This is a genomic window from Gottfriedia luciferensis, from assembly GCF_002156865.1.
Classification (GTDB): Bacteria; Bacillota; Bacilli; order Bacillales; family Bacillaceae_G; genus Gottfriedia; species Gottfriedia luciferensis.
The window spans coordinates 57,672-109,290 of record NZ_NCTA01000016.1 but is presented as its reverse complement, the minus strand read 5'-3'; the positions used below and the strand labels follow the sequence as shown (position 1 = coordinate 109,290).

Sequence of the window (51,619 nt, the reverse complement as noted above, 5' to 3'; positions counted from 1 at the left end):
GTTTGTTAAAGGTATTATAATTTGCGTTCAAACCTATATAAGATAACTGTTAAAGTGAATGGTCTCCCAAGATAAAAACATCGTTGTAAAACACAGCAGTGAAAAAATCTAAGGAGATGGTACGCTTGAACATTATCGATTACTAAGGTTATTTGTATACCATTTGTAAATGAGGTGTCTCGACCAGAGCATATATAAATTTATTAAGGTGTACCAATTATTGAACATTAAAGCAAATGAGGTGTCTATTAAAGACAATTAATAATAACTCTTATAACAACTTTCCCCTTCATTAAGAAGCAACTTTTAGTTGCTTCTTTCCTTGTGTAGACAAAGTCCTATTTATCTGATTTTCAAACTGATTGAAAGCGGTTGTCTTTCGAGGGGCGAAGCCTGGCAAGAAAGCTGAGTTATCCTTAGACGGTAATGAGCACCGCAGTCATGCGAAGCAACGAAGAAAGCGAGCGTTTGGCGAAGCAACTTTTAGTTGCTTTTTTTCCCCCCCTATTTTCACATGAACATTCACTTATGATAAAATAAGGAAAAAACTTGAAAGGATGTATAAAAAATGGCACATGACTCTAATTGTATCTTTTGTAAAATTGTTGAAGGAAGTATTCCAGCTTCAAAAGTATATGAGGATGATGATGTATTAGCCTTTTTGGATTTAAGTCAAGTTACTAAAGGACATACATTAGTTATTCCAAAGGATCATACTGAAAATATATTCTCTATGAGTGAAGAAACAGCTAGTACATACTTTCAAAAAGTACCTTTAATTGCTAACGCAATAAAAGAAGCTTTTAATGTTCAAGGGGTAAATTTATTAAATAATAGTGGGGAAGTTTCAGGTCAAACTGTATTTCATTATCATATGCATATTTTACCACGATATGGAAAAAATGATGATTTTGATGTAAAATGGCAAACAAATACTGATCAATACACAAATGAAACGCTTCAAGAAATTGCAAAAGCAATTAATCATAACATTATCAAAAAATAATAATTTAAAACAAAAACAGGAGAATGATTTTCTCCTGTTTTTGTTTTGATTTTCTAAAATTTACATATTCGCTATAATTTACACTGTATTTTTTAAGATTAATATTATATATTTACTATATTAGTAATAATATTATTTTCGACATTAACTGTATTTTTTCGCTAAAATCATTATATAAACATATCTTTTTTAGTCCATATCTAATAATTATAATATAAAATTGTAGAATTTTATCAATGACTTTGTGAAAATTTTTAAAAATTCTAACTAAAAGTTCTTTATTTCTTCACATATTATTGGCATAATAATAAATAGATAGTTAAATAGAAAAGAAGGTGAAATGATGAAAACTGAACAAAAATTATACACAATGAAAGAAGCTTTGATTTTTAGTCAAAGAATTGCCCAAATTTCAAAAGCATTATGGAAGTCAGTTGAAAAAGACTGGCAACAATGGATTAAACCCTATGATTTAAATATCAATGAACATCATATTTTAATGATCGCCTTCCACTTAAAGGGTGCCTCTATCTCTGAAATTGCTAAATTTGGTGTAATGCACGTATCTACTGCTTTTAACTTTTCTAAAAAGCTAGAAGAACGTGGTTTACTAGTGTTTTCTAAAAAAGTAGAAGATAAACGAAATACTTATATTGAACTAACAGAAAAGGGTAAAAATATCCTATTAGAAATATTAGAAGAATTTGATCCTGAAACAAATTCAGTTTTCCAAGGTACTTTGCCATTAAAAGAGTTTTACGGTAAATTTCCAGAAAATATGGAAATTATGGCTATTTTACGTAATATTTATGGTAAAGATTTCATGGATATTTTTGAAACAACATTAGACAACATAGATAAAGAATTTATCGAAGAAAATAATCGTTTAATAAAAAAACCTTAATAATCTTCATTCAGATCACAATTACTAATCGGACTGTTCATCGTAATTGTAAGGTAAAAATAATTAGAAGCGGGGCCAGATTATTTAATCCTTCCGCTTTTTATTTCGACCATTTTTTGTTAAAAACTTCACATAATACCTCATTTTCACCTCTTCTTATCATGATAAAATCACTAATAACTTAATGTACTCTAGTTTTTTTGGCATAAAAAAACTCAACCGGAGGTTAATCCCCCGGTCGAATAATTGTCTTATTTACAAATTAGATGCAAGCTGCTCCTACGATAATTAATAAGATGAACAATACAACGATTAACGCAAATCCTCCACCATGGAATCCTACGCCCATCATTTACACCTCCTTTAGCTACATATCTTATCTTATGCGTGTAGAAAAAAAATGGTCTAGGCAAATGTATAAATAACCTTTATTTTCAAAGAATGATATTAGCTTATATACATGAACAACCAATAATGATTAGTAAAATAAATAGAATCACAATCAACACAAAGTCACGCGATGATTTCCCTTCCATTCTCCAACCCCCTAATTGTAATTCTTAATAATATATAGACGAATGCCTTAAATGATTGGGCGAATGTCACGGTTGACAAGCTTTTTATTATAAACACAATGTTATTTAGGATTTTATATAATGCGCCTTAATCCTTTCATTCTTTGTACCTACTCATAAGAAAGCGAGCATCCTGGAACGGAAATCAACATTCTTTTTTAACAGAGCCTTTAAAAAAAATAGTTCAAGTCTCCTTTAAATGTATTAATTTTTCATTAAAATATATTCCAAATTATTCTTTTTTTGGATAAACTTTGTCATCTTGAAGAAAAATATGATATATTAAGTGAAGTAATTTTTGTAAATAGTTGACTAAATACAGGAAAATTTAAGGTTTAAGCTACATACTTTACTAAGTTCTTTTAAAAGTAAGTCACTTTAAATTTATATTAGGAGATGTTTAAATGAAAAAGTTAATCGTATCTGCAGTTTTAGCAACTTCAGTATTCGGACTAGCAGCATGTGGTACTTCTGGTGTTAATAGCGATGTTGTTGCTACATCAAATGCAGGAGATATCACATCTAAAGATTTATATAATAAGATGAAGGATACAGCAGGCTTAGCAATGCTTAAACAAATGGCTATTGAAGATTACTTAAGTAAAAATTTCAAAGTTAGTGATAAAGATGTTGATGCAAAATTCAATGAGTACAAAACACAAAATGGTGATCAATTTAAAGCATTCTTAGCTCAATATGGTTTCAAAGATGAAGCTGCATTTAAAGAACGCGTTAAAATTGATTTATTAACTGAAAAGGCTGCTGAAGCTAGTGTAACAAAAGCAGAAATTGCAAAATATAAACCAGAAATTAGAGCTAGTCATATTTTAGTAAAAGACGAAGCTACAGCTAAAAAAGTCAAACAAGAATTAGATAAAGGTGCAGATTTTGCAGCACTTGCTAAAAAGTATTCTACTGACACTGGTTCAAAAGATAAAGGTGGAGATTTAGGCTATTTTGGTCAAGGTGCTATGGTACCTGAATTCGAATCGGCTGCGTATGCTTTAAAAGTTGGAGAAGTAAGCCAACCTGTAAAATCACAATTTGGTTACCACATTATCAAATTAGTTGATAAAAAAGCAGTAAATGAAAAAGAAGCTCGCAAAAAAATTGCTGAATCAAAATTAAGCCAAGAAAACTTCTCTGCATTCTCAGATGAACTTCTTAAAAAAGCTAATTTTAAAGTAAAAGATAAAGATTTAGAAAGCCAAGAGAAAAAATCATAAAATAAAAAACCTGCCTAAATGGCAGGTTTTTTTAATTTGATGAAACTTCTGAATTAATAAGTAATTGTTCTCTTCGTTCTCTTTCTTCTCTAATTCTTTGTAAGTAAATTTCTCCCTCTTTTTCAATGAAAGCTTCATCTGCTTCTCTTTCTTGTTTTGAGGTATATAACACCATAAATCCACTTACAAAAATCCCTAAAATTACAATGTACATCCAAAATGGTAGTAAAAACATTTATTTTCCTCCTTAGTAGACAAGCTTTTGCTTCATTATATGGTTACTAAGGGAAAAGTATGATAAATTTAAAATTTTGGTTTATAAAAACTACGATTTTCTAATGGGAATATACGCTCTGTGTATTCTCCTGGTTCAACTCTTTCAAGCGCACGATCTAGCATATTCATCTTTGCATCAATATTATCTATGTAATGTAATATTTCAGCTTCTTTTATTAATGGAAGCTTTGGACTACCATATTCATATTTTCCATGATGGCTTAAAATTAGATGCTGTAAAACTGTAACCTCTTCTCCTTCAATCCCTAGCTCGATTGATGCATTCCCTACTTCGATCGCCATTAGTGAGATATGTCCAAGTAAATTACCTTCAACAGTATATTTTGTAGAAACTGGACCAGATAACTCTCTCACTTTTCCTAAATCATGTAAGATAATTCCTGCATATAATAGATCTTTATTGATAGAAGGATATAAGTTTGCAATTGACTCTCCTAATTTCAACATACAATAGACATGATAAGCTAATCCTGATACAAATTCATGATGATTCTTAGTTGCAGCAGGATAATCTAAGAACTCATCTTGATTTTTTAATACTAGATATTCTGTTATTTTCTTCAGTTTTTCATTACTCATATTATTAATGAATGAAGTAATCTTTTCATATAATACTTCTTTAGAAATTGGTGCTCTCGCAAAGAAATCTTCCGCATTCACTTCGTCTGTGTCTTTTGCTGGACGAATCTGACGAAGTTTTAATTGAAGTTTGCCTCGATAATCATGTAGCTCACCTTCAACCTTTACAACAGTACCTTCAGCATATGCTTCTTCTTGTTCAGTAGAAATATCCCATAGTTTCGCCTCAATATCACCACTTTGATCTTGTAATGTTAGTGATAAAAACGATTTTTGATTACTTGCTACTCCTTTTGTTACTGCTTTTATAAACAAAAATGTAACAAAACGTTCGCCAACTTCATGATCATATACTCTTTTATCCATAAGTACCTCCACTATGCTATCTTTCCTCTGCTTTACTGAACAAAATTAAACTCTTCTTGAAAAAGTAAATTGCTCTTTATTATCGGAAATAAATTTTTCCAAAATAAAAAAAAGGAAAATTAATTTATGTATTAGTCGTTTTACATATCCTATTATACGTTAAAATAGCAACTTATCCCAACTATGATCGTACAAAAATTAAGACATATTCTAACAATTCACTTGAACTTTTTGTGAATGAATACACATCGAATCATAAATTAACACAGAATTTTTTCATAATTCAAATTATTACTTTGCATTCTTTTCAATCTATGCCAAAATAGTAATACAGGAATATTTCAAGGAGGACTAAAATATGGCAACTTATCGAATTACTGCTTTCGAAAAAAGTGGAGAATCTATCGTTGATGAACAATTTGAAGCAAACTCTGATTTAGAAGCAAAGAAAATTGGTCAAGACAAACTCTCAGCAATTGGAGCACTTGATAAAACGCATCGTTGCATTAGTCAAACTGGAAAGTTACTTTTATTTCATCCTTAAAAAAAGCTGCGACTTAGTTCGCAGCTTCTGACTTCCCGCCAAACTCTCCCTTCCTTAGTTGATTTACTGTTCTCATTATCTCTATCGTAACTCCTTTCATCTTCTCCCTTCGATCCTCGAAAGAAAAGCGTTTTAAATCAATCTAACTTTCCCTAAAGAAAAAATCGACCAAATTGGTCGATTTAAATATGATTATTTCCCAGTAAAAACTGGTAGTCTTTTTTGTAAAAATGCTTGTACACCTTCTTGATGATCTGAAGTTTTTCTCATTGCACCTTGCCCATTTTTTTCAAATAAAAGAACATTTTTTAATGATTCTAAATTGTTTTCACAGTAAATTTGTTTTGTTTGAATCATTGCACTAACTGGTTTTTGAAGAATATTTTTCACACGTTCTTTTATTTCTTTTTCAAAGTCTCCATATACCACTTCATCAACTAATCCCATTTCTAGTGCTTGAGCAGAGTCTAGTTTCTTACCTTCCCAGATTAATTGTTTAGCTTTTGCTTCGCCTAAGCGTTTTTCTAAGAAGTAATGTGCTCCTCCATCTGGAATCAAACCAATTCCAATAAAGTTCATAGCTAATACCCCAGATTCGTGGGCAAGAACGAAATCACTTGCAAGTGCAAAACTAAAACCAATACCAGCAGCAGGACCGTGAATTGCACTAATTACGATTTTAGGTAAAGTATATAATTTAATAACTACTTCAGAAATTAAATCCATTACTGGACCAAATGCAGTTTCATCTGTATTACTTAACATTGACTTTAAATCTCCACCTGAAGAAAAGCCTTTGCCATTTCCACATAAAACTACTACATCAACATCTGAAGTTGTAATTTCATCTAATACGTCTCTGAATTGTCTGAATGTATCTTCATTCATTGCATTCAATACTTCTGGTCGATTGAATACTACAGTAGCAACGCGACCTTCTTTTTTTAGTAAAACATGAGCTGTTGTGTTCGAAATAGTCATTAAAAAATCCCCCTTTAATTCATGATTAATTTAAACATTAAACATTGAAAGGGGAATTTCCTCTATTTTTATTTAATTTGATTGATTACTGTTTGAAAATAACTCATCTAAAATCTTTATTTTTGCAAGAGTATAATGTTCGTAACCATCATTATATGATTTTGGATCCTTCGCATTTGCAAATCGAGTAATTTGGCGTGTTTTTGGATTTACAAACTTACTAGAGGCTCCACAGCCAAGTCCGATAATCGTTTGTTCTTCTTCCATAATTAATATATTATATAAGCTTTCTTGTCCATCAACTGAATAACCAATGTTTTCAAGATTGCCTAATATATTTTTTTGACGATATAAATAATACGGATGGTAATTATGATTTTTAGTCCAAACTGTTGCTTCATTCATCATTTGTTGCACTTCATCTCGGTCAGCAACTTTATATTTTTGTTTGTTTTGTGTCATTTCAGAAGCTCTTTTGAATGAAAGCGTATGAACAGTTAATGATTCAGGCATTAATTTTTCTGTTTCGTTTAACGTATGCTGGAACTCCTTTAAACCTTCTCCAGGTAATCCGATAATTAAATCCATATTAATATTATTCATGCCCATTTCACGAGCTAAATGATATTTTGTGATTGTTTCTTCAACAGTGTGATGTCTTCCAATCGCCTTTAAGGTTTCTTGAATGTACGACTGTGGATTGATACTAATACGATCAATATTCCATTTATTAAGTACATCTAATTTTTCTGGAGTAATCGTATCAGGTCTTCCAGCCTCTACTGTTATTTCACGAACTTGCTTCATATTTGGGAACGATTCATGCATTTTAGCATAAAGTAAATCCATTTCTTCAGCTGTTATACTTGTAGGTGTTCCTCCGCCGTAATAAATCGTAGTAATGTTTATACCACGCTGTTTTAAAAACTCTCCTACTTTTTCCATTTCATAATGTAGTCCGTATAAGAAAGAATCTACTGCACCTTGTTTACCTTGAATCGCATAAGCTGGGAAAGTACAATAAGCACATTTTGTCGGGCAATATGGAATTCCGATATAGATACTTACTTCGTTTTCTAAGTTATACAAATCAGGTATTACCTTTAATTGACGATCGACGATTGATTGCATTAATTCAATTTTCTCATCATGAATTAAATAATCATTTCGCAACTCCTCATGTGCTATTTCCTTTGGCATACCATTTTTCAGTTTCGAGTGAAGTAGCTTTGTCGGTCTAATTCCGGTTAAGATTCCCCACTTTTGCTGAATTCCTGTATGTTCTTGAAGTAAAGATAAAAAGACAAAATTAACAGCCTTCTTTTTAAATTTAAACGATTCTCTTTCATCTTTGCCGTCTACATAACTAGTACTCGCATGAAGTTCCGAACCTAGTTTTCCAAAAACTTGTTTATCCTCTTCGTTTAGTTCGAAACTTACTTCTATATCTGCATCTATTTTATCTAATGAAACATCACAGTCTTCAAAAAATAGTTGAGCTAGTAACTCTAATGGCCTTTGAAAACGATTATCCTCTAATCCTTTAATATATATTTTCATTTTTTATCACCTTTTTAATTTATCAATTAAGTATAAAATTAATGGCGAAAGAGGTCAATTAATTACTTTAGCCGTATTAGAGATTAGTTTTCTCTCTTAGACCACCGTTATCCATTTGAAAATAGTGATAGATGCTATAAAAAAGCCTGGTTTTCAAAGAGTATTCTTCTTGAAAACCAGACTTTTATTTATTTTTCGATTTTTAAATGTGTTTTTAAAAATGGTAGTGGAAATTGTTTCCTAAAATGCTCTTTAATCATATATGGAACACCATTTTGGTCATTTGATCTAGTAATCCAGTCGGCAGCTTTCTTAATCTCTACAGGAGCATTGGACATTGCAACGCCTAGTCCTGCATGTTCGATTAATGGTAAATCACTATAATTATCACCGATTACAACCATTTCATGATAGGAAATCCCTAAGTGCTCACCTAAGCGTTTTAACCCTGAATACTTTGAAATACCTTTTCGAACAATTTCAATTTTCTTTTCTTCTTCACATAGACAATCTAAATGTGGATAGATTGAATTTATTACGTTTTTCACCTTACTTTTTTCTATTTCATCAGAAAAATAACACTCTATTTTTAATGGAGAAATTGAATTTTCCAGAATGCTATCTGAAAGGGATTCAACAAATTGTATTGGATAAAAAACAGGATCTGCGTTTGACAAAACGGCTTTTGCAACTAAATTTGATTGCAATTTTTTTCGATTTCCAATTGAAAAATGTTCATGTGACAGTCGGATATTACAATCATATTTTTCTAGTTTTTTTACAATTTCATATGCTTCTTCTTCCTCAATCCTTTTTTCAAAAAGAGGTTCATCTAGCTTAGAAGAAATAAATGCACCTGAGTGAGAGACCAAAAGGTTAGATACCTTTAATGCTTTTGCAATTTTTTTGGTAGCCTGGAAATTTCTGCTTGTGAATAAAGTTACGTAAATCCCTTTGTCTTGAACATATTCAATCGCTTCTTTTGTTTCTTTCGAAAGCTTTCCATTTGATTGTAATAACGTACCATCTATATTAATTGCAAGTAACTTATAAATCACTTAATCTCCCCCATTTCGCGAAGAAATACCTTACTAGAAAATATATGACATGCTTCATTTAAATAGAACATGATCAATTGCTATTCTATCCATTCGTATACTAAAAAAGACTTCAAATGAATGAAGTCTTCTCTACTATTTAAGCCGATATTAAAGTTGTAGTAATGATTTATAAAATTCTTCTAATGGACTCATGACAATTTTATTTACATCTTGTATTACTAAATTCATTCTTTGTTCCACTTGCATTAAGTTAGCAATTAAAGGATTTTGTGAAACTCGCGCTACAATTTCTTGTCCTTGTGCATTCTCTTCAGGCGTAATTTGTTCACCTTGATACATTTTTTGTTGCATATTCTTTTGGAAATTTTGAAATTCCATAAATAAAGGCTTCGCACTTGGATCAGCTAATACTTGTGAGTATAGAGACTGTAAGTTCTTAAAATCTGGTTGTTCCTTTAAAGCGTTTTGTAGTGAGTATGCAATATCATAAATATTTACTGCCATGTTTCTACCTCCTAAATATTTGTATCTCCACTATAACAAACATTCTATTATATGTCAGTTTTTCAAAAACAAATCAAACTTTCTTCCCTAAAATTTTCTAAAAGACATTCACCAACTAGGCGAATATCACATAGTATACAACGACATTATTTTGGAAAGGAGGAGAATCATTGCAATCTTTTCCTAAAACTCAAGACACACAAACATTCGCCATTGTGACTGATTCGATTAATGAAACATCACTAAATCCACTCGGTTCAATTACTACCTTATGCGAAGAACTTTCAGAGTTATGTGGTGAATCTGAAATCAACTTTTATGTAACTTCTTTAAAAAAACTATTAACCAATGAAATGAAAGGCTACAAACGATCTGATAACGGTTGGATTTTAGTGAATGTACCTCCCCCTTCAATTATTCATAATCGTATTCACTCTAGGAAACTCGAGCGTTCAAAAGAATTTAAATTACTAAATTCTTCTTTAGAAACTAACCAAATCCCTTTTTTTAATGCACGTTTTTTAAACAAACTGGAAGTTTTTAAAGCTTTAATTGACTCGAACTATATCAAGCCATATGTACCTTATACAGAAGAATGTATTTCAGTAGAACAATTAGAAAATTTTCTCCAAAAGTATGATTCAGTTTTTATAAAACCGATTCATGGCAGTCAAGGCCGAAATATTTTTAAAGTTACAAAAGATAAACAACAATTTCGTTTACTAAATAGCCTGAATTCTGAAGTAGAACTGGAATATCAATCAGTTGCTCAGCTTTTTCAACCCATCAAGCAGCAATTAACTAAGCGATCCTTCATCATTCAAGAAGGTTTACCATTAATCACTAAAGATAATAGACTCGTTGATTTTAGATTTTTATGTCATAAAAATAAGTTTAATAAATGGGAAGTAACATCGACAGTTGCAAGAATTGGTCATCCGACACAATTTGTAAGCAATTTAGCTCGTGGAGGAGACATTCAAAAAATTGATGAATTTTTAAGCTATTATTTGCCAAAGAAAGAAAGAATTCACTTTAAAAAATTACTTATCGAATTAGCGATTGAATCCTGTATTTGTATCGACTCCTCCTTCGATGGATTATTTGCAGAATTTGGTGTCGATCTTGCTATCGATGACCAATTTAACCCATGGGTAATCGAAATAAATTCTAAACCTTCTAAGGATTTACAAGTATTAGATCCACTTCAAAAAATTAGACCTTCAACAAAGGCTATTTTTTCTCTTGTTCAATCATATTTATAAGTACAAGGAGTGAAAAGAATGAGAATTGGTTATTTATCTCTTAAGGAAAGACAAGAAGGTGAATACGTTCAGTATATGGCAAAAGAAGCTAGTAAGCTTGGTTATGAATTCGTTCAATTTACCCCTTTTGGTATTCAGCCAGCTACTGAAGAAATTGTAGGCTGGAAGTATATAGCAAAAACAGAGCAATGGGAGAAAACTTCATTTGAAATACCAAACTATATTTATGATCGCTGCTTCTATTCTCCGAGCATTAAAAGTAAACAGGCGAAACCAATTGTTGATTGGCTAAAAAAACGGAAAGACATCACTTTCTTAGGCTACGGGCTACCTGGAAAATGGGAAACTTATCAGGCACTTGCAACTGATGAAAGTTTAAATCCATATATACCTAAAACAAAAAAATTGCTCCACTTAGCAGTATTTTTTGAAGAGCTTAGAAAGTCACGCAAATTAGTTATTAAACCGATTCATGGGTCAAGAGGCATTAATATTTATTTTGTTACTTTAAGCGCATATTCAATAAGTGTTTCCACTCAAAAACAAAAGGAAGTAATTGAAACTGTCTACGACACACGAGATGAATTTTTTGAGTGGCTACAACCTATTGTTGAATCGAAAGGATATGTATATCAAAACTATTTAGATCTAAAAACAAAATCACAAGAAGCATTTGATTTAAGAATCCTTTTACAAAAAAATGAAAAAGGTGAATGGCAAGCGATTGGAAAAGGTGTACGAATTGGTAAGCCTAATTCAATTGTTGCAAATTTAAGCGCCGGTAGTAATGCAGTACCTTTTGAAGAATGGATCACTCAATTTAATCAAAGATCAGCTCTAGTTTTACAGGAGGAAATTGATACGATTTGTAAACAATTACCTATTGTACTCGAGAAGAATTTTCTTCCATTATTCGAAATTGGTTTAGATTTAGGTATCGATTCAAATCTAGCCGTCTGGATTTTAGATGTAAATTCAAAACCTGGAAGAAAAGTCTTACTTCAAACTGACCCTTCAATCCAGCATAAGCTATACTCCGCACCAATTCAGTATTGTTTACACTTACAATCGAAATCTAAAAGTGAAAGAAGTGAAATTAAATAATGAATGAAGTTTATAAAATCGTTACTCATCGACAGAGTAAGAACTTAGTATGTATTCCAGAAGAACTTACAACATCAAGAAATATTGAATATATTGCCTTCGGTCAAAAAAAGTACCCTTGTCAACTAGTTACGATGAATACACTTCACAATATCATCTCAATCTCAGAGCAGTTAAATGAAATGCTCTGCATCCCTTTTGAAGGGAAAATCGAGCCAATTATTATCGGAAACACATTACAACTTGGACCTCTCGTTGGAATTTTCACTGCTGGTTTTACTGAATCACTGCTTCGCCCAATTGGTGATCGTAGTTTTATGTTTGCAAACTTAATTGCAGAAAATAATCAAAAAAACAGCTATATTTTCGTATTTGGAACGCATGGGATTGATTGGGAATCTGAAACAATTCAAGGCTATTTCTTTACTGATAAAAGATGGACGAAAGAAGTCGTCCCTTTTCCTACAGTGATTTACAATCGATTACCAAATCGAAAAATAGAAGTTCATAAATCAATTAAACGAGTACGTCAAAAATTGGAAAAGGAATATAAAATACCTTGGTTTAATCCTGGCTTCTTCAATAAATGGGATTTATATTTAAAACTAAAAAACGATGATTCAGTAGCACATTATCTACCTAAGACAGTAAAGTTTAATAATTTTGACACAATTGAAGAGTTATTATCACAATACCAATTTGTCTATGTTAAGCCTGAAAACGGCAGTCTTGGATCAAGAGTCATTTTAATACGTTATCAAAGAGACGAAGAAATGTATTATTGTAGGTACCGTGAATTTGAAACGAATAAGCTACAAAAATTCTCTTCACTTCACTCTTTAATCAATCATGTTTTTCGTAATATTAAATTACAAGATTTTATCGTTCAACAAGGTATTCCATTGATTCGATATGAACATCAACCTGTCGACTTTAGAGTCCATACAAACAAAGATGCCTCTGGAAATTGGCAAGTTACTGTTATTGCTGCTAAAATTGCAGGAAAAGGAAGTACAACTACACATATAAATAACGGTGGTCGTGTTAAAACGGTTGAAGAAATATTTGGGCAAGAAAAAGCAAAAAGGATACATGATAAATTATCTACTGCAGCATTAAAAATTAGCGAAGCATTAGATCGTCAAGTTGATGGTCATATCGGTGAGATAGGATTTGATATCGGTGTTGATAAGGATGAAACAATTTGGCTTTTTGAAGCAAACTCTAAACCGGGTAGATCAATCTTTTCAAATCCAAACTTCCAAGAAAATGACAAACAGATTAAAAAACTGTTTTTAGAATACGCTACCCATTTGTCTAAACATGGAAATGAACTTGAGGTCTCAATGAAATGACCTCCGTTTTTTACCATCTTGAGACAAACACATGGTCACATGATACCAAAATTGAATCAAGATGCTTCATTGGATTCAATCAGCTCCCAATAGATCAAATCCCATTAAAAGGCGATTCTACAAGATTCATTAAATTTAATGTAAAAAAAAACGGTTCACGGTTAGGACCAATTGTTGGTATTTTAACAAACGAAGACCGGTTACCTTTTAGCGGAAATATTAAAACCTTTAAGAGAATTTGTAAGAGAGTATTACTTAATGGTGGAATTCCAGTTATCTTAACTCCTTCCACCTTCTCTGCTAATTCAATTAAATGTTATACATTTTGTTTTGAAACAAAAAAATGGATTGAATTATATGCCCCATTGCCTGATGTAATTTACAATCGAATTCCTTCTGTTCAATACGAATCGAACAAAATCTATAAAGATTTTCGTGATAAAATTTGTGAATTGAATATACCATTTTTTAATGAATCATATCTTTCAAAAATTCAAACATCAATGATTTTATCTTCAAATACTTTTTTAAAAAGCCATATGCCCGAAACAATCAATATAAAATCCGAAAAAGATTTATCCTTTTATTTAAAAAAATATAAATTTCTCTATATTAAAAAGCATAACTCTTCTAGAGGATTCGGGGTGTTTAAGCTTACTTTAAAAGATAATAATTTAGTAAAGATCCGAAATGCCTTTCATGTAGAATTAATTAAATCCATCAATGAATGTTGGAAATTTCTTAGTTCATTAAATGAAGAGTATATTTGCCAACAAGGTATTTTAAGTCAATTACCTGACGGCAGGAAATTTGATCTACGAATTCTTGCACATAAAAAGGAAAAAGACTATATTCTATCCGGTGTTGGAGTTCGGGTGGGGACATTTAATGCCATTACAACTCACGTACCTAGAGGTGGTAGTATAATTACCATTGAAGAGCTACCAATCGACTTAAACTACTCGATATTAAAAGAAATCGTTAGGCAAACGGGTATTGCTTTAAATATGAAGGATGCAAATTTTTATGAATTTTCAATGGATATCGGAATTCAAAACAACCACTACTATATTTTTGAAATCAATTCAAAACCTATGGTCTTTGACGAAACTCAAATTAAAGAACAAGGTCTTGAAAATTTAATCAACCTTTTTTATGAACTTTCAAATTTTACACCGTAGTTTTAAGCTACGGTTCTTTTTTATTTTTTTTTAAAATGATAAACTTAAATGAAATAATGGGATAGAAGGTATCTGAAATGATTGATAAAATGAAAACTTTATTTGGTGAAGATTCAGTTTCTGATACACCCGATCAGAATACATATTTGAATTACGTTTGGTTTACAACAGAGAATCAAGAAATTTTTGGGGTAAAGAAAACTTCACTTTCAGAAGAACAAGCGAATCTGCTGAAATGTTTATTTACAAAACTAGACGCGAATTCAATCATAATGCCATCAGCACAAAATGAGTGGCTTGATTATTTATATTTAAATAAAGGAACAAATCCTTTTGAATTAGAAAATGAAGTTACCCTTCCCGTCTCAATACGATTTATTCATTTTCACAGTAATCAGCTATTCTCTTCTAAAATTGAATTTGAGGAAGCAATCAATGCTTTTTTCCACAAAGAAGTAATTGTAGTTTGGAATACTGCCAGAAAAGGCGTCATTATTGAAAAAATTATGGATCAGCCTTTTAATAAAGAATTTCTAGAGCATATGCAAGAAATTATTGCGGCTGATTTATATCAAGATGTTACATTTTTTGTAGGGAAACGATATGATCCCCTTTCAAATTTAAGTCTTAATTTCGATATCGAATATCAATGTTTTAAAAATGCATTATCCATAAAAAAACAAAAAAATATCCTTTGGTTTTCAAAAGAAATGCTTTATTATATTCTTTCATTTTTACCCGAAAATTTACAAAAAGAATTACCAAGCTTATTTTTTAATGATATGAAAATGGATGATCCAATCCTGACAACCGTTAAAATTTATCTTCAACAAAATTTGAATGTAACGGCTACATCCAAAAAAGCTTTTTTACATCGAAACACTGTGCAATATCGACTTGATAAATTTTCCGAACAAACAGGAATTGATTTAAAGGATTTTGAGGATGGGTTTGTTATCTTTTTAGCGATTCGTCTATTAGAATTAGGCTATTCGAACTAACAAAAGCTTTTTTGTGCAACTTGTACAAATGAAGCTTTTTTTTTTGTAAACCTTTGCTATTGTTTGAAAACTTATTTGTGATTACAATTTAGTTAATGAAACCGATTACAAAACATTTGGAGGAAAGAATAATGGCTGAATTAAAATTAGATCATATTTATAAAATTTATGACAATAATGTAACTGCAGTAAAAGATTTCAATCTTCATATTGAAGATAAAGAATTTATCGTTTTCGTAGGACCATCTGGTTGTGGTAAATCAACTACGCTTCGAATGATTGCAGGCTTAGAGGATATTTCTAAAGGTGATTTTTTCATTGATGGAAAGCGTGTGAATGACGTTCAACCAAAAGATCGTGACATCGCAATGGTATTCCAAAACTACGCATTATACCCACATATGACTGTATATGATAATATGGCTTTCGGTTTAAAATTACGTAAATTCGACAAAGCAGAAATTGATCGTCGTGTAAAAGATGCTGCTCGAATTTTAGGTCTTGAGGAATATTTATCTCGTAAACCAAAAGCTTTATCAGGTGGACAACGTCAACGTGTAGCTCTTGGACGTGCAATTGTACGTGATGCAAAAGTATTCCTAATGGACGAACCTTTATCTAATTTAGATGCTAAATTACGAGTAGCGATGCGTTCTGAGATTTCAAAACTACATCAACGCCTTCAAACAACAACTATCTATGTAACACATGATCAAACTGAAGCGATGACAATGGCTACACGTTTAGTTGTAATGAAGGATGGGATTATTCAACAAGTAGGAACTCCAAAAGAAGTTTATGATCGACCAGAAAACGTATTCGTAGGTGGATTCATTGGCTCACCAGCTATGAACTTCGTTAACGGAACAGTTGAGGATGGCTACTTTAACTTAGGTAGCAAAAAAATTGCTGTACCTGAAGGAAAAATGAAAACGCTACGTGACAATGGCTACGTTGGTAAAGAAGTAATCTTAGGTATACGCCCAGAAGATTTACACGATGAGCCAGTATTTATTGAAGCTTCTCAAGGAACAGTCCTTGATCTAACAATCGAGGTAGCTGAACTATTAGGTGCAGAGTCAATGCTTTATACAAACTTTGAGGGACATCAATTAGTTGCAAGATTAGATGCTCGTTCAACTTTCACACACGGCCAAAACCTTAAATTAGCAATCGATATGAATAAAGTACATTTCTTTGACAAAGAAACTGAATCTCGTATTCGATAATTATTTAAAACATAAAATAACGCGGTACCATTTAAATTGGTACTGCGTTATTTTATTTTATCAATAATTTTAAGAAATCCTTCATTACAATCAGGACAATTAAACAAATGAATACAATATAAACTAGAATTTTCCTCTGTTAATCCGTCAGCTTTTGCTGAGATATCATAATCTAAATACGGACTATATTTATCATTATAATCAACTTCTCTTCCTTTATCTTCGCATTCATTCTCACAAATAGGGCATTGTAATTTATATTGTTCAATCCCATTGCACAGCGGACAAATTCCTTCCATTTATCTCACTCCTACTATGTATCCGTTCATTAAGAAAGGATGGAGATTAATCTCCATCCCTATATCCATACTTATTATTTTGAATAACCACCTAAGCTTTGTTCAGCCATTTGAACTAAACGTTTAGTGATTTCACCACCTACAGAACCGTTAGCACGTGCTGTAGAATCTGGGCCTAAAGTTACACCAAACTCAGAAGCGATTTCATATTTCATTGCATCTAAAGCAGCTTCTGCACCTGGAACTACTAAGTTGTTGCTGTTTCCACTGTTGTTGTTTGCCATTGTTGTCTCACCTCCTTAAGTAGTGTAATGATAGTATGACTCTAAACGATTAACATATGTATGTTAAGCTAATGTAAATTTTGGAAAAAGCTTTTCTATTTAATATCTAGCTAAACAAAAAAAAGCACTAGATAAAGAATATCTAGTACTTGATTTACTGAATTAATTGTAGGAATTGTTTTGTTCTTGCATGTTTAGGTTTTTCTAAAACTTCACTAGGATGACCTTGTTCAACAATATACCCACCATCCATAAAAATGACTTCATCAGCGACATCGCGTGCAAATTTCATTTCATGTGTAACAACGATCATTGTCATCCCTTCTTCAGCTAACTCCTTCATGACTTTAAGTACTTCCTGTACTAGCTCTGGATCTAACGCTGAAGTAGGCTCATCGAATAAAATAACAGTTGGTTCCAATGCTAAAGCTCTAGCAATACCAACACGTTGCTGCTGGCCACCTGAAAGCTGATGAGGTAATAAATTCATTTTATCCTCTAATCCAACTTTCGTAAGTAAGCCAATGGCTTTGTCTTTAGCGACTTCTTTTTTTACCTTTTGTACAGTCACTAAACCTTCCATAACATTTTCTAACGCCGTTAAATGTGGAAATAAATGATGTTGTTGAAATACCATTCCTGTTTTACTTCTTAAAGAAATGATTTCTTTTTTAGATACCTTATTTGAAAAATCAATTGAACGATCATCAATCGTAATTTTGCCGTGATTTGGATGCTCTAAAACATTAATACATCTTAAAAATGTAGTTTTACCAGAACCTGAGGGACCAATAATTGCTGTTACGGTTCCTTTTTCTACATTTAAGCTAACATCTTTTAATACTTCTAAATCGCCAAAGCTCTTTTTAATATTTTCTAATTTTATCATAAAGTTCTTCCTCCATTATTTAGCAACATAACGTTCAACTCGAGCTTCTAATCGCCCCTGTATAATTGAAAGGAAGAAGCAGATTATCCAATAGATTAAAGCAGCTTCAGTGTAAACAACTAAAAATTTATAATTTGTCGCAGCAATTTCTTGAGCTGTTCTAAACATTTCAGTAACTAGGATTAAAGAAGCTAATGAAGTGTCTTTTACTAAGCTTATAAAAGTATTTGATAACGGTGGTAATGAAACACGTGCAGCTTGAGGAATAATAATTCTTTTTAATGTCTGGTTGTAATTCATACCAATTGAATAGGCAGCTTCCCATTGCCCTTTATCGATTGATTGGATTGAACCTCTTATTATTTCTGATGCATATGCACCTACACTTAATGAAAAACCAATTATAGCTGAAATATACGGTGAAATTGTTAACCCGATAGTTGGTAATCCATAAAAGATTATAAATAATTGCACTAAAAGGGGTGTACCTCTCACAATTGAAACGTAAAATCTAGCTAAACCATTTAAAAATTTATTACTTGATAGACGGAAAAGTGCAGTAATAAAGGCCAAGACTAGTCCAACAATGAATGTTATGATTGTTAATGGAACCGTACCAATTAAAGCAGTTTTAACCATTGGAAGGAAAGAATCCTTCGCAATGGTTAAATTGTTACTCCAGTCTTGATTAAGTAAATTATTTAAGTCCATCTTTACCGAACCATTTTGTTACGATTTCATCGTATTTTCCGTCTTTTTTCATATCATCAAGAGCTTTATTTACTGCTTTTACTAATGAATCATCTGTTTTGCGGAACATGAATCCACTATTAGAAGCATCACTTTCTAATGCTGCAATTTTTACTTTATTGTCGCCAGTTTCTTTTAAATAGTTTTGAATTGATAACTTATCGTTGATTGTTACATCAGCACGGCCAGTTTCAATTAATTGAATCGCTTGGCTAAAACCTTCAACTCCAACTAATTTTGCACCATATTTCTTAGCTAAATCACCATAATTACTTGTTAATGATTGAGCCGCATTTAAACCTTTAATGCCATCAAAAGATGTAACTTTTGAATCAGATTTTACAACTAAAGCAGCTGATGAAGTGATATACGGCTTAGAGAAATAATAAGTTTTTTCTCTGTCTGGTCTAATACCAACTTCATTAGCGATCACATCAAAACGTTTTGCATCTAATCCTGCAAACATTGCATCCCATTGAGTTTCAAAATATTTTGGCTTAACACCTAATCTTTTTGAAACTTCATTTGCTAAATCAACATCAAAACCAGTTAATTTACCTGATTTATCATGGAAAGTGAAAGGAGCATATGTACCTTCAGTTCCAATTTTTAATTCTCCGCTATCTTTAACTTGAGTTAATAAGTCTTTACCCTTAGCTGTTTCTTCTTTTTTATTTGAATTACAACCAGTCATTACACCTGCTGCTAAAACTAACGAACCAAATGCTAAACCAAATTTCTTAATATTCATTTTTTAATCTCCCTTAACCTTATCGGAATTATTTGTATTAAATATATTGCATGTTTAGAAAAATTACAACAAAAAAAACTCATATTTTATTATTTTTATTTTTAAGATTTTAATTCTAACGTTCATCAATAATTTTATTGAATATCAATCATTCCACAATTAGCCTTCTCTAGTAGACCATTTTCTAATCCGCTTATAAAGAAAACTCGCCGATTGGCGAGCCTTTAGGTAACGACAGAGGCTTGGTTGCACTTATGCTTAATCCCAAAATTGGTAACTAATACGGCGAGTTGTCAACTCAACTGCCAATTACTATACTTGCTAAATGTGTAAAAAAACTCAGCTCCTACGAACCGACCTTACTTTGTAAATTTTTGTGATTAATTTTAACAATTACACTCTGTATCCTTCTATTTTGAACTTCATTAATAATGAATGTTAGATTTTTATATTGAAGTGATTCTCCCTTTTTAGGTACATGCTTAAAGCTTTCAAATAACCATCCGCCTAATGTTAAATATCTACTGAACGGCTTTTTAATTTTAAAATTTTGAAAAAAACTTGATAAATCAATTGAAGCTTGGAAGTGGAATTCATTGTCATTTATTTGATAATAATCATTTTCTAAATCGTCAAACTCATCTCTAATTTCTCCAACTAATTCCTCCAATATATCCTCAAGCGTTACGATGCCAGATGTTCCTCCGAATTCATCAACTACAATTGCTATATGAGCATTTTGTTTTTGAAGAATTGTTAATACAGCGGAAATTTTCATTGATTCAATTACAAAAATCGGTTCTCGTACAATTTCTCGAAGATTTACATCTTGATTTTGAATTAATTTAATTAAGAATTCTCTTTCAGATATTATACCGATTATATGGTCTATATCTTGTTCATAAATTGGAATTCTTGAATATTGCTCTTTTATAAAGACTTCACATATATTGTCAACTGAATCATTCACATCGATAGCAACTACTTCTGTTCGGGGTGTTAAGATATCACTAACTCTTTTCTCTTTAAATGTAATCGATCTAACGATTAAATCATCTTCACTCAACTTAGTTGGTTCATCATCAACTTCTAAAATATAACTCTTAATTATATGATGGTTTGCTTCTGAATCACCAATTTGATTAATGTTGGGAGTTTTAGTAAAAAATCGGTTAATTAAATTAAAAAAAAACGTTCTTCCTTTACTCGAGGGAGCTTCTGACAAACAATTCACACCCCTATAAAAAATTTTAATATTAGCTATCGACAATCCTTTACAAATATTTAATTAATGTGTATTCAAATAAGGGAAATTTATGCAAAAAAAAAAAATTCCTCTTTCAAAAAAGAGGAAAAATGAGGTATTGTACGAAACGATTAAAATAAGCTGATAAATATAGTTAGCGAACTAACTAGCAAAATTAGAAGAAAATCTCCTAGTATGTAAAAATAACACGGACGGAAATTATTCTTCTGCAAAAATCAACTTTACATTCTTATTTTATAACAAATAAAATGAGTTAGCTTCTGGAGTTGTTAACATTTTGTGAAATAATTTACAAGAAACGCTAAAAGTAAAGCGAGGCTTAGTTACACGTATACTTAAACCTTAAAATTGGCAACTACGTGGCGTTTTCCATACCATAAAAAAAGGATTAAAGACTTATGTCTCTAATCCTTTTAACTTTTATGAGCTTACCGTCTGTACAAACTCATTTATTTTTTTTATTTCAACTAATTTCACTTGGTGTGAATCTAATTCAACAACTTTGAATTCAAAATCATCAAATATTACAGATTCACCTTGTTGAATGTCATGATTTTGAGTTAAAATCCATCCACCAATTGTGTCAACATCATCTTCTTCAACATAAAGACCTAATAAATCATTAATTTCCGTAATTAATACTTTACCAGCAACAATTTTATGTGAATCATTAATGTGTTGAACAGTTGGCTTTTCATCATCATCATATTCATCACGTATTTCCCCAACAATTTCTTCAAGAATATCTTCCATTGTTAATAATCCTGCTGTTCCACCATACTCATCGTAAAGTATGGCTAATGGAATACGTTTCTTCTGCATTAACAATAATAAATCATGAATTGCAATTGTTTCAATTACTTGAATAACTGGTCGAGTATAATTTGCGAAATCGTATGACTGATCAACTTTTCCATCTAAATAGCGGATAAAAAAGTCTTTCACATTTACCATACCTAAAATATCATCTTTATCCTCACCAAATACAGGGTAACGAGTATATTTTTCATTTTTAATTGTTTTGATCTGTTCATCAATTGGATCTTCAGCATACAACCCAATAATTTCTGTACGAGGGACCATAATCTCTTTTGCAAGTCGGTTATCGAACTCAAAAATATTATTTAAATACTTATACTCAGCCTGGTTTATCTCTCCACTTTCAAAGCTCTCTGATAAAATAATTCTCAGCTCTTCCTCCGTATGAACCTCTTCAGACTCAGATGCTGGCTTTAAACCAAATAATCCTGTAAAAAATCTTGCAGAACTATTTAATGCCCAAATAAATGGGTAAGCTACTTTATAGAAAGCAATTAAAGGTGTAGAAAGCATAAGTGTTATCGATTCAGCTTTTTGAATAGCTACTGTTTTTGGAGCTAATTCACCAACTACAACGTGAATAAACGTCACAAATGAAAACGCAAGAAGAAACGATATTGTTGAAGCAACAGTTCCATTTAATCCTAGGTATTCTACCACTGGATGAAGAATGTGCTCAAACGTTGGTTCTCCTAAATAACCTAATCCTAAAGCTGTAACCGTAATACCTAATTGACAAGCTGATAAATATTCATCCAAACTCGTCGTAACCTTTTTAGCAGCTACTGCACCACGCTTTTTCTCAGCTACTAGTTGATCAATCCTACTTGATCTTACTTTCACTATCGCAAATTCTGCTGCTACGAAAAAAGCTGTAAGTGCGATTAATACTGCAATCAATAACAAGTTAACTATGTCCAATGACGAACCCGAGTAATTTACTCGAGTATTCACCTCCTGAGAATTTCAATCTACAAAAATATTAAGTTATAATTTTTTCTAACTATTAATAGATTACCATAATTTAGCAATTCAATAAATTGCTTATCTTAATTAATCCATCTTTAAATCTTTATTTTACAAAATGTTTTAACGTCTGAAATAGCGGAAATGTATGATGTGATAATGAATCAACTAAAGCATTTTTTTCACCATCATTCATATCTGAAATAACAGGTACTAATTGAGCCAATTTTGCTTCTAGCTCTATAATTTGATTCGATATTACTTGGATTTGTTCAAAAATACAATTTTTGGGATTATTAGTTCGCAACAAATTCTTTATCTCTTCTAATGATATTCTCATCTTTTTACAATGTTCAATAAATCTTAGAGTTTCAATTGCCTCTGTGGAATAATATCGGTAGTTCGATTCTGATCGTTTTGCTTCTAATAACCCTAATTTTGTATAGTAATCTATTGTTCTTTTTGAAACTTGAGCTATTTCAGCTAACTCACCAATTCGATACTCGATCCCAAGTGACAACCCTCCCCATTTTAATTAGTAGTACTATTATATAATTAAGAAACTGTACAGTCAAACGTTCCAGTTATGAATAAAAAAACATTATTAAAATTGTATACTATGATTAAATAAGAATATAAAATAATTACTAAATTTTCGTAAAAGAAGTTGAGTGATGTTCATTTCCACTACAGGATTCTCGCTTTCCATGGGGCGAAACCTGAGCCTCCTCGGCAAGCCTGCGGGGTCTTTAGCCTTTCCGCACTTCCCATGGGAGTCGAGCATCCTTTCGTTCCAATTAACTTATTCATTAGTAAAAGTATGTATTAAAAAACTATATAAATGTCCTTTACTTCGAACAAATTATTAATAATTTTGAAATGATCTAAGTAATATTTCGAGTTTCATGGGTAATAAATATTGTTCAAAACAGTTTAACATTTCTATTCATTTTAACACGCTGAAAAGAGTAGCTTCTTTAATAAGCTACTCTCAGTGTGTAGACAAAGTCCTATTTATCTGATTATCAGACTGACCTTTTTCTAAAGACCTTACTAATTACAAATTATTTTTTAACAGGATAGATGGTTTTCTTAGTTTTTTCATCTTTTACGACTCTGTTTTTATTTAGCTTTGCATATGAAATTGCTTCTTTACTATTTGTAAAAATATCTAGCTTATCTTTTCCTAAGTATACGCTATACCTGAAAGATGAATTTGTTTTAAAGTATACGTTTTTATTCGTTTTTGTATCGATCACCCTTCTTCCGGCTTGCTTATTTGCAAACGAATCTGAGCTCTTTCGATCGTTAAATGATGATAAGAATTTTTGATGGAAATACACTGCATATTTACTTTCCCAAATAAGTTTTCTATTTTTGCTAGCATCTACAATTGCTGTTTTATTATTTAAACTTGCTAATTGGACTGCATTATTTACATCGTAAAAAGATTTTACTAGTTTATTATTTTGGTAGACAGAAAATGTTTTATTTATGAATGAGTAAAATCGAATTAATTTATGTTTTTCATCCATTGGATAATCGCTATTTAGATATAATTTTTCGATTGTCCCTAAATTTGTTATTGCATAAATGGTGTTGTAAGAATCTACTATTTCTCCGTCAATAATAAAATTACTATTTCCGCTAAGAAATGGTTCATAGTTTGCTTGTTTAGAATTTGTAACTACACCTAAAGAATTAAATGTCACTACTTTCATTCCTACTTGGTTTAGTGCAATCTTAACATGCTGAGCTAAGTGTCCACCTAAAGAATGCCCTGTTAATATTATTTCATTATTATTTTGATTACTAATTTTATCAAGAAATGACTTAGTAAACGAATCTGCTTCCTCGTCTTGAGGATGATAAACTAATCCACTTACTTGAGTTTTATCTGAATTTATATAGTTTATTGCTTCCTGATTATCCACCCAATCTTTATCAGATAATGTTCCTGCTGAACCTTTATACGCAATGATGTATTCATTTTTAATTGAGTCAGGTGATTTTAAAACAATTGCTTCAAACCCCCGTTGAACTGATCCACCATTCTCAGATACTTTTTCAACTTTCCAGTTTCCTATCGCATCCTTAATTTCTGCATTTACACCAGGAATATCTTTTACTTTCTTTCCTTCATTTTTATACACGTTGTCAACATAAGCTAAATCTGAAGCATATAGTTCTTTATATTGTTCATTTAATAATTGAGCAGGAGTTTCAACACTCGCTTCTACTATTGGTATGGCTTTAAAAATAATTACTAAGCTTATTACGAATCCAATTACTTTTTTCAATTTTTCCTCCCATAAAACCGTTATTATTTCTCTCTAACAAAATCATAGTTCTACTTAATTCAAATTTTCCCTTCTGTATTTATTTAAAAATTTATATTATTTGTGAAATTTTTATGTTTTTATTTCATCTTTTGTTGACCAACTTATTACGGTAGTTTAAAGTTAGAATATTATAAAATATCAGATAAGGATGATGATTATGGAACGTGTTTTTAATTTCTCTGCTGGCCCTTCTGTCTTACCAATTCCAGTCCTTGAAAAAGTGCAAAAAGAACTAGTGTCATACGGAAAATCTGGAATGTCTGTAATGGAAATGAGTCATCGTTCAGTTGAATTTGAAGAAATTATAAAGAATTGCGAAAACTTATTTCGTGAACTATTAGAAATTCCATCAAATTATAAAGTCCTGTTTTTACAAGGTGGAGCTTCGACTCAATTTTCAATGGTTCCATTGAACTTATTAAACAAAAATAAAAAAGCCGCATTTATTAACACTGGTACATGGTCTAAGAAAGCAATTTCTGAAGCAAAAAAATATGGAGAAATCGATATTATTGCTTCTTCTGAAGATAAAAACTATTCATATATTCCTAATTTAGAAGACTTAAACATACTAGAACAATATGATTATTTACATATTACAACGAATAACACAATAGAAGGAACGAAGTATACTACTTATCCTAAAACGAATTCTCCACTTGTTGCGGACTTTTCTTCTAATATTTTATCTGAGCCAATTGATGTTTCGAAATTTGGTTTGATTTATGCTGGTGCTCAAAAAAATATAGGACCTGCAGGGTTAACGATTGTCATCATAAGAGATGATCTAATCGGTAACGCAGATCTTCTTTGTCCAACAATGCTCAACTATAAAACACATGTAGAGTCATCTTCTCTATATAATACACCTCCTACATTCAGTATTTATGTAGCGAAACTTGTTTTAGAATGGATTAAGGAACAGGGTATAAATAGCATTTATCAAAAGAATCTATTAAAAGCTCAATTATTATATGATTTTATCGATCAATCTGACTTGTTTTCTTCACCAGTTGAAATCGAAAGTAGATCACTAATGAATATACCTTTTACATCACCTTCTGATGCAATTAACAAACAATTTCTTGCTGAAGCAAATTCAGTTGGACTTGTAAATCTTGAGGGGCATCGATCTGTTGGCGGTATGAGAGCTAGCATATATAACGCAATGCCAATAGAAGGTGTTGAGCAATTAGTTCAATTTATGAGTCGCTTTGAAAAGAAAATTTTAGAGGAGATTGTAAGATGATAAAAATTCAAACATTAAATAATATTTCTGAACACGGAATTAAAGAATTTCCTGTTCAAAATTATACAATTGAAAATAACGTAAATGAACCTGATGGAGTTTTATTAAGAAGTTATAGTATGCATGAAATGGATATACCAAATAGTGTAAAGGCTATTGCAAGAGCAGGAGCTGGAGTAAACAATATTCCAATCGATGAATGCACTGAAAGAGGCATTGTCGTATTTAATACTCCTGGTGCCAATGCTAATGCAGTTAAGGAATTGGTATTAACAAGCCTTTTACTTTCATCACGCCGCATTATTGAAGGCGTTGAATGGACGCGTTCATTATTTGGAGAAAAAAATGTTTCTAAAATCGTTGAAGCTGGAAAGAAAGAATTTGCTGGCGTTGAGATTGCCGGTAAAAAGTTAGGGATCATTGGTTTAGGTGCTATCGGTGTACTAGTAGCAAATGATGCACTAGCTTTGGATATGGAAGTATACGGTTATGACCCTTATATTTCAGTTGATACAGCATGGCGATTATCTAGAAATGTTCAGCGAATTGATAATTTGGAACAAATCTTTTCAACATGTGATTATATTACAATTCATGTACCTTTAACTTCAGAAACAAAACAATTTGTAAATGCAAAACTTTTATCGGTCATGAAAAAAGGAACTAGGCTACTAAATTTCTCTCGTGCTGAGTTAGTAGATGATGTTGCTCTTGAAGATGCATTAGAAAATGGTACAGTTGGAGTGTATGTAACAGACTTCCCGAATGAAAAAGTAATCGGAATGAAAAATGTAATTCCGATTCCCCACTTAGGTGCATCAACAACAGAATCTGAAGAAAACTGTGCCCGTATGGCTGCCAAACAATTAAAAGACTATTTAGAAACAGGTAATATAAAAAATTCGGTTAACTTCCCAAATGTTGAATTACCTTATACAGGAAAAAAACGTATTACGATTTCACATAAAAACGTTCCAAATATGGTCGGTCAAATTACTGGATTACTTGCAAAATACCAAGTAAATATCGCTGATATGTTAAATCGTAGTAAAGGTGGTTTTGCCTATACGATGATTGACCTTGATGAAACAATTAATGAACCAGTCGAACAATTACTAAAAGAAATTGAAGGTGTCATTTCCGTAAGAGTAATTTAACGATAGAAATGAATGCGGTAGGTGCTTCCTTTCAGCTCTACCGCATTTTTTTATTTAGTCGTTAATTGTATTCACACCATTTACTCAAAACAATTTTCTATAATTGTTGCAACCCCTTGGCCACCACCAATACAAAGTGTTGCAAGGCCATATAGTGTTTCTCTTCTCTTCATTTCATGAATTAAAGTAACTAAAATTCTAGTACCACTTGCTCCAATTGGATGCCCTAGCGCAATTGATCCACCATTCACATTTACGATATTTTCATCAAATCCACATTCTTTCAGTACAGCTAACGATTGCACTGCGAAAGCTTCATTTGCTTCAATTAAACCAATATCGCTTAATTCAATTGTTGATTTTTCAATTGCTTTTTTAGCAGCAAACGCAGCTCCAATTCCCATTATACTTGGATCTACCCCAGCACTACTATTTACATTTATTTTAACTAATGGCGTAAGACCAAGTTCTCTTGCTTTTCTTTCGCTCATCAAAACAACCGCTGCTGCTCCATCATTTATACCTGAAGCATTTGCTGCAGTTACAGTTCCATTTTTATCAAACGCTGGTCTTAAAGAAGCGATTTTTTCTACTGTAGCACCAAACTTTGGATATTCATCTTCTTTAAATATAATTGGATCCTTCTTACGTTGAGGAATTTCAATCGCAACTATTTCCTCCTCAAATTTACCATTTTTTATGGCAATTTCAGCTTTTTGCTGGCTTTGTACTGCAAACTCATCTTGTTGTTCTCTAGATACTTCATATTGATTAGCTAAGTTTTCTGCGGTGTTCCCCATGTGATAATCATTAAATGCACACCAAAGTCCATCAGAAATCATACTATCAACAACTTTTTTATCACCCATTCGATATCCATCTCTTGCTCCTTGAAGTAAATATGGAGCTTGACTCATGTTTTCCATACCACCTGCAACTATAATTTCAGCGTCACCCGCTAAAATAGCTTGAGTTGCTAAATGAACTGATTTTAATCCAGATCCACAAACTTTGTTAATCGTCATAGCGGAAACTGAATGTGGAAGCCCAGCTTTCAAAGCAGATTGTCTCGCTGGATTTTGACCTAATCCTGCTTGAAGTACATTCCCCATTATTACTTCGTCAACTTCATTTCCCTGAATACCCGCTCGCTTTATTGCTTCTTTAATAACTTTAGCTCCTAACTCTACTGCGCTTACATCTTTTAGAGTCCCATTAAAATTTCCAATCGCAGTTCTGACAGCGCTTACAATTACAACTTTCTCACTCATTTTTAAATCCCCCTTTATCATTTTTCGACCGATATACAAACACTATGAATCTATTAAATGTGATAAGCTTTACATTTTTCATAAAAAGTTGATTTACTGATTTCTAATAATTTTGCTGCTTCAACTTTATTCCCCTGAGTTTCGATCAAAGCTCGCTTAATTGCTTCTTTCTCTGTATCTTCAATCATCTCTTTTAAAGATTTTAATGAACTTTGATGATTCGAAAATGATGTAGAATTTTCAAAATCTGATGCAATTTTAGGATTGACTGGATTTTCATATAAATATAGAGGCAATTGTTTAGGTGTAATCACTTTACCATTTAATACATTTATACACCTCTCAAGTACATTTTCAAGCTCTCGAATATTTCCTGGCCAATGATGTGATTTTAGAATTTGAAAAACTTCATTCGAAATTTGAATTCCATATCGGTGGAATTTCCTTTCAAGCTTTTTAATTAACGAGTTTGCAATGAGAGGTAAATCATTAATCCGTGATCTTAGCGGAGGAATGTCAATTTTAATTACATTTAAACGGTAATATAAATCTTGACGAAATTCTTTTAACACTACCATATTTTCAAGATTTCGATGAGTTGCTGCAATCACCCGAACATCAATGGAAATAGGCGAGCTGCCTCCAACTCTTTCAATTTCTTTTTCTTGAAGTACTCTCAGTAATTTACTTTGCATATGCAGTGACATATCGCCAATTTCATCCAGGAAAATTGTTCCTCGGTTCGCAATCTCAAATTTCCCTTTTTTTCCGCCACGTTTTGCACCTGTAAATGCGCCTTCTTCATAACCAAAAAGCTCTGATTCTAATAAATGTTCTGGTATTGAAGCACAATTCACCCGAACAAATGGAAAATTTCTTCTTGGACTAGCGTCGTGAATTGCATGAGCAAACAACTCTTTTCCTGTTCCAGATTCACCAAAAAGTAAAATTGCAGACGAGCTTGCTGACACTTTCTCTGCCAATTGTTTTGAAGCAATAAAGACAGGAGTGTCGCCAATAATTTGTTCAAAACTATACTTACTACCTAATTCCTTCTCAAATTTCTTTTTGTAATAGTTTAATTCTGCAACTAATGGTTCAACTTTTTTAGAATATTCGATCCAATCTTGAGCGTTTCGAAACATTACTGTACCAACAGCACCAACTAATTCATTCTCTATATACAATGGATACCGATTTGCGACCATTTCAGTATTTTTTATCGGATGAATTTCTGCTACTTCTGCTTGACCAGTTTTCGCTACTATATGCATTCTAGAATTTTCAATTACATCCGTTACATCCATTCCTATTACTTCATCTGCAGAACGTCCAACAAATTCGCAATACGATTCATTCATATATATAACTTTTCCATCTCGATTAACAACAACAATCCATTCTATAGCAAGATTAATTATCTCTTGTATCCAACTATATGGAAGACTTTGAAGCATGCTATTCATCATCTCAACCTTTCAAGACAGGATTAAAGGGGTCAGGAAATACTAGTAAAAAGAAAGGCGAAAAGCAGGGACTCTCTCCCTGCATTCCTACTCTTCCTGCTCTTAAATCTTTTACTGCACTGTATATCCTGCATCTATTACATTTGCTTGACCAGTAATTCCACTAGTATATTCACTAGCAAGAAATACAGCATAGTCTGCTATTTCTTTTACTGACAGTAATCTTTTTTGAGGTACTAACGGGTAGATTACTTCTTCAATGACACTTTCTAGTGGTACATTTCTTGATTTTGCTAAATCGGCTAATTGATTTTGAACCAAAGGCGTATCAACATACCCTGGACAGATTGCATTCACCGTAATTCCATCGTTTGCGCCTTCTAATGCTGCTACCTTTGTTAAGCCTATGACCCCATGCTTAGCAGAATTATATGCAGCTTTGCCTGCAAATCCGATTAATCCGTTGATTGAAGCCATATTAATAATTCGACCATACTTTTGCTCTTTCATAATTGGAAATACATGTTTAATACTAATAAAAGGTGCTGTTAACATAACCTTAATTAGTAATTCAAATTTTTCTGTCGGAAATTCTTCAATTGATGAAACATATTGTAATCCAGCATTATTTATTAAAATATGTAATTTACCAAAACGGTCGATTACATGGCTAAGAACTTCTTTTACTTGTTCTTCATTTGTAACGTCACATGCATATCCAATTGCATTATATCCAAGCTCTTGTAATGAAGATGCCGAATTTTTAACATTTTCTTCATTTAGGTCTGTTAAAATAACTGAAGCTCCTTGCTCCGCAAAGGTTTTAGCAATTTCAAAACCAATACCGCTACCAGCACCTGTAATAAGCGCAACCTTTTCAGAAAGCATTTGCTGCATTTTTTTGTCCCCCTTTAACTTAGTTCACATTGTTTAATAATTTGGGACTGATTGTAAATGTAGCTTCTGTCTTTTCTGTTATTTCTTGAATTGTTGTATCACCAACACATTCTACTAAAACCATACCTTTATCTGTAAAATCAAAAACTGCTAATTCAGTAATCAGTCTATGAACAACACCTTTTCCAGTTAAAGGTAATGTACAATCTTTTTTGACTTTGCTTTCTCCATATTTATTGGCATGTTCCATTACAACGACAATTTTTTTTGCTCCATTTACTAAGTCCATGGCACCACCCATACCTTTTACCATTTTCCCTGGGATCATCCAGTTTGCTAGATCACCAGTTTCGGAGACTTCCATTCCTCCTAAAATAGCTAAGTCGATATGTCCACCTCTGATCATCGCAAATGATTCAGCACTATCAAAATACGAAGCTCCTTTAGTCGCTGTTACCGTTTCTTTTCCTGCATTAATTAAATCAGGATCTATTTCAGCTTCTGTTGGATAAGGTCCAATTCCAAGTAAACCATTTTCAGATTGAAGCATTACATCAATACCTTCTGGGATATAGTTTGCTAATAAAGTAGGTAGACCAATCCCAAGATTAACATACATGCCATCTTGAATTTCTTTAACTGCAGTTTGAATAATTAATTGTCGAATATCTTTCATTTTTATTAGCCTCCTATACTCCCGTAGTCATTCTGCGTTCAATTCTTTTCTCATATGTTTCACCGTGGAAAACGTGTTGTACATAAATGCTTGGTGTATGAATTGCATCAGCATCTAGCTCTCCAACTTCGACTAGCTCCTCAACTTCAGCAATAGTAATTTTCCCAGCCATTGCAGCAAGTGGATTAAAATTACGCGCAGTTTTTCTAAAAACAAGATTTCCTTGTTTATCACCTTTCCAAGCTTTAACAAATGCAAAGTCGCCTGTAATTCCCTCTTCTAATAAATATGTTTTCCCATTAAATACCTTATGCTCTTTACCTTCTGCAATAGGTGTACCTACTCCTGTAGCTGTATAAAAACCAGGGATTCCAGCACCGCCAGCACGTATACGTTCAGCTAAAGTTCCTTGTGGTACAAGTTCTACTTCTAACTCACCACTTAAAAACTGCTTTTCGAAAATTTTATTTTCACCTACATAGGATGAAACCATTTTTTTAATTTGTTTATTTGCTAATAAAAGACCTAATCCCCAATCGTCAACTCCACAGTTATTACTTACGATTGTTAAATTCTTTGTACCTTTATCTCGTAATGCTAAAATCATTTTTTCAGGAATACCGCAAAGTCCAAAGCCACCAACTATAATAGTAGCTCCATCTTGAATTTGTGAAACAACCTCTTCAACTGATGTAATCACTTTGTTCTTGCCCATAATACTGCTCCCTTCAAAAGTAAGATTAGTAGTTTAACATGTTTAAACAAGCCCTGTTAGTTTAAATACTGCAATGATAAAGAATACTGCAACTGTCTTGATGATAGTAATCGCAAAAATATCTTTATATGACTGGCGATGAGTTAAGCCAGTTACAGCTAATAATGTAATAACTGCACCATTATGCGGTAATGTATCCATACCACCTGACGCCATTGAAATAACACGATGCATTACTTCTGGAGGAATATTGTACTTATTAATTGCTTCGATATACTTCTCTGACATTGCACTTAATGCAATCCCCATACCTCCTGAAGCCGAACCTGTTATACCTGCTAATGTTGTAGTCGTTACTGCTCCATTTACTAATGGATCTGCGAAAGTATTTGAGATTCCTTTACTAACTACTCCAAACCCTGGTAAAGCAGAAATTACTCCACCAAAACCATATTCAGCACCAGTATTCATTGCAGCTAATAATGCTCCACCAATACTTGCATTGATTCCAGATTGTAGATTTAAACGCATCTTTTTGAATCCATAAATCATAGCTGTAAGAATCCCGATCACCAAGGCACATTCAACTGACCAAATACCAACAACAGCAGGAATTTGTACTACCCCAAAAGCTTCTAATCCAATTGATTTAAAATCAAATCCATTTGGATACCATTTTGGGAATGAAACAACGAAAAATTTATTTGAAAATCCAACTAATAATAATGGTACAAATGCTAAAATTTGTTTAAAAACTGGCGTTGGAGTACCTGTCGTTAATGAAGTAACTTCAGTTTGAGTTTCTTGAGTAGCAGCAAGCTCTCCGTTAAACCCTAAATAACCTTCACCAGCTTTTTCTGCTTTTTTACGTCTTGATTCTAAATACCAAAGACCGATTGAAAATACAAAGATTGCTGCTAAAATTCCTAAAAATGGTGCAGCATATATATCTGTTTTAAAGAATGTAGTTGGAATAACATTTTGAATTTGAGGTGTACCAGGCAGAGCATCCATCGTAAATGTAAACGCTCCAAGTGCAATTGTTCCAGGAATTAATCGTTTTGGAATATTTCCTTCGCGGAATAAGTTAGCAGCAAAAGGATAAATAGCAAATACAACTACAAACAAGCTTACTCCACTATATGTTAAGATTGCGCCCATTAATACAATCGCTAAAATTGCTCTTTTTGCTCCAACTAATTGAATAATTGTTTTTGCGATCGACTCAGCAATTCCAGACATTTCAACAACTTTTCCAAAAATTGCTCCAAGTAAAAATACAGGAAAATAAAGCTTAATAAAACCAACCATTTTCTCCATAAAAATATTACTGAAGAATGGAAAAACGTAACTTGGTTCAGTTAGTAGTACTGCAAATAAAGCACAAATTGGTGCAAATAAAATAACAGAAAATCCACGATACGCAACAAACATTAATAGTCCTAAAGCCAATAAAATAATTAAGATTTCCATAATAACCTCCTCGTTATCTACACATTTTGGTACTTTTTTGACAACGCTTTCATTTAAATTGATTAACTAATTTAAATTCACTAATTGCTGTACTTTTCTCCTTTCAGATATTGTCCTTCTTCTTAAATACAAGCAAATAGTGTGCCAAGTTATTAATGGATGTGATTTAATCTATAAATCTAATAATATTAGGTTAATTTAAAATTTTCAAACTTTTTAAAGTGAAGTTTTTTTCCGAAATACCGGAATTTCACTTCGATAAGATTCCGAAAACCTGGAAATTCCAAAATTTCGGAATCTTATTTTTGAACATTTTGTGAATTTTTACAATGAAGAATACTGTTTGATTAAGTTCTTCATCCAATTATGTACTTCTAAAAATTGAAAACCTTCTGTTTTAGCTTTTTCATTACTTAAAGATTGATCACTATATGCATCAAATGGTGACTGATTTTCTTTTGGACCTTCAGTAAGAATAATCGCTTTCTTGCCGATTTCTTTTTCACATATCCCGATAATTTCCTTAAATGTAATACTGCCATTTGAACATGCATTATAAGGGCCACTTATGATTGATTCATTCTCACCTAACCAAAGTAAAAACTCAGCTGTTTCATCTGAATCAATAAATGTCATTTCTTTGTTTAAATCAGAAATAATCATTTCTTCATTATGAGTAATTTTATGAACATGAAATAGCAGTCTTTTAGTATAATCATCTGCTCCTAACACAATTGGAAATCTAGCTGCTACTACTGGAAAAGTTGCTTCTTGAAACAAAACTGCTTCAGAAAGTCGTTTTCCTTCAGCATAGCTAAATTCATCGTTCTCTTTATAATCAATAGGATAATTAAATGGATCAAAGTCTTTTTCTACATGATTTAACCCATCATTATAAACCGCTAATGATGATGTAAAAATATATTTTTTAACATGATTTGTTACTATTTTAATTATTTCTTTCGCTTCATTTGGAGTATAACAAATATTATCATAAACCAGATCCCAATTTTCGTTACTCAATTTCTTTAACGTCTCTGGATTTTTTCGATCGATTGTAATTCGATTTACTTTTTCTCCTAAGTTATCCTCTGTAATTCCTCTTGTAGCGATTGATACTTCGTAACCTTTACTGATTAATTTATGAACAAGTCTCTTTCCAAAAAATCTCGTTCCACCTAATACTAAAACTTTTTTCATCTTTTAGCCCCCAAAGAAAATTACAAGTATAACTATTCGCCATAAAACTACATTTTACCTTTTAATATAAGAAACATATTTTGTTAAATTATTCTTAATCATTATAATTCACTCCTGCTTAGGCATAGTTAAGCAATCCTAACTCATACTTGCGTAATTAACAAAAAAACATGAGAAAATTACCTTCTCATGTTTTCACGCTGTTGAATTTTCGTAAAGGAAGTTAAGTGATGTTCATTTCCACTACAGGATTCTCGCTTTCCATGGGGCGAAACCTGAGCCTCCTCGGCAAGCCTGCGGGGTCTCAGCCTTTCCGCATTTCCTATAGGAGTCGAGCATCCTTTCGTTCCAATCAACTTATTCATCAATATAAGTATTCATTAAGAAACTATTTAAATATTAATCAGTTTGAAATTTATTTTTCTAATAATTAGTATTAAATATTTTAAACTAATGAAAAAGAACTAAGTAATGATTGAGTTTGAGTGAATAAATATTGCTCAAAACAGATTAACATTTCTATTCATTAATCGATTATCAAAAATACAAACTTTTTATCCAATCCACTTAATGACCTTTTTTCATATTGATCGATATATATTAACAACACTCTGAAAAACATGAGAAAGTTACCTTCTCATGTTTTGAATTAATCTATTTGATTAAAATATAATGTGTTTCAGGTTTAGCATTTAATCTAAGCGGTAAAGCTGTTGTTCCATATCCATTACTAATAAGCTGTGTCATGCCCTTAACCTTATGTGTTTTTCCTGCTTCATATGGTCCATATCCGAAAATCCTTATTTGTCCTCCATGAGTATGTCCGCTTAAAACAAGCGATACTCCCAGATCCCTCTTTAATAACTTCATTATTCTCGGATTATGGCTAACCAATAATTTAAAACCAGTCTGGTTCGTTCCTTCAAAGGCACGATCAATATCTACTTTCCCAGTATTCAAATCATCCACTCCGATTAACGCCCATTCTGTTTGAGAATGATTTAAGATAACAGCTGAATTTTTTAAAACAACTACATTCCACTTAGTAAAAATAGTCATTAAATCCTTCTTTTCAATTTCTATATCATTATTTCCCCACACAAAATACACTTTTCCTAATCTACTTAAATTCTCAATGTTTTGCTCTATTCTTTTTAGTGGAACTCCTTTTTCTAATAAATCCCCACCAATGATCACATAATCTACATTGTTAATCATTTTTTTAATAATAGAAGAATGTACTTTTCTTCTATGAATATCTGAAATAAAAAATATTCTTATCGGCTTTTCTAATTGATTAGTTGAAAATGAAAATTCATGTTTTCTCACAATATTTAAATGAGCTTCAATAAACATATACATTAAAATCATTACAGCCGAAATGATTAGAAGTAAAATGTAGATCATGCTGTCCTCCATCTAGAGCTTTTATTTAATGTCTTTTATAATCTTAGCTGGATTACCCCCAACTACCACATTATCCGGAACATCCTTTGTTACAACTGCACCCGAAGCGATCACTACATTATTCCCAATCTTTACACCAGGGTTAATAATTGCTCTTCCACCAATCCAAACGTTATCTCCAATTGTAACGGGTTTACCAAATTCAGCCCCACTTGCTCTCTCAACTGGATCAAGCGGATGAGTAGCAGTATAAATATGTACCCCAGGCGCCATAAAACAATTTACACCAATATGCACCGGGCAAACATCAAGTATTACACAATCAAAATTCGCATAAAAATTTTCACCTACATGTATATTGTATCCATAGTCACATCGAAATGTAGGCTCAATATAGATACTATTCCCTGTAGAACCAAATAACTGTTTTAAAAGATTTTCCCTTTTAGTACTATCCGTTTCGATTGTTACATTATATTCACGAGTTAATCGTCTAGCATTAATTCGATCCTCAACTAATTGAGGATCACCAGCTAAATATAATTCACCGCTAATCATTTTTTCTTTCTCAGTCATTATACTCTCTCCTTTTACCTTCTTTTTCTGCACTTCCTGCTTTTCCTATTTTTTCCTGCACTTTTCTGTGTTAAAGTAGAATAAAAAAATCTATAGGGGGGATTAAGTTGGATTTAACTATTTATTTATCTTTTATAGGTGTATCCTTGCTATTAATCATTGCACCTGGACCTGATAATATTTTTGTTATGGCTCAAAGTATTTCATACGGTAAAAAAGAAGGAATTGCTACTGCTTGTGGTCTTTGTTCTGGAGTCACAATCCATACCCTTGCTGCTTCTATTGGATTATCTGCCATCCTATATAAATCAGATGTAGCATTTTCAATTTTAAAATACTTAGGTGCTTTTTATTTACTTTACTTAGCGTACCAAGCTTTCCGTTCAAGTAGTGAAGTAGGCTCATTCACTAAACCAAAAAAACAAACTTTACCTGCTTTATATCGACGTGGTTTCTTAATGAATGTACTAAATCCTAAAGTTTCGTTATTTTTCTTAGCATTTTTACCTCAATTCATTGATAAAAACGGAATTTCTGTACCTCTTCAAATGATTATTTTAGGTTTGACTTTCATGGTGCTTACATTACTTATTTTCTCTATTATAGCAATCTTTGCGGGTAGCTTAGGAGAAAAATTATTACAAAATGCAAAATCATCACGCATTATTAATCTGGCACAAGGTACAATTTTTACAGGCATTGGCTTAAAATTGTTTTTTATGAATAAATAAAAAAGGTTCATCTACTTTCAGAGTAAAAGAATAAAAGAAAAATCGCTATTTAAATGGATGTAGGTTTCGAAGTTTGCATTCTCGCTTAAGTGGGGGTATCTTGAAGGTACTTTTCATTTGTAGCTGAAATAATCTACCTTTTTATTTATTAGTAGATGGTTTCTATCCATCTTTCAGTTGATTTTGAAAGAAATAGAGTACAATTTGCGATTTTCATATAAAAAACCCTAATTTTTAGCTCATAATACTATAACTGGTATAGGTAATTTTTCACTTTATTTGCGATTCTCGAATTTTATTTGCGATTTTGTCAATTTTATTTGCGATTTTCGAATTTTAATTGCGATTTTGCCAATTTTATTTGCGATTCTCAGAATTTATTTGCAGTTCACCATCTTTTTGCAACATTTCCACATTTATTTGCAGAGAATCACTTCTTATTTGCGATACTTTTAGATTTAATTGCAGTTTTACTAATTTTAATTACGATTCTCGGAATTTATTTGCAGATCAAACTATACCACCACTACACTATCTTTAATTTCTGACTACAAAAAGAGGATGTCACAAACTTTTTTGGGACACCCTCTTTTTTTATACTATTTTTAGTTCTCCGCTCGAAATCATACCAGCTTTCTTTAAGAATATGTACACGATATACGAAACTATTCCTGGAACTAAAATATATGTCACAAGCATTGGCACAATAATTGAACTTCCATATGTAGATAATAAATTCATTGGTGCAACGAGTGCACATAAGCCTAAACCGGCTATTTCTTTTGGTGCTTCAATATGAAATAAGAATGCTGATACTGGTCCAGCTACAGCACTTGCTACAGTTGTAGGTATGAGTATCTTGATATTTCTTGTTACGTTAGGTAGCTGTAATTTAGGTGTAATAATTAGGAGACCTAAAATACTTCCTGGCTCGTTTTCTCTTGCTGATATAACTGCTAATCCTACAAATTGTGCTGCACAGCCTGCAAGCGCCGCTCCTCCTGCTGTTCCATCGAGATTTAACGCAATCGCAAGAGCAGCAGATGATGCTGGAGAAACGATTAATATCCCCCATACGACAGCTAATACTATCGAAGCGATTATCGGTGATCCTTCAGTCGAACCTTTAATAAAATTCCCAACGGTTATTAAGATAGGAGAAATCCACTTTGATAAATATAATCCAATTAAACCGGCTATTAAAATTGAAAATAAAGGTACAATCATTAAATCTAATTTCGTTTTACCTTGAACAGCTTTTCCTATAAAAATGGCAATTAAAGCTGACAATAAAGCTCCAACTGGTTCGCCCATTTTAATTGTCATCGCTGTATTCACCATTAATAATGCTCCAGAACCTATTAAAGCAGCGGACATTGCAGAGAATATGATTAGAGTACTTGATTCTAATAATACTGCTATACCCGCTCCAATTGCAGGTGCCATTAAAAGCTTAGTTGAAAATCCAATTGTCATTAAGGATTCAAAATGAAAAATTCTTCCAATACTTTCAAGCAATGAACCAATACCGATCATAACAAATACAGCATGAGCAATACCTTCTGATGCTCTAAAAACGCTATTTTTTTCTTTCGTGCTCATAATATACCTACCTTTTTTTAGAAACTACTTCTAGTATTTGCATAAATAAACTGAAATTATTAATTTTATAAAAAGAATTCATTTATTTAAACGCAAAAAAACGTCCAAATGAACTGGACGTTTCAGACAGCTTACAAATTATACCATATTAGACAGTTAAGTATAAGCACTCTTCAGCTTTGAGTATTTGTTTCAAAACCTCTTTTGATGAAGTTCCACCTTCACTTATTCTTGCTTCCATCACCGTTTTTGGGTCTAATGTGTGATAAATATCTTCTTCAAACACATTATTAATCTTTTTATATTCCTCTAGCTTTAATTCACCTAGAAATTTGTGGTTTTCAATTGCATATAGTACAGTTTTCCCAACAATTTCATGAGCTTGTCGGAATGGAATGTTTTTTCTCACTAAATAATCTGCAAGGTCAGTTGCATTTGAATAATCATTTTTAACTGCCCCATACATTTTACTTTCATTTACTTTCATTGAATCAATAATCCCTGATAGTAATTGTAGTGCTCCCTCCACTGTATATACTGTATCGAACATACCTTCTTTATCTTCTTGCATATCTTTGTTGTAGGCTAAAGGCAAACCTTTTAAAACAGTTAATAACCCGATTAAACTTCCATATACTCTACCAGTTTTACCTCGTAGTAATTCTGGAACATCCGGATTTTTTTTCTGTGGCATAATACTCGAACCGGTACAAAAAGCATCGTCTAATTCGATAAATTGAAATTCTTGGCTTGACCAAATAACAAGTTCTTCAGAAAGTCTTGATATATGCGTCATTAATAGTGATGAATTTGATAGGAATTCTACTATAAAATCTCGATCGCTTACTGCATCTAAACTATTTTGGTAAATATCACTAAACCCAAGTATTTCAGCTGTTCGATTACGATTAATCGGGAATGTTGTCCCAGCTAATGCGCCTGCACCTAGTGGAGAGATGTCTATTCGTTTTAAGCTATCAATATATCTTCCTTTGTCACGCTCTAACATCCAAAAGTACGCAAGTAGATGATGTGCAAATGAAATAGGCTGCGCTCTTTGCAAATGAGTATATCCAGGCATAATCGTATGCACATGTTTTTTTGCTTGGTTTATGATTTTATTTTGTACTTCCACGATTAAATCAACTATATAAGAAGTTTTATTTTTCAAATAGAGGTGCATATCAGTAGCAACTTGGTCATTTCGACTACGTCCTGTATGTAGTTTACCTCCAATTGGTCCGATTTCATCAATTAACAAACTTTCTATATTCATATGAATATCTTCATTTTCAATACTAAATTGAACTTCATTTTGTTCTATTTTACTTAAGATATTGTTTAAACCTTCTATGATCAATTCTGCTTCATCGATTTCAATAATTCCACACTCACCAAGCATAGTTGCGTGAGCGATACTTCCAGCGATATCTTCCTTAGCCATTAATTGATCAAATTCAATTGATGCTGTAAATTCTTCTACTAATTGATTTGTGTCCTTCGTAAAACGCCCGCCCCAAAGTTTCGACATAGCTTCCTCCCTTATTTCGAACGATTATTTATTTCGTTAAAACTGTATTTTTATTTGTCACTTCACTATAAACCTTTGTTGGTAATCCCCAGAGTTTAATGAATCCAACTGCAGCGTTATGATCAAACATGTCACCTTTTGAATAGGTTGCAAGTTCTTCATTATATAAACTATAATCCGATTTTCGACCAACTACTGTGTGACTACCTTTTAATAGTTTTACTCGAACAACGCCAGTAACTGTTTTTTGTGTTGTATTAATAAATGCATTTAAAGCATCCATTAATGGTGAATACCATAATCCATCGTAAAGTATTTTTGAAAACTGTTGTTCAATATTCACCTTAAAATTGGTTACTTCACGTGGTAACGTTAAAAACTCTAATTCTTTGTGTGCATTTATTAAAATAAGTGCCGCTGGATTTTCATATACTTCGCGGGATTTTATGCCTACTAATCTATTTTCAATATGGTCAATTCTTCCGACTCCATGTTTGCCACCTATTTCATTTAATTCTTCAATTAATTGAACAAGATTCATAGTTTTACCGTTTAAACCAACAGGAACACCTTTTAAAAATTCAATTTCAATATATTCATGTTCATTAGGAGTATTTTGTATTGCATTTGTCCAATCAAATGCCTCTTCTGGGGCTTCATTCCATGGATTCTCTAATACACCTGCTTCACATGCTCTTCCCCAAATATTTGCATCAATTGAAAATGGATTATCTAAATCAACTGGAATTGGTACACCATTTTCATGTGCGTATTGGATCTCCTCATCACGAGTCATACCCCATTCACGAACAGGAGCAACTACTTTAAGATTTGGATTTAACGCCATGACAGAAACTTCGAAGCGAACTTGATCATTTCCTTTCCCTGTGCAACCATGAGCTACTGCGACTGCCCCTTCTTTTTCAGCTACATCGACTAATAATTTTGCAATTAAGGGTCGTGATAAAGCAGATGATAATGGATATTTCCCTTCATATAGAGCGTTTGCTTTTAAAGCAGGTACAATATATTCATTTGCAAACAAATCCTTTGCATTAATCATGTATGATTTAATTGCCCCTAAATCGAGCGCCTTTTGACGGACTGCTTCTACATCTTTTCCTTCTCCTAAATCAAGACAAAGCGCAATCACATCATAGTTATATTTCTCTTGTAACCATTTAATACAAACTGACGTATCTAAACCACCTGAATATGCTAAAACAATTTTTTCATTTCCCATGTTATTACCCCCGAAAATAGATTTTTAGTTTTATAAATTCCCCATTAATGCCACTAAGATCGCTTTTTGAGCATGAAGACGATTTTCTGCTTCATCAAATACTACTGAATGCTTACCATCAATTACCGAAGCTGTAACTTCTTCCCCTCGATGTGCAGGTAAGCAGTGCAAAAATAAATAATCATCTTTCGCATTTTCTAACAATTGATCATTTACTTGGTACGGACTAAAATCTTTTAAGCGAATTTCAGTTTCTGCCTCTTGGCCCATACTGGTCCAAACATCCGTTATCACGACATCTGCTCTACTTACACCATCAATAGGGTTATTCACTACTTCAATGATACTTCCAGTCGTTTTTGCAACATGCTTCATCGATTGAAGGACAACTTTATTTGGTTCATATCCTTCTGGACAAGCAATTGTTAAATATACTCCAAGCTTAGCTGCACCTTCAATCAGCGAATGGCAAATATTATTATTCCCATCTCCTACATAAGCAATCTTTAAACCTTTTAATCTTCCTTTATGTTCAAGAATCGTTAAAAAGTCAGCCATTATTTGAGCAGGATGGTGTAAATCAGTTAATCCATTAATAACTGGAATTGATGAGTGCTCAGCAAATTCAGTTACCATATCATGAGTATTTGCTCGGATCATTACACCGTCTACATAACGAGAAAATACTTTCGATGTATCATGAACAGTTTCCCCTCTACCAAGTTGCAAATCCTTACTACTCAAAAAGATAGCGTGACCACCTAGTTGCAACATGGCCATTTCAAAGGAAAGTCTTGTTCTCGTTGAATTTTTTTCAAAGATCATCCCAAGTACTTTATCTTTCAAATAAGGATGGGCTTCCCCTGCCTTTTGCATACTTTTCATCTCTAAAGACTTTTCAAGTAAGAATAATAATTCACTTGATGAAAACTCACTAATTGAAAGAAAATTTTTCCCCTTAAAATCTGACCATTTTACATGGCTAAAATTCCCTTTTGTTACATTCCACTTTGTCTTATGCTTAAAGCTATTATTTTTCACAAGATTATCCTTCAACACTTTACTCATAAATCCATCCCCTTTTTAGAAGTTCAGATTTCTTATATAATGAATAATTATACTCAAATATAAATAAATATACAATTCATTTTTTTGTTTTTTTTTGGTATTTTTTTAAAATTTAATATCCGCTCCTAATTAAACCTATATAAATCCTATATTTAACAAGATAAATCAATTTGAAATATCTTCCTAAACAAAAAAAGTGAATTGACCGAATCATATTACATGAAACAGTCAATTCACTTTATTTAATATTTATTCATTTTCCTAAGAATGATTTTAGCATCCATAGCATCTTTTCTATTTCAGCAATCTTCCCTAAAAATAAATCTGCAGTTTCTTGATCATTACTTTCCTCAGCTATTGAAATAACGTCACGAGATTCTTGAACAATTTTTTCATAGTCTTTAATTAAATCGGATACCATTTCCTCTGCAGAAAAAGTATGGTTCCCTTCTTTAATTGTCGCAGTTTCTAAATATTCACGAAGAGTTGCAATAGGTTTTGCACCAATTGTTAAAATTCTTTCACCTAATTCATCGACCATAACTTTTGCTTCATTGTAGTACACTTCGAATTTTTCATGTAAAGTAAAGAAATTTTGTCCTTTTACATACCAATGATAATTATGTAATTTCACATAAAGCACGTTCCAATTTGCTAATTGTTGATTTAACATACCTTCTAAATTTGCCAAATTTGTTCACACTCCAATATCATTTGAGACTTTGTTAAAATACAAAGAAATTTTTCCCAAAAAGTGTGAGATCTATTCTATTTTTCCCATGATTCTTCCAGTGTCTTTCGAAATAATTTATTTAATTCATTCATATTCGTTTTATGAGATTCAGAAATATCCTTTACATACCCTTCAAAAAACTTAATTTTTTGTTCGATAAATTCATTTAACACTTTCCTTTTTGGCTCTATATCAAGCTCATCGCCTTGTTTCTTTCGAGCTAATAAATGATTTACTTCATCTAAAAAGTCTTGATCCAATCCTTGCATCTCTAAAAGATGATCAAATAATACTGGAGGAATTTCGTTATATTTTTCGATCCACATACAAGCTAATATTGGTCTTAAAATATAAAAATACTTCTTAATTTTTACTTCCTGTCCTTGCAGATAATCTCGATAATTTCCTTTAGCCATATGTAAATAATGATAAATACATGCTTTTTTAGAAAGAATTTCATTACCAACTTTTCTTAATTCCGCTGAAAGTGTTAATTCATCCGAATATACAATAGGTGACCTTAACCATTCTAATAATGACGGATTAGATTTTGCAAAAAGATTTAAAGCTTTCCTTAAATCCCACCCACTAAAATCTAACAGTTCATTGATTGGGTATTCGATTACACCACGCTTTTGATCAATACTTAAGTACCAATCTTTACGGTGTACATAAACAAAACGAACATCATAATCACTATCTTTTGAAGGAAATCCCCACGCCCTACTTCCAGACTCAACTGCAAATAGAATTTTCACATCATGTTCTTCTTCAATTTGTTTTAGTTTTTTGCGAATTACTTCTTTCAATTTTACTCCTCCTATAAAAGCTCCAAATACATGCTATATTAATATTAGTTTAATATGATAGGATGTGGATCGATTGGAAAACTTTATTTATGTTTTAAAACCAGTTCGTTCAACTTTTTTACATGACTCAACTGAAGAAGAAAGAAAGATTGTATCTGAGCATTTTCATTATCTCCAAAATTTAAATAATGATAAAAAAGTAGCATTAGCTGGAAGAACAGAAAAAGCAGAATTCGGTATTGTACTATTAAATGTAGAAAGCATTCAGCACGCTGAGGAAATAATGCAAAATGATCCAGCCGTAAAAAATAATGTGATGACAGCCGAGTTGTATCCATTTTTAATTGCATTAAGTTAAATAAGAAGTGCGCCGAAAATGTACTATTTATAGTCATTTTGGACGCACTTTTTTTGATATACGTTACGTTGTTTCGTTCTATTAACGTTCGAATTTTTACTTTGAAACGGTTATTTTGTTTATAGATCTCGCTCTTTAGGTTGAAATTCCCAAAATTAGTAATAAGAATCATAAATTTTATGTAGCATCTCAAAGATTACCTTGTTCAATGATTGTTAACAAAATATCTATATAAGTATATTGCCTAGCCTGTATCTAAGTGATAGTTTTTAAGAAAGTAGCATTTAACATAAAAAGGTAGTAATTGTGTTCAAAAAATATTAGGCATTTCATTGCGATAATATTCTTTTGAAAGGAGTTGGAAAAGTAGATGCTTACAAATGTAGAAAAAGATAACATAAAAATAGATGGCAAATTAAATGAAGTTCATAAATTTTTATTTTTGCTAATTATACTAATTATTTATGTAGTTCCATTTATAACAAAAAGTATTCAGCGATATCATTATTTTCCAACTGATAATTTACTATTTAAAATCATTAATTATCTACCTTTTTTAATGACTTGTTTCATATACATAAAACAAAAAAAGCTTAAGTTAAAAAATGATCTACTAATAAAAAAGACTCCAATTCAAAACTACTTGTATGCAATTCTTTTTGGCATTTTGCTTCAGCCTTTAATTTTTTGGTCAGGTTCATTTAGTGTATTTCTCCATACTGGTGAAGTCTATTTACCAGATAAAATATTAATCAATCTATCAACTAATTCTCTTTCTAAAAATATAACTGGCATACTTACCACTGGACTTATTGCTGCAATTTTAGAAGAAATTTCTTTTAGAGGTATTTTATTGAATTCCTATAAAGGGGTTAATGTATTCATAGCTATATTAATGAATGGACTATTATTTTTTTTAGCACATTTTGATTTTTTTAGGGTTTTCACCATAATTCCTATAGGTATTTTATTGACACTTCTTACGATCGTATCCAAATCAATACTGCCTTCTATAATACTTCATTTGATGCTTAATTCATTTCACTATATGTTAAGCATAATATCGTATAATTTTATGATTCATTTTTATAATTTTCTTTTTTCACCTTTAATATCTTTACTATTCTTCGCTGCTGTTATCTTGCTTAGTTCTTTCTTACTAATTAAACATATTTATCCTCTTAATAAAAAAAATAAAGAGAAGCAAAAACTTCCCTTTAAACTATTCGATCGGTATGTAATACTATTAATTATTTTGGTTATAAAACAAAGTTTGATAGATAAATATGCAAGCTTTCCATCATCATGAGAGAGCATTACACTCTCTCTTTTTTGTTGAAGGAGTACAAATGAAAAAGTTCGATTAATAAAGTTAGTTTTGAAAATTTTAAATGGATTAAGAATCTGTTCAAACTCAAAGCAATTACTGCTAAGTGATCTTAAAAATTAAAGATTATTTTTTCTATTTCTTGCAAACTAATAGCCATCTTAGCAACTTCAGACTTTTCCTGATAAAAACTAATATTACTAAAGCGATGTAGCAATAAATATGTCATTAATTCTTTTTTAAAGTCATCATTTAGTTCATTTTCTTGATAGCCATATGATTCAAGAAAAATTCGATTAAGCCCATCATATGGATAAAACATAAACGCGATTGGTCCAAGTAAATCATATTTTGAGTTCCCTACAAAGCAGTCAGCGAAATCGATTAGACCTGTGAATTTCCAGTTGCCATCTACTTTATTCATAATTAAGTTAAATGGCGTGTATTCACCGGTTAATAAAACTAATTTCTCATCACTTTGCAATGATTCTTCTTTCATATAATTAGGTAATTGGCCTAAAAGCCCTTCACTTAACCCATTATTTTTATGATGATAAGCTAACTCTTCAAACCTTTTATTTAAAAATTCATTCCAAGTATTAAAATCATCTGGATTTGTGGTGACTGTTAAATTATGGACTTCTCTAATAATATTTCCTAAATCACTTGCTAACTTTCTTTTCTCTTCAAAGTTTAATTCGTCAAAAATATCTATCAAAAGTGTACCTTTTAATTCAGTCATAATTAGATAATTCCAGCCTTCAAACTGACCAGTTGATAGAATGTGTGGAATTTCTACCGATAACTTCTGTTCATTTAAAAATTCGAGAATCTTTTTCTCTTTTACAAACTCATCATTCACATATGACGGATAGAGTTTAATGACAATTTTACCATCTACACTAAATACAATATTCCCTCCGAATGCAAATCGAGTAAGCTTCTCATAGTTTATTTGTTCTAAGGTGCAAATTTTACTAATTTTACCTTCCCAAAAACAATTTTTCTCGCGCATAATTTGATATTTATCTTTTGTAATTTTGTATAAATAAGTCATCATTTTACCTCAAGTTTTTATTTTCAGAAGTTTTCTTCAGTTGAATTTTTAGACTTTGTAGCTCTCAAGCTGAAAGATTTTGATTTAATACTGTTCTCTTTTTTATATTAAGAACAAATAGTGTAGCGAATAGACAAAAAATACCAGCTGCAATGAAAATTGATTGATAGGCATTTAGCCAAGAATAAACTAAACCACCACCATATGCAGCAGCACCGGCTCCTAATTGGTGAGCAGAATAGATCCAGCCGTAAATTACTCCTACTTTTTCTTTTCCAAAATGATCAGTCGCTAGCTTTATAGTTGGAGGTACAGTTGCAATCCAATCCATACCGTAAAAAATTGCAAATGCACCTAAATAGATAACCGAATTTGTTGATAATGCAAACGGAAGTATCAGTAAAGATAGTCCTCTTAAACCGTAATACCAAAATAATAGCCAGCGATTATCATATCGATCAGATATATAGCCTGATAAGGTTGTTCCAATAATATTAAAGATTCCCATAAAAGCCAAAATACTAGCAGCTGTAACCTCTTTATATCCATAATCTATACAAAGGGAAATAAAATGTGTTCCGATTAGTCCACTTGTAGAAAAACCACAAATAAAAAAACTACCTGCTAATAACCAAAAAACTTTCGATTTAACACCAATTTTTAAACCATCAAATGCCGCTTTCACTGGATTGATATTTTTCGATTGTTTTAAATTACTCTTTTCTGCTCCTAATGGTAATGCTCCTACATCTGAAGGATCATTTTTCATAAAAATCCAAAGTAAAATATAAATAAAAACTCCAAACGTAAAAATTGTTAAAACTGCACTTCTCCATGAATAGTTTTCAACGATGTATGCCATTAATGGTAGAAAAACAAGCTGCCCAGCGGCAGAACTTGATGTTAATAGTCCAAGAGCTAATCCTCGTTTTTTCTCAAACCATGTTGTTGCAACATACGCATTTAAAACAGTTAAAAATGTACCTGCTGTTAATCCGATGATAATTCCCCAAATAATATACAAATGCCATAACTGTGTCATAATAGTTGTTAGTAAAATTGCACATAATAATCCTCCCATGCCAACTAACAATACATTTCTAACATTAAATTTCTGATAAAGACCGGCGATAAATGGGCCTGAAAACCCGACAAGCGTAATACAAATTGCAAATGCACCGGATATTGAAGCTCTAGTCCAACCGAATTCTTGTTCGAAAGGAATCATCATCACTCCCGACATTGTGTTTGTTACCGCTGCTATAATAACTGATAGGAAAGTAACGATTAGAATAATCCAAGCATAATGTATTTTTCCTGTCTTCAATACAGATCCTCCTTTTCTAACTCTTAATTTTGTTATCTAGTAATAACATTCTTTTCAAGTGATCTACGCTATTCGCTAATGCATTTGCACCTGAATTTATTAATTCATCTTCACTACCATATCCATATGTAACACCAATAGAATCAATATTGTTAAGCTTTGCACCAATCATATCGTGGAATCGATCTCCAATCATTACTGTACTTTCCTTAACACAATCGTTCTCCCCTAGAAATAAATAGTCGATTATTTCAGCTTTATTAATTCTTGTGCCATCTAATTCACTTCCTACAATTTCAACAAAAAAATGGTCAAGTTGGAAATGACTTATTATTTGTTTGGCAAATATTGTTGGTTTTGATGTCGCTACAAATAAACGCTTCCCGTTTAAATTCAACTCTTCAAGCAACTCAGGAATTCCCTCATAAACATTATTTTCAATCATACCATTCTTTGAAAAGTATTCGCGATAAAAGCGAACTGCAATTTCAACTTCTTTTTCATTTAATTGACAAATTTCAGAAAAAGATTGTTGAATGGGTGGACCAATAAAATTTAAGAGCTCTGATTCTTGAAGCTTTGGTTTGTTCATTTTCTGTAAAGCATAATTTATTGAGTTTACAATACCCTCTTTTGGATTTGTCAATGTACCATCTAAATCAAAAAGTATACTTTCATAGTTTTTCGTTTCCATTTTCTTCATCCCTCCAAAAAAGCGTTAGCACCTTGAGCTAACGCTTTTTAATCTACTTATTTATTTTTCCATTCCTTTTTTAACATGCTATAAATCGCCAAGTCATAATAACTGTCTCGAATCTGTTGAGCTTCTCTAAGAATACCTTCTAGTTTAAAATCTAGACGCTCAGGAATCGCTCTACTTTTTTTGTTTTCAACAGCCGCTCTAATAATTACCCGATTTAGATTTAGCTCGTCATAACAATATGTAACTAATCCTTCCACAGCACGTGTCATTATTCCTTTACCTTGCACGTGTTCGCTTAACCAATAGCCAATTTCACTTGTTTGATTTGTCCAATCAATATAATGTAAACCTAACATCCCAACAAATTCACCTTTGTAAAAGATTCCAGTCTCAAAGCCATTGTTATCAGCAAATTTTTGTAACCACATTGGTATAATTGATTTTTGATAATCTTCTACAGTTGGAACATTTTCTGCCCAGATTAACCATTCTTTTAATGAGTTTTGATTTTCTAACAGTGCTTCAACTAGAACTTTTGCATATTTTTGAGTTAATAAATTAATAGAAAGGTCATCACTTAATTGCACCTTAAACATAATTCTTCCTCCTTCATTTCAAAGTTATTTCAAAATAATAGACTGGTACATTTTTATGAATCAGGAGAATAATGTAATCCATTCTTTTTTTATTAATCTACTTTATTTCTCTATTAACATGTCTAAATCCTTTCCATTTTAAAAAATATATTCCCTAAATTACGCTATTGAATTAGTTTTTTATATTGTTAACCAATTTTTCAATAAGTTTTTCTGTATTCTATTTAATGTAAAGTTATTCACAATAACTTGCAACATTACTAGTTACATAGTATATTTTGCAAAAGGAATATTAAAGATTTTTAATTTTTCCGGTTAATAAAATAGGAGGACGATTTAGTCGCTCCAATTAAAAAAGTTTATATAATTCAATCAATTACACTTTAATTAGAGCCAATATAAAAATAAATGAGGTATTTCATCATGCAAACTTGGATAACTGAAACAATGGATACATTTGGGTATTTAGGTATCTTTTTATTAATCGCATTAGAAAACATTTTCCCTCCAATTCCATCTGAGGTTATATTAACATTCGGAGGATTCATGACTACTCAAACTACACTAACCAAATTAGGTGTGATATTCTTTTCAACATTAGGATCTGTAGTTGGAGCACTTATTCTATTTTGGATTGGTACTTTACTCGACATTAAAAAGTTAGAAAAAATAGTAGACCGCTGGGGACATATTTTACGCCTGACAAAAAAAGATATCTATAAAGCGAATGAATGGTTTACAAAACATGGAGTATGGACTGTATTCTTTTGCCGATTAATCCCTCTAATCCGTAGTTTAATATCGATTCCAGCGGGAATGTCTCGCATGAATATTTGGATCTTTTTACTATTTACAACGTTAGGTTCATTAATTTGGAATACAATTTTAGTCTATATCGGTTCATCAGTTGGGGCTTCGTGGGAAAAGATTGTTGAGTATATGGATGTTTATTCAAATATTATTTATTTAATGATGGCCATTGGAGTTGCGATATTCATCTTTCTGTTTGTACGTAAAAGAAATCGCTCAATGAAACAATAGGTCTTAAAAAATTTAAATACAAAAAAAACCTAACGATTTGTTAGGTTTTTTTTGTACATTATTTAAGCCTCAGAATTCTCATCGAATTCAATACGGCTAAAACAGTCACACCAACATCTGAAATTACAGCTTCCCACATAGTTGCAATACCGATTACACCAAGTAATAAGAAAAACCCTTTAACAGCTAAAGCAAAAAAGATATTTTGCCAAACAATTCGTCTCGTATGTTTAGCAATTCGAATTGCATCTACAATTTTTGAAGGCTCATCTGACATTAATACAACATCAGCAGCTTCAAT

The 51,619-nt window shown here is 31.8% G+C and carries 53 protein-coding genes (1 of these 53 running past the window's edge); 16 read left to right on the top strand and 37 right to left on the bottom strand.

Going from position 1 to position 51,619, the window contains the following annotated elements; translation table 11 throughout:
- Positions 1-568: 568 nt before the first annotated feature.
- On the top strand, positions 569-1,006 hold the full coding sequence (locus B7R67_RS12990; RefSeq protein ID WP_088071066.1) for an HIT family protein: 438 nt from the start codon (positions 569-571) through the stop codon (positions 1,004-1,006).
- 343 nt (positions 1,007-1,349) lie between these two features.
- Positions 1,350-1,910: an HTH-type transcriptional regulator Hpr gene (locus B7R67_RS12985; protein WP_088071064.1), complete on the top strand. Its 561-nt coding sequence runs from the start codon at positions 1,350-1,352 to the stop codon at positions 1,908-1,910.
- A 262-nt stretch (positions 1,911-2,172) separates the two neighbouring features.
- On the opposite strand, the gene B7R67_RS12980 is transcribed toward B7R67_RS12985, so the two are convergent.
- Positions 2,173-2,262, bottom strand: a complete 90-nt coding sequence (locus B7R67_RS12980; RefSeq protein ID WP_097973758.1) for a YjcZ family sporulation protein — start codon at positions 2,260-2,262, stop codon at positions 2,173-2,175.
- Between the two features lie 100 nt (positions 2,263-2,362).
- A complete protein-coding gene (locus B7R67_RS12975) occupies positions 2,363-2,446 on the bottom strand; it encodes a YjcZ family sporulation protein (protein WP_088071062.1) in 84 nt (27 codons plus the stop codon).
- A 443-nt stretch (positions 2,447-2,889) separates the two neighbouring features.
- On the opposite strand from B7R67_RS12975, the gene B7R67_RS12970 reads away from it, so the two are divergent.
- On the top strand, positions 2,890-3,711 hold the full coding sequence (locus B7R67_RS12970; RefSeq protein WP_088071060.1) for a peptidylprolyl isomerase: 822 nt from the start codon (positions 2,890-2,892) through the stop codon (positions 3,709-3,711).
- 31 nt (positions 3,712-3,742) lie between these two features.
- Here B7R67_RS12970 and B7R67_RS12965 read toward each other — a convergent pair whose 3' ends face one another.
- Both B7R67_RS12965 and yhaM read right to left on the bottom strand, forming a co-directional pair.
- Positions 3,743-3,946 carry a sporulation YhaL family protein gene (locus B7R67_RS12965; protein ID WP_088071058.1) on the bottom strand — a complete coding sequence of 68 codons (204 nt, stop codon included), beginning with the start codon at positions 3,944-3,946 and terminating at the stop codon, positions 3,743-3,745.
- A 68-nt stretch (positions 3,947-4,014) separates the two neighbouring features.
- Positions 4,015-4,953 (bottom strand): 3'-5' exoribonuclease YhaM, encoded by a 939-nt coding sequence (yhaM, locus tag B7R67_RS12960; protein ID WP_088071056.1) that lies wholly within the window; start codon positions 4,951-4,953, stop codon positions 4,015-4,017.
- A gap of 358 nt (positions 4,954-5,311) precedes the next feature.
- Here yhaM and B7R67_RS12955 point away from each other — a divergent pair, with 358 nt between their 5' ends.
- Positions 5,312-5,497, top strand: coding sequence for a YhzD family protein (locus B7R67_RS12955; protein WP_088071054.1), 186 nt, complete (start codon positions 5,312-5,314; stop codon positions 5,495-5,497).
- A gap of 192 nt (positions 5,498-5,689) precedes the next feature.
- On the opposite strand, the gene B7R67_RS12950 is transcribed toward B7R67_RS12955, so the two are convergent.
- The 4 genes from B7R67_RS12950 to B7R67_RS12935 all read right to left on the bottom strand — a co-directional run bounded on the left by B7R67_RS12950 (position 5,690) and on the right by B7R67_RS12935 (position 9,603).
- Positions 5,690-6,478: an enoyl-CoA hydratase gene (locus B7R67_RS12950; protein WP_088071052.1), complete on the bottom strand. Its 789-nt coding sequence runs from the start codon at positions 6,476-6,478 to the stop codon at positions 5,690-5,692.
- A 72-nt stretch (positions 6,479-6,550) separates the two neighbouring features.
- On the bottom strand, positions 6,551-8,038 hold the full coding sequence (locus B7R67_RS12945; RefSeq protein WP_088071050.1) for a coproporphyrinogen III oxidase: 1,488 nt from the start codon (positions 8,036-8,038) through the stop codon (positions 6,551-6,553).
- A 188-nt stretch (positions 8,039-8,226) separates the two neighbouring features.
- Entirely contained in the window at positions 8,227-9,096 is an 870-nt protein-coding gene (locus tag B7R67_RS12940; protein ID WP_088071049.1) for a Cof-type HAD-IIB family hydrolase, read from the bottom strand.
- Positions 9,097-9,246: 150 nt separating this feature from the next.
- Positions 9,247-9,603 (bottom strand): YlbF family regulator, encoded by a 357-nt coding sequence (locus B7R67_RS12935; RefSeq protein ID WP_088071047.1) that lies wholly within the window; start codon positions 9,601-9,603, stop codon positions 9,247-9,249.
- A 170-nt stretch (positions 9,604-9,773) separates the two neighbouring features.
- On the opposite strand from B7R67_RS12935, the gene B7R67_RS12930 reads away from it, so the two are divergent.
- The 6 genes from B7R67_RS12930 (at position 9,774) to B7R67_RS12905 (ending at position 16,738) form a co-directional block, all read left to right on the top strand.
- Positions 9,774-10,868, top strand: a complete 1,095-nt coding sequence (locus tag B7R67_RS12930) for a YheC/YheD family endospore coat-associated protein (protein WP_088071045.1) — start codon at positions 9,774-9,776, stop codon at positions 10,866-10,868.
- A gap of 18 nt (positions 10,869-10,886) precedes the next feature.
- Positions 10,887-11,972: a YheC/YheD family endospore coat-associated protein gene (locus B7R67_RS12925; RefSeq protein ID WP_088071043.1), complete on the top strand. Its 1,086-nt coding sequence runs from the start codon at positions 10,887-10,889 to the stop codon at positions 11,970-11,972.
- On the top strand, positions 11,972-13,327 hold the full coding sequence (locus tag B7R67_RS12920) for a YheC/YheD family endospore coat-associated protein (RefSeq protein WP_088071041.1): 1,356 nt from the start codon (positions 11,972-11,974) through the stop codon (positions 13,325-13,327). The genes B7R67_RS12925 and B7R67_RS12920 overlap by 1 nt, the downstream gene beginning before the upstream one ends.
- Positions 13,324-14,508, top strand: a complete 1,185-nt coding sequence (locus B7R67_RS12915) for a YheC/YheD family protein (RefSeq protein ID WP_088071039.1) — start codon at positions 13,324-13,326, stop codon at positions 14,506-14,508. The genes B7R67_RS12920 and B7R67_RS12915 overlap by 4 nt, the downstream gene beginning before the upstream one ends.
- Before the next feature lie 77 nt (positions 14,509-14,585).
- The gene (locus B7R67_RS12910; protein WP_088071037.1) at positions 14,586-15,509 is read left to right on the top strand and encodes a PucR family transcriptional regulator; all 924 of its coding nucleotides are present in this window, start codon (positions 14,586-14,588) and stop codon (positions 15,507-15,509) included.
- Between the two features lie 131 nt (positions 15,510-15,640).
- On the top strand, positions 15,641-16,738 hold the full coding sequence (locus tag B7R67_RS12905) for an ABC transporter ATP-binding protein (protein WP_088071035.1): 1,098 nt from the start codon (positions 15,641-15,643) through the stop codon (positions 16,736-16,738).
- Between the two features lie 47 nt (positions 16,739-16,785).
- Here B7R67_RS12905 and B7R67_RS12900 read toward each other — a convergent pair whose 3' ends face one another.
- From B7R67_RS12900 to B7R67_RS12860, 9 genes are all read right to left on the bottom strand, one after another.
- Positions 16,786-17,037 carry a hypothetical protein gene (locus tag B7R67_RS12900; RefSeq protein WP_088071033.1) on the bottom strand — a complete coding sequence of 84 codons (252 nt, stop codon included), beginning with the start codon at positions 17,035-17,037 and terminating at the stop codon, positions 16,786-16,788.
- 74 nt (positions 17,038-17,111) lie between these two features.
- Positions 17,112-17,321, bottom strand: a complete 210-nt coding sequence (locus B7R67_RS12895) for an alpha/beta-type small acid-soluble spore protein (RefSeq protein WP_088071031.1) — start codon at positions 17,319-17,321, stop codon at positions 17,112-17,114.
- A 154-nt stretch (positions 17,322-17,475) separates the two neighbouring features.
- On the bottom strand, positions 17,476-18,210 hold the full coding sequence (locus B7R67_RS12890) for an amino acid ABC transporter ATP-binding protein (protein ID WP_088071029.1): 735 nt from the start codon (positions 18,208-18,210) through the stop codon (positions 17,476-17,478).
- Between the two features lie 15 nt (positions 18,211-18,225).
- Positions 18,226-18,921, bottom strand: a complete 696-nt coding sequence (locus tag B7R67_RS12885; RefSeq protein ID WP_088071027.1) for an amino acid ABC transporter permease — start codon at positions 18,919-18,921, stop codon at positions 18,226-18,228.
- Positions 18,908-19,705: an amino acid ABC transporter substrate-binding protein gene (locus B7R67_RS12880; protein WP_407920398.1), complete on the bottom strand. Its 798-nt coding sequence runs from the start codon at positions 19,703-19,705 to the stop codon at positions 18,908-18,910. The genes B7R67_RS12885 and B7R67_RS12880 overlap by 14 nt, the downstream gene beginning before the upstream one ends.
- Before the next feature lie 352 nt (positions 19,706-20,057).
- The gene (locus B7R67_RS12875; RefSeq protein WP_142289556.1) at positions 20,058-20,936 is read right to left on the bottom strand and encodes a hemolysin family protein; all 879 of its coding nucleotides are present in this window, start codon (positions 20,934-20,936) and stop codon (positions 20,058-20,060) included.
- 462 nt (positions 20,937-21,398) lie between these two features.
- A complete protein-coding gene (locus tag B7R67_RS12870) occupies positions 21,399-22,718 on the bottom strand; it encodes a hemolysin family protein (RefSeq protein WP_088071021.1) in 1,320 nt (439 codons plus the stop codon).
- Between the two features lie 151 nt (positions 22,719-22,869).
- Entirely contained in the window at positions 22,870-23,283 is a 414-nt protein-coding gene (locus B7R67_RS12865; RefSeq protein ID WP_142289555.1) for a MerR family transcriptional regulator, read from the bottom strand.
- Between the two features lie 544 nt (positions 23,284-23,827).
- Positions 23,828-25,063 carry a DUF6792 domain-containing protein gene (locus B7R67_RS12860; protein ID WP_088071019.1) on the bottom strand — a complete coding sequence of 412 codons (1,236 nt, stop codon included), beginning with the start codon at positions 25,061-25,063 and terminating at the stop codon, positions 23,828-23,830.
- A 199-nt stretch (positions 25,064-25,262) separates the two neighbouring features.
- Between B7R67_RS12860 and serC the strand changes: the two genes are divergently transcribed.
- Together serC and B7R67_RS12850 are read left to right on the top strand one after the other, a co-directional pair.
- A complete protein-coding gene (gene serC / locus B7R67_RS12855) occupies positions 25,263-26,354 on the top strand; it encodes a 3-phosphoserine/phosphohydroxythreonine transaminase (RefSeq protein ID WP_088071017.1) in 1,092 nt (363 codons plus the stop codon).
- Complete coding sequence (locus B7R67_RS12850; RefSeq protein WP_088071015.1) at positions 26,351-27,511, top strand: phosphoglycerate dehydrogenase; 1,161 nt, start codon at positions 26,351-26,353, stop codon at positions 27,509-27,511. The genes serC and B7R67_RS12850 overlap by 4 nt, the downstream gene beginning before the upstream one ends.
- A gap of 80 nt (positions 27,512-27,591) precedes the next feature.
- Here the strand turns inward: B7R67_RS12850 and B7R67_RS12845 are convergent, their stop codons facing one another.
- From B7R67_RS12845 to maa, 9 genes are all read right to left on the bottom strand, one after another.
- On the bottom strand, positions 27,592-28,782 hold the full coding sequence (locus B7R67_RS12845; protein WP_088071014.1) for an acetyl-CoA C-acetyltransferase: 1,191 nt from the start codon (positions 28,780-28,782) through the stop codon (positions 27,592-27,594).
- A gap of 53 nt (positions 28,783-28,835) precedes the next feature.
- Positions 28,836-30,248, bottom strand: coding sequence for a sigma-54 interaction domain-containing protein (locus B7R67_RS12840; protein ID WP_088071012.1), 1,413 nt, complete (start codon positions 30,246-30,248; stop codon positions 28,836-28,838).
- Positions 30,249-30,359: 111 nt separating this feature from the next.
- The gene (locus tag B7R67_RS12835) at positions 30,360-31,136 is read right to left on the bottom strand and encodes a 3-hydroxybutyrate dehydrogenase (RefSeq protein ID WP_088071080.1); all 777 of its coding nucleotides are present in this window, start codon (positions 31,134-31,136) and stop codon (positions 30,360-30,362) included.
- A gap of 28 nt (positions 31,137-31,164) precedes the next feature.
- Positions 31,165-31,821: a 3-oxoacid CoA-transferase subunit B gene (locus B7R67_RS12830; protein ID WP_088071010.1), complete on the bottom strand. Its 657-nt coding sequence runs from the start codon at positions 31,819-31,821 to the stop codon at positions 31,165-31,167.
- A 13-nt stretch (positions 31,822-31,834) separates the two neighbouring features.
- Positions 31,835-32,536, bottom strand: a complete 702-nt coding sequence (locus B7R67_RS12825; RefSeq protein WP_088071008.1) for a CoA transferase subunit A — start codon at positions 32,534-32,536, stop codon at positions 31,835-31,837.
- Between the two features lie 42 nt (positions 32,537-32,578).
- Complete coding sequence (locus B7R67_RS12820) at positions 32,579-34,009, bottom strand: GntP family permease (RefSeq protein ID WP_088071007.1); 1,431 nt, start codon at positions 34,007-34,009, stop codon at positions 32,579-32,581.
- A 324-nt stretch (positions 34,010-34,333) separates the two neighbouring features.
- Positions 34,334-35,209 carry an NAD-dependent epimerase/dehydratase family protein gene (locus B7R67_RS12815; RefSeq protein WP_088071005.1) on the bottom strand — a complete coding sequence of 292 codons (876 nt, stop codon included), beginning with the start codon at positions 35,207-35,209 and terminating at the stop codon, positions 34,334-34,336.
- Positions 35,210-35,863: 654 nt separating this feature from the next.
- Positions 35,864-36,616: a metallophosphoesterase gene (locus B7R67_RS12810; protein WP_158095096.1), complete on the bottom strand. Its 753-nt coding sequence runs from the start codon at positions 36,614-36,616 to the stop codon at positions 35,864-35,866.
- A gap of 21 nt (positions 36,617-36,637) precedes the next feature.
- Entirely contained in the window at positions 36,638-37,195 is a 558-nt protein-coding gene (gene maa, locus B7R67_RS12805; RefSeq protein WP_088071078.1) for a maltose O-acetyltransferase, read from the bottom strand.
- A gap of 104 nt (positions 37,196-37,299) precedes the next feature.
- On the opposite strand from maa, the gene B7R67_RS12800 reads away from it, so the two are divergent.
- Positions 37,300-37,923, top strand: a complete 624-nt coding sequence (locus B7R67_RS12800; RefSeq protein ID WP_088071001.1) for a LysE family translocator — start codon at positions 37,300-37,302, stop codon at positions 37,921-37,923.
- A gap of 594 nt (positions 37,924-38,517) precedes the next feature.
- On the opposite strand, the gene B7R67_RS12795 is transcribed toward B7R67_RS12800, so the two are convergent.
- From B7R67_RS12795 to B7R67_RS12770, 6 genes are all read right to left on the bottom strand, one after another.
- A complete protein-coding gene (locus B7R67_RS12795; protein WP_088070999.1) occupies positions 38,518-39,525 on the bottom strand; it encodes a PTS sugar transporter subunit IIC in 1,008 nt (335 codons plus the stop codon).
- Between the two features lie 148 nt (positions 39,526-39,673).
- A complete protein-coding gene (gene argH, locus B7R67_RS12790) occupies positions 39,674-41,056 on the bottom strand; it encodes an argininosuccinate lyase (RefSeq protein WP_088070997.1) in 1,383 nt (460 codons plus the stop codon).
- Positions 41,057-41,084: 28 nt separating this feature from the next.
- Positions 41,085-42,299 carry an argininosuccinate synthase gene (locus B7R67_RS12785; RefSeq protein ID WP_088070995.1) on the bottom strand — a complete coding sequence of 405 codons (1,215 nt, stop codon included), beginning with the start codon at positions 42,297-42,299 and terminating at the stop codon, positions 41,085-41,087.
- Positions 42,300-42,329: 30 nt separating this feature from the next.
- Positions 42,330-43,367: an ornithine carbamoyltransferase gene (argF, locus tag B7R67_RS12780; protein ID WP_088070993.1), complete on the bottom strand. Its 1,038-nt coding sequence runs from the start codon at positions 43,365-43,367 to the stop codon at positions 42,330-42,332.
- A 253-nt stretch (positions 43,368-43,620) separates the two neighbouring features.
- Positions 43,621-44,040, bottom strand: a complete 420-nt coding sequence (locus tag B7R67_RS12775; protein ID WP_088071076.1) for a Dps family protein — start codon at positions 44,038-44,040, stop codon at positions 43,621-43,623.
- Between the two features lie 95 nt (positions 44,041-44,135).
- Positions 44,136-44,909, bottom strand: coding sequence for a nucleotidyltransferase domain-containing protein (locus B7R67_RS12770; RefSeq protein ID WP_088070991.1), 774 nt, complete (start codon positions 44,907-44,909; stop codon positions 44,136-44,138).
- Positions 44,910-44,982: 73 nt separating this feature from the next.
- Here B7R67_RS12770 and B7R67_RS12765 point away from each other — a divergent pair, with 73 nt between their 5' ends.
- The gene (locus B7R67_RS12765; RefSeq protein ID WP_158095095.1) at positions 44,983-45,267 is read left to right on the top strand and encodes a YciI family protein; all 285 of its coding nucleotides are present in this window, start codon (positions 44,983-44,985) and stop codon (positions 45,265-45,267) included.
- 370 nt (positions 45,268-45,637) lie between these two features.
- Positions 45,638-46,576: a CPBP family intramembrane glutamic endopeptidase gene (locus B7R67_RS12760; protein ID WP_088070987.1), complete on the top strand. Its 939-nt coding sequence runs from the start codon at positions 45,638-45,640 to the stop codon at positions 46,574-46,576.
- Positions 46,577-46,706: 130 nt separating this feature from the next.
- Here B7R67_RS12760 and B7R67_RS12755 read toward each other — a convergent pair whose 3' ends face one another.
- The 4 genes from B7R67_RS12755 to B7R67_RS12740 form a co-directional block, all read right to left on the bottom strand.
- The gene (locus B7R67_RS12755; protein WP_158095094.1) at positions 46,707-47,651 is read right to left on the bottom strand and encodes an aminoglycoside phosphotransferase family protein; all 945 of its coding nucleotides are present in this window, start codon (positions 47,649-47,651) and stop codon (positions 46,707-46,709) included.
- Positions 47,652-47,715: 64 nt separating this feature from the next.
- Complete coding sequence (locus B7R67_RS12750) at positions 47,716-48,978, bottom strand: MFS transporter (RefSeq protein ID WP_235822155.1); 1,263 nt, start codon at positions 48,976-48,978, stop codon at positions 47,716-47,718.
- 16 nt (positions 48,979-48,994) lie between these two features.
- Positions 48,995-49,672, bottom strand: a complete 678-nt coding sequence (locus tag B7R67_RS12745; protein WP_088070984.1) for an HAD family hydrolase — start codon at positions 49,670-49,672, stop codon at positions 48,995-48,997.
- 56 nt (positions 49,673-49,728) lie between these two features.
- Complete coding sequence (locus B7R67_RS12740; RefSeq protein ID WP_088070982.1) at positions 49,729-50,277, bottom strand: GNAT family N-acetyltransferase; 549 nt, start codon at positions 50,275-50,277, stop codon at positions 49,729-49,731.
- A gap of 423 nt (positions 50,278-50,700) precedes the next feature.
- Between B7R67_RS12740 and B7R67_RS12735 the strand changes: the two genes are divergently transcribed.
- Entirely contained in the window at positions 50,701-51,318 is a 618-nt protein-coding gene (locus B7R67_RS12735) for a DedA family protein (protein WP_088070980.1), read from the top strand.
- Between the two features lie 58 nt (positions 51,319-51,376).
- Here B7R67_RS12735 and B7R67_RS12730 read toward each other — a convergent pair whose 3' ends face one another.
- On the bottom strand, positions 51,377-51,619 hold the 3' portion of the coding sequence (locus B7R67_RS12730) for a heavy metal translocating P-type ATPase (RefSeq protein ID WP_088070978.1). 1,881 nt of this gene lie beyond the right edge of the window; 243 of the gene's 2,124 nt are visible here — the last part of the coding sequence; its start codon lies off the right edge, out of view — the gene reads right to left on this strand; the stop codon is at positions 51,377-51,379.

Bases quoted from the DNA above. Each gene is read 5' to 3' on its own strand.
- serC (WP_088071017.1), top strand. From the start codon at position 25,263: ATGGAACGTGTTTTTAATTTCTCTGCTGGCCCTTCTGTCTTACCAATT.
- B7R67_RS12840 (WP_088071012.1), bottom strand. From the start codon at position 30,248: ATGAATAGCATGCTTCAAAGTCTTCCATATAGTTGGATACAAGAGATA.
- yhaM (WP_088071056.1), bottom strand. From the start codon at position 4,953: ATGGATAAAAGAGTATATGATCATGAAGTTGGCGAACGTTTTGTTACA.
- B7R67_RS12915 (WP_088071039.1), top strand. From the start codon at position 13,324: ATGACCTCCGTTTTTTACCATCTTGAGACAAACACATGGTCACATGAT.
- B7R67_RS12775 (WP_088071076.1), bottom strand. From the start codon at position 44,040: ATGTTAAATCAACAATTAGCAAATTGGAACGTGCTTTATGTGAAATTA.
- B7R67_RS12815 (WP_088071005.1), bottom strand. From the start codon at position 35,209: ATGAAAAAAGTTTTAGTATTAGGTGGAACGAGATTTTTTGGAAAGAGA.
- B7R67_RS12895 (WP_088071031.1), bottom strand. From the start codon at position 17,321: ATGGCAAACAACAACAGTGGAAACAGCAACAACTTAGTAGTTCCAGGT.
- B7R67_RS12760 (WP_088070987.1), top strand. From the start codon at position 45,638: ATGCTTACAAATGTAGAAAAAGATAACATAAAAATAGATGGCAAATTA.
- B7R67_RS12755 (WP_158095094.1), bottom strand. From the start codon at position 47,651: ATGACTTATTTATACAAAATTACAAAAGATAAATATCAAATTATGCGC.
- B7R67_RS12980 (WP_097973758.1), bottom strand. From the start codon at position 2,262: ATGATGGGCGTAGGATTCCATGGTGGAGGATTTGCGTTAATCGTTGTA.
- B7R67_RS12795 (WP_088070999.1), bottom strand. From the start codon at position 39,525: ATGAGCACGAAAGAAAAAAATAGCGTTTTTAGAGCATCAGAAGGTATT.
- B7R67_RS12735 (WP_088070980.1), top strand. From the start codon at position 50,701: ATGCAAACTTGGATAACTGAAACAATGGATACATTTGGGTATTTAGGT.
- B7R67_RS12835 (WP_088071080.1), bottom strand. From the start codon at position 31,136: ATGCTTTCTGAAAAGGTTGCGCTTATTACAGGTGCTGGTAGCGGTATT.
- B7R67_RS12810 (WP_158095096.1), bottom strand. From the start codon at position 36,616: ATGATCTACATTTTACTTCTAATCATTTCGGCTGTAATGATTTTAATG.
- B7R67_RS12825 (WP_088071008.1), bottom strand. From the start codon at position 32,536: ATGGGCAAGAACAAAGTGATTACATCAGTTGAAGAGGTTGTTTCACAA.
- B7R67_RS12955 (WP_088071054.1), top strand. From the start codon at position 5,312: ATGGCAACTTATCGAATTACTGCTTTCGAAAAAAGTGGAGAATCTATC.
- B7R67_RS12970 (WP_088071060.1), top strand. From the start codon at position 2,890: ATGAAAAAGTTAATCGTATCTGCAGTTTTAGCAACTTCAGTATTCGGA.
- B7R67_RS12975 (WP_088071062.1), bottom strand. From the start codon at position 2,446: ATGGAAGGGAAATCATCGCGTGACTTTGTGTTGATTGTGATTCTATTT.
- B7R67_RS12910 (WP_088071037.1), top strand. From the start codon at position 14,586: ATGATTGATAAAATGAAAACTTTATTTGGTGAAGATTCAGTTTCTGAT.
- B7R67_RS12740 (WP_088070982.1), bottom strand. From the start codon at position 50,277: ATGTTTAAGGTGCAATTAAGTGATGACCTTTCTATTAATTTATTAACT.
- B7R67_RS12820 (WP_088071007.1), bottom strand. From the start codon at position 34,009: ATGGAAATCTTAATTATTTTATTGGCTTTAGGACTATTAATGTTTGTT.
- B7R67_RS12935 (WP_088071047.1), bottom strand. From the start codon at position 9,603: ATGGCAGTAAATATTTATGATATTGCATACTCACTACAAAACGCTTTA.
- B7R67_RS12850 (WP_088071015.1), top strand. From the start codon at position 26,351: ATGATAAAAATTCAAACATTAAATAATATTTCTGAACACGGAATTAAA.
- B7R67_RS12785 (WP_088070995.1), bottom strand. From the start codon at position 42,299: ATGGGAAATGAAAAAATTGTTTTAGCATATTCAGGTGGTTTAGATACG.
- argF (WP_088070993.1), bottom strand. From the start codon at position 43,367: ATGAGTAAAGTGTTGAAGGATAATCTTGTGAAAAATAATAGCTTTAAG.
- B7R67_RS12830 (WP_088071010.1), bottom strand. From the start codon at position 31,821: ATGAAAGATATTCGACAATTAATTATTCAAACTGCAGTTAAAGAAATT.
- B7R67_RS12990 (WP_088071066.1), top strand. From the start codon at position 569: ATGGCACATGACTCTAATTGTATCTTTTGTAAAATTGTTGAAGGAAGT.
- B7R67_RS12905 (WP_088071035.1), top strand. From the start codon at position 15,641: ATGGCTGAATTAAAATTAGATCATATTTATAAAATTTATGACAATAAT.
- argH (WP_088070997.1), bottom strand. From the start codon at position 41,056: ATGTCGAAACTTTGGGGCGGGCGTTTTACGAAGGACACAAATCAATTA.
- B7R67_RS12985 (WP_088071064.1), top strand. From the start codon at position 1,350: ATGAAAACTGAACAAAAATTATACACAATGAAAGAAGCTTTGATTTTT.
- B7R67_RS12890 (WP_088071029.1), bottom strand. From the start codon at position 18,210: ATGATAAAATTAGAAAATATTAAAAAGAGCTTTGGCGATTTAGAAGTA.
- B7R67_RS12945 (WP_088071050.1), bottom strand. From the start codon at position 8,038: ATGAAAATATATATTAAAGGATTAGAGGATAATCGTTTTCAAAGGCCA.
- B7R67_RS12845 (WP_088071014.1), bottom strand. From the start codon at position 28,782: ATGAGTGAGAAAGTTGTAATTGTAAGCGCTGTCAGAACTGCGATTGGA.
- B7R67_RS12900 (WP_088071033.1), bottom strand. From the start codon at position 17,037: ATGGAAGGAATTTGTCCGCTGTGCAATGGGATTGAACAATATAAATTA.
- B7R67_RS12885 (WP_088071027.1), bottom strand. From the start codon at position 18,921: ATGGACTTAAATAATTTACTTAATCAAGACTGGAGTAACAATTTAACC.
- B7R67_RS12745 (WP_088070984.1), bottom strand. From the start codon at position 49,672: ATGGAAACGAAAAACTATGAAAGTATACTTTTTGATTTAGATGGTACA.
- B7R67_RS12950 (WP_088071052.1), bottom strand. From the start codon at position 6,478: ATGACTATTTCGAACACAACAGCTCATGTTTTACTAAAAAAAGAAGGT.
- B7R67_RS12925 (WP_088071043.1), top strand. From the start codon at position 10,887: ATGAGAATTGGTTATTTATCTCTTAAGGAAAGACAAGAAGGTGAATAC.
- B7R67_RS12965 (WP_088071058.1), bottom strand. From the start codon at position 3,946: ATGTTTTTACTACCATTTTGGATGTACATTGTAATTTTAGGGATTTTT.
- B7R67_RS12920 (WP_088071041.1), top strand. From the start codon at position 11,972: ATGAATGAAGTTTATAAAATCGTTACTCATCGACAGAGTAAGAACTTA.